At 32.4% G+C, this 57,671-nt stretch carries 49 protein-coding genes (2 of these 49 cut by a window edge); 37 read left to right on the forward strand and 12 right to left on the reverse strand.

Going from position 1 to position 57,671, the window contains the following annotated elements:
* The 17 genes from ACWJKS_RS07355 to ACWJKS_RS07435 form a co-directional block, all read left to right on the forward strand.
* A protein-coding gene (locus ACWJKS_RS07355) for an ABC transporter ATP-binding protein (protein ID WP_216303664.1) crosses the window boundary here: on the forward strand, positions 1 to 580 show its 3' portion. The gene continues 260 nt to the left of window position 1, outside the view; only the last 580 of its 840 coding nucleotides appear in the window; the start codon falls outside the window, past its left edge; it ends in the stop codon at positions 578 to 580.
* A complete protein-coding gene (locus tag ACWJKS_RS07360; RefSeq protein WP_462959352.1) occupies positions 510 to 1,286 on the forward strand; it encodes an ABC transporter permease in 777 nt (258 codons plus the stop codon). Before ACWJKS_RS07355 ends, ACWJKS_RS07360 begins: the two co-directional genes overlap by 71 nt.
* A 29-nt stretch (positions 1,287 to 1,315) precedes the next feature.
* Positions 1,316 to 1,897: an adenylyl-sulfate kinase gene (gene cysC / locus ACWJKS_RS07365; RefSeq protein WP_462960848.1), complete on the forward strand. Its 582-nt coding sequence runs from the start codon at positions 1,316 to 1,318 to the stop codon at positions 1,895 to 1,897.
* Positions 1,898 to 1,911: 14 nt separating this feature from the next.
* Positions 1,912 to 3,591: an adenylyl-sulfate reductase subunit alpha gene (locus ACWJKS_RS07370; RefSeq protein WP_462960849.1), complete on the forward strand. Its 1,680-nt coding sequence runs from the start codon at positions 1,912 to 1,914 to the stop codon at positions 3,589 to 3,591.
* Complete coding sequence (locus tag ACWJKS_RS07375; RefSeq protein WP_216303661.1) at positions 3,581 to 3,895, forward strand: 4Fe-4S dicluster domain-containing protein; 315 nt, start codon at positions 3,581 to 3,583, stop codon at positions 3,893 to 3,895. Before ACWJKS_RS07370 ends, ACWJKS_RS07375 begins: the two co-directional genes overlap by 11 nt.
* Before the next feature lie 12 nt (positions 3,896 to 3,907).
* Positions 3,908 to 4,708 (forward strand): sulfate adenylyltransferase subunit CysD, encoded by an 801-nt coding sequence (gene cysD, locus ACWJKS_RS07380; RefSeq protein ID WP_220286883.1) that lies wholly within the window; start codon positions 3,908 to 3,910, stop codon positions 4,706 to 4,708.
* An 18-nt stretch (positions 4,709 to 4,726) separates the two neighbouring features.
* Positions 4,727 to 6,436 carry a sulfate adenylyltransferase subunit 1 gene (locus tag ACWJKS_RS07385; protein WP_462960850.1) on the forward strand — a complete coding sequence of 570 codons (1,710 nt, stop codon included), beginning with the start codon at positions 4,727 to 4,729 and terminating at the stop codon, positions 6,434 to 6,436.
* 238 nt (positions 6,437 to 6,674) lie between these two features.
* On the forward strand, positions 6,675 to 8,375 hold the full coding sequence (locus tag ACWJKS_RS07390) for an ABC-ATPase domain-containing protein (protein ID WP_462960851.1): 1,701 nt from the start codon (positions 6,675 to 6,677) through the stop codon (positions 8,373 to 8,375).
* A 127-nt stretch (positions 8,376 to 8,502) separates the two neighbouring features.
* Positions 8,503 to 11,931 (forward strand): pyruvate carboxylase, encoded by a 3,429-nt coding sequence (locus ACWJKS_RS07395; protein WP_462960852.1) that lies wholly within the window; start codon positions 8,503 to 8,505, stop codon positions 11,929 to 11,931.
* A 252-nt stretch (positions 11,932 to 12,183) separates the two neighbouring features.
* Positions 12,184 to 13,473: an ABC transporter substrate-binding protein gene (locus ACWJKS_RS07400; protein WP_462960853.1), complete on the forward strand. Its 1,290-nt coding sequence runs from the start codon at positions 12,184 to 12,186 to the stop codon at positions 13,471 to 13,473.
* 46 nt (positions 13,474 to 13,519) lie between these two features.
* Positions 13,520 to 14,446, forward strand: coding sequence for a carbohydrate ABC transporter permease (locus ACWJKS_RS07405; RefSeq protein WP_462960854.1), 927 nt, complete (start codon positions 13,520 to 13,522; stop codon positions 14,444 to 14,446).
* Positions 14,446 to 15,279 carry a carbohydrate ABC transporter permease gene (locus ACWJKS_RS07410; RefSeq protein WP_462960855.1) on the forward strand — a complete coding sequence of 278 codons (834 nt, stop codon included), beginning with the start codon at positions 14,446 to 14,448 and terminating at the stop codon, positions 15,277 to 15,279. The genes ACWJKS_RS07405 and ACWJKS_RS07410 overlap by 1 nt, the downstream gene beginning before the upstream one ends.
* A gap of 235 nt (positions 15,280 to 15,514) precedes the next feature.
* A complete protein-coding gene (locus ACWJKS_RS07415; RefSeq protein ID WP_462960856.1) occupies positions 15,515 to 16,657 on the forward strand; it encodes an SNIPE associated domain-containing protein in 1,143 nt (380 codons plus the stop codon).
* Positions 16,658 to 16,789: 132 nt separating this feature from the next.
* Positions 16,790 to 18,001 carry a dicarboxylate/amino acid:cation symporter gene (locus ACWJKS_RS07420; protein WP_216304418.1) on the forward strand — a complete coding sequence of 404 codons (1,212 nt, stop codon included), beginning with the start codon at positions 16,790 to 16,792 and terminating at the stop codon, positions 17,999 to 18,001.
* 77 nt (positions 18,002 to 18,078) lie between these two features.
* Complete coding sequence (gene larE / locus ACWJKS_RS07425) at positions 18,079 to 18,918, forward strand: ATP-dependent sacrificial sulfur transferase LarE (protein ID WP_216304420.1); 840 nt, start codon at positions 18,079 to 18,081, stop codon at positions 18,916 to 18,918.
* Positions 18,919 to 19,177: 259 nt separating this feature from the next.
* Positions 19,178 to 20,857 (forward strand): glycoside hydrolase family 13 protein, encoded by a 1,680-nt coding sequence (locus ACWJKS_RS07430; protein ID WP_220286879.1) that lies wholly within the window; start codon positions 19,178 to 19,180, stop codon positions 20,855 to 20,857.
* A gap of 284 nt (positions 20,858 to 21,141) precedes the next feature.
* Positions 21,142 to 23,241 (forward strand): sodium-translocating pyrophosphatase, encoded by a 2,100-nt coding sequence (locus ACWJKS_RS07435; protein WP_462960857.1) that lies wholly within the window; start codon positions 21,142 to 21,144, stop codon positions 23,239 to 23,241.
* Positions 23,242 to 23,313: 72 nt separating this feature from the next.
* Here ACWJKS_RS07435 and ACWJKS_RS07440 read toward each other — a convergent pair whose 3' ends face one another.
* On the reverse strand, positions 23,314 to 23,991 hold the full coding sequence (locus tag ACWJKS_RS07440) for a tetratricopeptide repeat protein (protein WP_462960858.1): 678 nt from the start codon (positions 23,989 to 23,991) through the stop codon (positions 23,314 to 23,316).
* Positions 23,992 to 24,333: 342 nt separating this feature from the next.
* On the opposite strand from ACWJKS_RS07440, the gene ACWJKS_RS07445 reads away from it, so the two are divergent.
* Complete coding sequence (locus tag ACWJKS_RS07445; protein ID WP_462960859.1) at positions 24,334 to 25,626, forward strand: Na+/H+ antiporter NhaC family protein; 1,293 nt, start codon at positions 24,334 to 24,336, stop codon at positions 25,624 to 25,626.
* Positions 25,627 to 25,767: 141 nt separating this feature from the next.
* On the opposite strand, the gene ACWJKS_RS07450 is transcribed toward ACWJKS_RS07445, so the two are convergent.
* Positions 25,768 to 26,244: a DsrE/DsrF/DrsH-like family protein gene (locus ACWJKS_RS07450; protein ID WP_165414505.1), complete on the reverse strand. Its 477-nt coding sequence runs from the start codon at positions 26,242 to 26,244 to the stop codon at positions 25,768 to 25,770.
* Positions 26,245 to 26,382: 138 nt separating this feature from the next.
* Here ACWJKS_RS07450 and ACWJKS_RS07455 point away from each other — a divergent pair, with 138 nt between their 5' ends.
* Positions 26,383 to 26,724, forward strand: a complete 342-nt coding sequence (locus ACWJKS_RS07455) for a hypothetical protein (RefSeq protein ID WP_216304425.1) — start codon at positions 26,383 to 26,385, stop codon at positions 26,722 to 26,724.
* Positions 26,725 to 27,005: 281 nt separating this feature from the next.
* Here ACWJKS_RS07455 and ACWJKS_RS07460 read toward each other — a convergent pair whose 3' ends face one another.
* The 3 genes from ACWJKS_RS07460 to ACWJKS_RS07470 form a co-directional block, all read right to left on the reverse strand.
* Complete coding sequence (locus ACWJKS_RS07460; RefSeq protein ID WP_216304426.1) at positions 27,006 to 27,728, reverse strand: phosphatase; 723 nt, start codon at positions 27,726 to 27,728, stop codon at positions 27,006 to 27,008.
* 87 nt (positions 27,729 to 27,815) lie between these two features.
* Positions 27,816 to 28,838 (reverse strand): metal-dependent hydrolase, encoded by a 1,023-nt coding sequence (locus tag ACWJKS_RS07465; protein WP_462960860.1) that lies wholly within the window; start codon positions 28,836 to 28,838, stop codon positions 27,816 to 27,818.
* A gap of 54 nt (positions 28,839 to 28,892) precedes the next feature.
* Positions 28,893 to 29,534 carry a pentapeptide repeat-containing protein gene (locus ACWJKS_RS07470; RefSeq protein WP_462959203.1) on the reverse strand — a complete coding sequence of 214 codons (642 nt, stop codon included), beginning with the start codon at positions 29,532 to 29,534 and terminating at the stop codon, positions 28,893 to 28,895.
* Between the two features lie 220 nt (positions 29,535 to 29,754).
* On the opposite strand from ACWJKS_RS07470, the gene ACWJKS_RS07475 reads away from it, so the two are divergent.
* The 7 genes from ACWJKS_RS07475 (at position 29,755) to ACWJKS_RS07505 (ending at position 36,261) form a co-directional block, all read left to right on the forward strand.
* Complete coding sequence (locus ACWJKS_RS07475; RefSeq protein ID WP_253198299.1) at positions 29,755 to 30,009, forward strand: spore coat associated protein CotJA; 255 nt, start codon at positions 29,755 to 29,757, stop codon at positions 30,007 to 30,009.
* The gene (locus tag ACWJKS_RS07480) at positions 29,999 to 30,274 is read left to right on the forward strand and encodes a spore coat protein CotJB (protein WP_165414510.1); all 276 of its coding nucleotides are present in this window, start codon (positions 29,999 to 30,001) and stop codon (positions 30,272 to 30,274) included. Before ACWJKS_RS07475 ends, ACWJKS_RS07480 begins: the two co-directional genes overlap by 11 nt.
* Before the next feature lie 3 nt (positions 30,275 to 30,277).
* Positions 30,278 to 30,859: a manganese catalase family protein gene (locus tag ACWJKS_RS07485; protein ID WP_165414511.1), complete on the forward strand. Its 582-nt coding sequence runs from the start codon at positions 30,278 to 30,280 to the stop codon at positions 30,857 to 30,859.
* A gap of 468 nt (positions 30,860 to 31,327) precedes the next feature.
* A complete protein-coding gene (gene arcA / locus ACWJKS_RS07490) occupies positions 31,328 to 32,551 on the forward strand; it encodes an arginine deiminase (RefSeq protein WP_216304573.1) in 1,224 nt (407 codons plus the stop codon).
* A 49-nt stretch (positions 32,552 to 32,600) separates the two neighbouring features.
* A complete protein-coding gene (gene argF, locus ACWJKS_RS07495; protein ID WP_462960861.1) occupies positions 32,601 to 33,599 on the forward strand; it encodes an ornithine carbamoyltransferase in 999 nt (332 codons plus the stop codon).
* Between the two features lie 95 nt (positions 33,600 to 33,694).
* On the forward strand, positions 33,695 to 35,116 hold the full coding sequence (arcD, locus tag ACWJKS_RS07500) for an arginine-ornithine antiporter (protein WP_216304575.1): 1,422 nt from the start codon (positions 33,695 to 33,697) through the stop codon (positions 35,114 to 35,116).
* A 23-nt stretch (positions 35,117 to 35,139) separates the two neighbouring features.
* Entirely contained in the window at positions 35,140 to 36,261 is a 1,122-nt protein-coding gene (locus ACWJKS_RS07505; RefSeq protein ID WP_462960862.1) for an aminotransferase, read from the forward strand.
* A gap of 159 nt (positions 36,262 to 36,420) precedes the next feature.
* On the opposite strand, the gene ACWJKS_RS07510 is transcribed toward ACWJKS_RS07505, so the two are convergent.
* From ACWJKS_RS07510 to ACWJKS_RS07530, 5 genes are all read right to left on the reverse strand, one after another.
* Complete coding sequence (locus ACWJKS_RS07510) at positions 36,421 to 37,128, reverse strand: MIP/aquaporin family protein (RefSeq protein ID WP_216304577.1); 708 nt, start codon at positions 37,126 to 37,128, stop codon at positions 36,421 to 36,423.
* 105 nt (positions 37,129 to 37,233) lie between these two features.
* Positions 37,234 to 38,724: a glycerol kinase GlpK gene (glpK, locus tag ACWJKS_RS07515; protein ID WP_462960863.1), complete on the reverse strand. Its 1,491-nt coding sequence runs from the start codon at positions 38,722 to 38,724 to the stop codon at positions 37,234 to 37,236.
* Positions 38,725 to 38,985: 261 nt separating this feature from the next.
* Positions 38,986 to 39,351 (reverse strand): DUF1667 domain-containing protein, encoded by a 366-nt coding sequence (locus tag ACWJKS_RS07520; protein WP_220287842.1) that lies wholly within the window; start codon positions 39,349 to 39,351, stop codon positions 38,986 to 38,988.
* A gap of 6 nt (positions 39,352 to 39,357) precedes the next feature.
* Positions 39,358 to 40,617, reverse strand: a complete 1,260-nt coding sequence (locus tag ACWJKS_RS07525) for an NAD(P)/FAD-dependent oxidoreductase (protein WP_462960864.1) — start codon at positions 40,615 to 40,617, stop codon at positions 39,358 to 39,360.
* A 15-nt stretch (positions 40,618 to 40,632) separates the two neighbouring features.
* Positions 40,633 to 42,072, reverse strand: coding sequence for an NAD(P)/FAD-dependent oxidoreductase (locus ACWJKS_RS07530; RefSeq protein WP_165415054.1), 1,440 nt, complete (start codon positions 42,070 to 42,072; stop codon positions 40,633 to 40,635).
* 267 nt (positions 42,073 to 42,339) lie between these two features.
* On the opposite strand from ACWJKS_RS07530, the gene ACWJKS_RS07535 reads away from it, so the two are divergent.
* The 10 genes from ACWJKS_RS07535 to htpG all read left to right on the forward strand — a co-directional run bounded on the left by ACWJKS_RS07535 (position 42,340) and on the right by htpG (position 53,488).
* A complete protein-coding gene (locus ACWJKS_RS07535; protein ID WP_165414344.1) occupies positions 42,340 to 42,912 on the forward strand; it encodes a glycerol-3-phosphate responsive antiterminator in 573 nt (190 codons plus the stop codon).
* A gap of 495 nt (positions 42,913 to 43,407) precedes the next feature.
* Positions 43,408 to 44,421, forward strand: a complete 1,014-nt coding sequence (aroF, locus tag ACWJKS_RS07540; protein WP_216304052.1) for a 3-deoxy-7-phosphoheptulonate synthase — start codon at positions 43,408 to 43,410, stop codon at positions 44,419 to 44,421.
* 12 nt (positions 44,422 to 44,433) lie between these two features.
* Entirely contained in the window at positions 44,434 to 45,294 is an 861-nt protein-coding gene (locus ACWJKS_RS07545; protein ID WP_216304051.1) for a prephenate dehydrogenase, read from the forward strand.
* A complete protein-coding gene (gene aroB / locus ACWJKS_RS07550) occupies positions 45,287 to 46,363 on the forward strand; it encodes a 3-dehydroquinate synthase (RefSeq protein WP_216304050.1) in 1,077 nt (358 codons plus the stop codon). Before ACWJKS_RS07545 ends, aroB begins: the two co-directional genes overlap by 8 nt.
* Positions 46,364 to 46,391: 28 nt before the next feature.
* On the forward strand, positions 46,392 to 47,684 hold the full coding sequence (aroA, locus tag ACWJKS_RS07555; RefSeq protein WP_462960865.1) for a 3-phosphoshikimate 1-carboxyvinyltransferase: 1,293 nt from the start codon (positions 46,392 to 46,394) through the stop codon (positions 47,682 to 47,684).
* Positions 47,665 to 48,735, forward strand: coding sequence for a chorismate synthase (gene aroC / locus ACWJKS_RS07560; RefSeq protein WP_462960866.1), 1,071 nt, complete (start codon positions 47,665 to 47,667; stop codon positions 48,733 to 48,735). The genes aroA and aroC overlap by 20 nt, the downstream gene beginning before the upstream one ends.
* Positions 48,736 to 48,748: 13 nt before the next feature.
* Positions 48,749 to 49,888, forward strand: coding sequence for a prephenate dehydratase (gene pheA / locus ACWJKS_RS07565; RefSeq protein ID WP_462960867.1), 1,140 nt, complete (start codon positions 48,749 to 48,751; stop codon positions 49,886 to 49,888).
* 40 nt (positions 49,889 to 49,928) lie between these two features.
* Positions 49,929 to 50,753, forward strand: a complete 825-nt coding sequence (aroE, locus tag ACWJKS_RS07570; protein ID WP_462953939.1) for a shikimate dehydrogenase — start codon at positions 49,929 to 49,931, stop codon at positions 50,751 to 50,753.
* Positions 50,754 to 50,756: 3 nt separating this feature from the next.
* Positions 50,757 to 51,266, forward strand: coding sequence for a shikimate kinase (locus tag ACWJKS_RS07575; RefSeq protein WP_216304045.1), 510 nt, complete (start codon positions 50,757 to 50,759; stop codon positions 51,264 to 51,266).
* A gap of 341 nt (positions 51,267 to 51,607) precedes the next feature.
* Complete coding sequence (gene htpG, locus ACWJKS_RS07580; RefSeq protein ID WP_216304044.1) at positions 51,608 to 53,488, forward strand: molecular chaperone HtpG; 1,881 nt, start codon at positions 51,608 to 51,610, stop codon at positions 53,486 to 53,488.
* Positions 53,489 to 53,629: 141 nt separating this feature from the next.
* Here htpG and ACWJKS_RS07585 read toward each other — a convergent pair whose 3' ends face one another.
* Both ACWJKS_RS07585 and ACWJKS_RS07590 read right to left on the reverse strand, forming a co-directional pair.
* Positions 53,630 to 53,986, reverse strand: a complete 357-nt coding sequence (locus tag ACWJKS_RS07585) for an IS3 family transposase (protein ID WP_258280761.1) — start codon at positions 53,984 to 53,986, stop codon at positions 53,630 to 53,632.
* Between the two features lie 242 nt (positions 53,987 to 54,228).
* On the reverse strand, positions 54,229 to 54,378 hold the full coding sequence (locus ACWJKS_RS07590; RefSeq protein WP_369811885.1) for an IS3 family transposase: 150 nt from the start codon (positions 54,376 to 54,378) through the stop codon (positions 54,229 to 54,231).
* Between the two features lie 292 nt (positions 54,379 to 54,670).
* On the opposite strand from ACWJKS_RS07590, the gene ACWJKS_RS07595 reads away from it, so the two are divergent.
* Positions 54,671 to 57,671 carry the 5' portion of an amino acid adenylation domain-containing protein gene (locus ACWJKS_RS07595; protein WP_462960868.1) on the forward strand. The gene runs 1,556 nt beyond the window's last position, so 3,001 of the gene's 4,557 nt are visible here — the first part of the coding sequence; the start codon lies at positions 54,671 to 54,673; its stop codon lies off the right edge, out of view.

Raw genomic sequence — 57,671 nt, forward strand, 5'->3', positions numbered from 1 at the left:
CCCATGGCTTAAGGTAATTGATAACGTAGAGTTTGGAATGAAAATGGCAGGTGTGACTAAGGAAGTTAGATACGAGAAGGCACTACATTATTTGAAAATGGTTCATCTTTCAAAGTTCCAGAATTCCTATGTTTATGAGCTGTCGGGGGGAATGAAGCAGAGAGTAGCACTTGCTCGCGCACTATCTCTTGACTGCGAAATACTTTTAATGGATGAACCTTTTGCGGCTCTTGATAGTCAGACTAAAATGATGTTACAACAAGAATTGCAACGCATATGGGTAAATACAAAAAAAACCATCATTTTTATTACTCACAACGCAGAAGAGGCAGTTTATTTGGCCAATAGAGTTGTAGTGATGGCAGCAAATCCAGGTAGAATAAAGCGGGAGTTTATTATAGAGCTTGCAAGGCCAAGACAGATGGAAAGTTGTGATATTGCTTATTACACATCTAAAATAATGAAAGCATTAAAAGAGGAGGTGGAGAAGGTTGCAAAAGCAGAATACGATGGTGATTGGAATATTGAAGAAAATTCTGTTTTATATTCTTCTAATATTAATATGGGAGGCGATTTATAAAGTAGGAGTTGATATTCTAAGAATTTGGAGGCCTTATACGTTACCATCACCTATAGATGTTTTTGGGACTCTGGCAGTTCTAATAAAGGATAATACTATAGGGATAGCCATTGTTGCAAGTTTAAAGAGAATACTAGTGGGATATTTTATTTCAGTAGTAATAGGAGTTACTCTTGGGCTCACAATTGCTAAATTTAAATATTTAGAAGAGAACCTGGGTCCATTAATTTTAGGCCTTCAGACATTGCCAAGTATTTGCTGGTTGCCGTTTGCGATTTTATGGTTTGGGCTTAGTGAGAGTTCGATTATTTTTGTAATTGCAATTGGTTCCACATTTGCGGTGGCAATATCAGTTAATTATGCAATAAAAAATGTTAATCCCTTATATATAAGAGCTGCAAGAACAATGGGAGCTAAGGGTAGTAAGATCTATACTCAGGTAATCCTGCCGGCAGCGTTGCCGGATATAGTTAGTGGATTAAAGCAGGGATGGTCCTTTGCATGGAGGGCTCTAATGGCTGGGGAAATGCTTTCGTCTACAAAGGGGCTTGGTCAAGTACTAATGGTAGGAAGAGATTTAGCAGACATTAGCCAGGTTGTAGCAGTAATGATAGTAATAATAATTCTTGGGTTATTAGTTGATAAACTTGTTTTTTCAAGATTAGAGAAAAGCATGAGACATATTTGGGGTCTTGATAGGGTCTAGTTTTTAAAAATTGATGGAGGTGAAGTTAAATGAGTACAGAAGATCTTACCTGGCATAATACGTTTGTAACTCGCAGGCATAGAGAAACCACACTTACACAAAAATCTAAGTTATTATGGTTTACTGGGTTATCAGGTTCTGGTAAGTCTACGGTGGCAAACGCTTTAGAGATAAAATTAAATCATCTAGGAAAATCAACTTATCTATTGGATGGTGATAATATTCGCCTTGGCATAAATTCAGATCTTGGATTTTCTGTAGAGGATAGAAGTGAAAATATTAGGCGAATTAGTGAAATTGGAAAGCTATTTGTAGATGCAGGACTAATAACTATTGCTTGTTTCATATCCCCACTTAAAGTAAACCGTGAAATGGTAAGAGCAACTCTTGGTGAAGATTTCATTGAAATATTTGTAGATTGCCCACTTGGCGAATGTGAGAAAAGAGATCCTAAAAATCTATATAAAAAGGCGAGACTCGGTGAAATTAAAGAATTTACAGGAATAACTTCACCTTACGAAAACACAGAAAATCCAGAAATTGTGATAAATACAAAAGAGCAAACTATAGATCAATGTGTAGATAAAATATTAGATTATTTAAAGCTATAGTTTAGGAGGTTAAGATGAAGCTAGAAATGAAAACTTTGGTAGCAGATATATTAGTTGTTGGTGGAGGCACGGCCGGATGTTATGCATCACTTACTTTAACTAAGAGAGAAGACATAAGCATTATAGTAGTGGACAAAGCTAATATAAAAAGAAGCGGATGTCTAGCGGCAGGAGTTAATGCAATCAATGGTTATATTAATAAAGGATATACCCCAGAAGACTTCGTAGATTATGTTAAAAATGAAGCTGAGGGAATAATAAGGGAAGACCTGGTATATTCTATTGCTAAAAATTTAAACAAAGTTACAAAAAATATGGAGGGACTAGGGCTTACAATCTTAAAGGATTCACAGGGCCAATATGTTACTCGTGGCAAAAGAAGTATTAAAATCAATGGGGAAAATATAAAACCTCTTCTTGCAAATGAGGTTAACTCAAAGAAAAACATAAAGGTTTTAAACAAGGTAAATATAATAGATTACATTGTTAAAGATGAAGTAGTTATAGGTGCTTATGGTTTCCATATAGAAAAAAATATTTTTTATGTAATTTATGCAAAGGCAGTTATTTGCACCACTGGTGGAGCTTCAGGCCTTTATAAACCTAATAATCCTGGATTTTCTAAACATAAGATGTGGTATTCACCTTTTAATACCGGAGCAGGGTATGCAATGGGAATAAGAGCAGGGGCTGAGATGACATCTTTTGAAATGAGGTTTATTGCGCTTAGATGCAAGGACACCATAGCACCTACAGGCACTGTGGCTCAAGGTATTGGTGCTAAGCAAATTAATGCCTACGATACGGAGTATGTACAAAACTATGGGAGACCTTTAACTATTACACGATTATTTGCAACTGTAGAGGAAAATAAAAAAGGCTTAGGACCTTGCTATTTGAAAACTAAGGGCATTTCAAAGGAAGTAGAGGAAGAACTCTACAAGGCATATCTTAATATGGCTCCAGCACAGACTTTAAAGTGGATTGAAGATGGTTTGGGGCCTAGTACAGAAAATTTGGAGATAGAAGGTACAGAACCTTATATAGTAGGTGGTCACTCTGCTAGCGGTTATTGGGTGGATGCAAAACGAGCTACTACTATCTCAGGATTATATGCAGCTGGGGATGTGGCAGGGGGAAGCCCTAAAAAATATGTAACTGGTTGTTTTGTCGAAGGTGAAATTGCAGCTGATGCCGCAACAGAGTTTATAAAAAACAAGAAAAATAAATTAATAGAGGAAGAAGAAATTTTATCTAAAGCTAAATTATTAGAAACTTTTCTTGAAGATAATGACAGTTTATTTTCTATAAATGGTGTTGAAGAGGCTATGCAAAAGGTAATGGATGAATATGCAGGTGGTATATCTAAAAACTATGTTTTTAATTCTTCAAAATTGCGAATTGCAAGTGGTAAAATAGATGAGCTTTTAGTGCTTTCAAAGGATTTGAGGGCCAAGGACATGCGAGAACTTTTGCAAATATTTGAAGTCATAGATAGGTTATATGTTTGCAAAGTTTTAATAGTTCATCTTCTAAAAAGAAAAGAAACCCGCTGGAAATGCTATGGAGATAATGCGGATTTTCCATATAAAGATGATGGTTTACTTAAATATATCAACACAATATATAAAGATGGAAAGGTTAAAGTTGTTTTTAGAAATTTAATAAAGCGAGATGAAGTTTATGAGCATTAAAATAGATCCACAAAAATGTGTGGGTTGCGGAAAATGTATGGACGTTTGCCCGGGAAATCTTATATTTAAAAAGAATGACTCAAAAGCTTTTATAGAATACCCACAGGAGTGTTGGGGATGTTGTGCTTGCGTTAAAGAATGTCCTGCTATGGCTATAAATTATTATCTTGGAGCAGATATTGGAGGTAAAGGAACTTATTTAAATACAAAAAAAGAAAAAAATCTTCTTCATTGGCACATGTTTAAACCAAATAGTGAAGAAATCATTATTACAACAAATGTAGCAGAGGCTAACAAATATTAGGGAGGTAAAATTATGGATCATTTAGATACATTAGAAGCAGAAAGTATTTTTATATTAAGAGAATCCTATAAAAAATTAGGTAGACTTGGGATGTTATGGTCAATTGGAAAGGATTCAACAGTACTGTTGTGGCTCGCTAAGAAGGCTTTTTTTGGACATTGTCCTTTTCCTTTTATTCATGTAGATACCAAACATAAAATACCTGCAATGATTGAATATAGAGACAAAATTGCTAAAGAGTTTAATATTGACCTTATAGTACACACGAATGAGGAAGCTATAAAGAATGGTATGGGGCCACATTGTGGAAGACTTAATTGCTGCAAGGCACTAAAAACAGATGGCCTTCAACAGGTGGTTACAAAGTATGAATTTGATGGATTAATTCTAGGAATTAGAAGTGACGAGGAAGGTTCGCGGTCAAAGGAAAGAGTATTTAGTGAAAGAAATAAGGATTCGGAATGGGATTATACTAATCAAGCACCAGAACTTTGGGATCAATTTAAAACTGATTTTCCAAAGGGCAATCATATTAGAGTTCATCCAATACTTCATTGGAGTGAAATTGACATATGGGCTTATATACAGAGAGAAAATATACCAATTATAGATTTGTATTTTGCTAAAGACGGCAAAAGATATAGAAGTCTTGGTTGCGCTGAGTGTACTGGTAAGATAGATTCTACGGCTACGACTATTGATGAAATTATTGAAGAACTAAAAAACACTACAACAGGTGAACGCGCAGGTAGAGCTCAAGATCAAGAGGATGCTTACGCAATGCAAAAGCTTCGTAAAGATGGGTATATGTAAGGGAGGGGTTTATTACTAATGGAAAATACAAGAGAAGTATTAAGAATAGTTACGGTAGGACACGTAGATCACGGCAAGTCTACAGTAATTGGAAGATTGCTTTATGATACAAAATCATTGCCAGAAGGTGCAATAGACAGAGTTAAAAAAATTGCTAAAGAAAAAGGTAAACCATTTGAATATGCATACCTATTAGATGCTTTTGAAGAAGAACAAAAACAAGGAATAACAATCGATACAACTTCTCTTCAATTTCATACAGACATGCGGGATTATGTAATTATAGATGCTCCAGGACATGTAGAATTTCTTAAAAACATGATTACAGGGGCAGCTAGCGCTGAAGCTGCACTTTTAATAATTGATGCGGAAGAAGGAATTCAAGAACAATCTAAAAGACATGGTTATATACTTTCTCTTTTAGGGATTAGGCAGGTGTGCGTTGTAGTTAATAAAATGGATCTTATTGATTATAGCCAGGAAAAGTTTAATGTTATAAAAAATGAAATGAATGCTTTTTTAAATAATCTAAATGTACACCCTATGAGTTATATCCCTATATCAGCATTTTACGGTGAAAATTTAACTTCAAAATCCGATAAATTATCTTGGTATAAGGGGGAAACTGTGCTTGAAGCATTAGATTTATTTACCCAAGAAACAGGCCTCGAAGCAAAACCTCTAAGATTACCTATACAAGATGTATATAAGTTTGATAATAGGAGAATAATTGCAGGAAGAGTAGAGGCAGGTACACTTAATATTGGGGATGAGATTCTTATTTCACCAGAAAATAAAACTACAAAAGTTAAAACTATTGAATATTTTGTAGAAAAAGATAATGTAAAAACTGTAAGTGCAGGTATGTCGGTAGGTATTACTTTTGAAGATGAATTTTTTAATAAAAGAGGAGAAATAATCTCTCATAAAAAAAATACACCTATTGTCTCAAATATTTTTAAGACCAATATATTTTGGATGGGGAAAAGCAATTTTGTAAAAGGTAGGAAATATAAGATAAAGCTTGTAACTCAAGAAGTGGAATGTGAAATTGTATCGTTTAATAAAGTTATAGATGCAACTACTTTAGGTACTTACGAAAATGCACTTGAGGCAAAAACTAATGATGTAGCTGAAGTTACTATAAAAACAAAGGAGAATATATGCTTTGATAAATTTTCAGATAACCAAAACACTGGTAGATTTGTAATAGTGGATGGTTATGATGTAAGTGGTGGTGGAATTATTTCAGGCGCTATTGATCCTGATGAAGTAACGGTGACTAGCTTTATTAAAGGTGAAATTAAGATTCCAATAAATTGTTTTGATGAATATTATTATGATATTAAAACAGCAGAAGTTAAAAAGAACTTGTCAAAAGTCGTGCAATATAACATTTGTGATAATGTACCTTTCCTTGGAGAAAGTTATGATTTTAAAGAAAACTTCGATGTAATAGTATTAAATGCTAGCATTGTTGCTAAAATAAGAGCTGGTAAGTTAATGGATGTTATCTCAATAGATAAGTATTCTTATGAGGCCGTAGTCACTATTAATGAAAATGGGTTTGGTATCAATATAGGCGCTGATAAAGATTTATTGGACTATATCGCTGATTACGAAAAAGGCATTAACGATATTTTTGCAAATAAATGGCTTAATTTCACTAAATATAGAACTATAAAGTTTAGAGATATTATAGAAGAAATAGTAGAATACGAGATTTAAATCAAAAAGGAGGGGTATAATCCTCCTTTTAATTTATGAAAAGAATAACTATTTTTATCGGATTTTACATGATTATTGATGCAACAAATAAAGATGTGTATAATTAATATAGGTGTATTAAATAATAAGACATTGTATTGTAGATTATAAGTTACTAAACAAAAAATCCATAGTTTAGTAGCTTTTTTATATTATAAGAAAGTGAAATTTATTTTATAAAGAATAAGAGGAGAGTTTAATGAAAAGTTTGGAGTTGTTAAAAAAAGAACTAGCTAGAATTGATGGGAAAAGTTATAGGTTGTACAAGGAGTTAGAGGGAGAGTATGATTTTGGGGGTTTTGCACTTTGCATAGATCATGTTCAAGGTGATCCTTTTGCATCACCATCAAGAATTAGGGTAATAGTAAATCAGAGGGTTGCTAAATTTCCAAAGGAGACTTTTGATTATAAAATAAAAAATATTGCAGTAGCTGATTATTTAACAAGAGAATTTTATTCTAATATAAATAAGTGCTGCGTAAAAGTTTTTGGATCTGGGAAGAGTGGATTAATAGCTATAAGCAAATGTCCACAAGAGATACTAAATAGAACTTCAATAATTATAGATGAGGATAAAATAGAAGCAAGGTTTTATGTTGGATTTCCAGCGAGAGGAAGAAGCGTTTTATCAAGAGAGCTTGAGAAAATTTTGTATAATGTTATACCAAATATTGTAGAGAGGACTTTAATGTATAAAAATATTAATAGTGAAAAATTAATAAGCAGAGTAAATTTAGTAGAAGATCAAGAGCATATAAGAAGGTCGCTTGCAAGTAGAGGGCTAGTTGCATTTGTAGCCAATGGATCAATGCTGCCGAGAGAAAGTGGAATATCTACAAAAGCATTAAAAGCTGGCATGGTATTTGCCTCACCAAAGGAATTAGAAGTAGAGTTTAATACAAAGAGCCGTGGCAAAATTTGCGGAATGGGAATAAAAAAAGGTATAACGCTTATAGTAGGTGGAGGATATCATGGTAAATCAACATTATTAAAAGCAATAGAGCTTGGAGTTTATAATCATATTGAAGGTGATGGTAGAGAGTTTGTTATAACAGATGAATCAGCTTTAAAAGTAAGGGAAGAAGATAGTAGATGCGTCACTAAAACGGATATATCACTATTTATTAGTAACTTACCTAACGGGAAAGACACTGTAGAATTCTCTACGCAGAACGCAAGTGGGAGTACATCACAAGCGGCGAGTATTATTGAGGGGATAGAAAGCAGCGCTAAGGTATTTTTAATAGATGAAGATACTTCAGCTACTAATTTCATGATGAGAGATGATTTAATGCAAAAATTAGTTTGCACAGAAAAGGAACCAATCACACCGTTTATTGAAATAGTGGGATCTTTATATAATCAGAAAGGTATTTCAACAATAATGGTAGTAGGAAGCTCTGGAGATTTTTTTGATGTAGCGGATTCTGTAGTGCAATTGGATAATTATGAGGCCGAGGACGTCACAAAAAAGGCTAAAAAACTAAGTAGTGGTCATATTACAAAAAGAATTAACGAAAGAAATTTAAAAATAGATATCTCATTTAACAGAGTAGTTAAAGCCGGAACTATTTCACAAGGAGAAAGGGGAGTTAAAATCAAAACAATGGGGCTCAATATATTGTGTATAAACAGAGATGACATAGATTTAAGAGCTGTAGAGCAAATAGTTGATAGTGAACAAGTAAATGCTATAGGCACAATTATGAAATGGGCAGAGGTAAATATTATGAATAAGGGCCTAAGATTTGAAAGTATGGTTGATGATATAATTTGTAAAATAAAGAAAAATGGGTTAATATCCATGGATAAATTAAAAGGTGGAAGTGGAGATTTAGCCATGCCGCGAAAGCAAGAAATAATGGCAGTATATAATAGGTACAGAAACCTAAAAATATAAAAAGATATAACTAGAATTTGGAATAAAAATAAATCAATGACATTTTTATTTATTGCATTTTTTTTAAAAATCCTGTATTCTTATGAATAATGAAGTAGATTAAAGGCTAAAACAGGGGGTAACAAATGTGAAAAAATTTAAACGAGTACTAGTAGCAAACAGAGGCGAAATTGCTATAAGAATTTTTAGAGCTTGTAATGAACTTGGGATTCGTACGGTGGCGATTTATTCCAATGAAGATAAGTATTCACTTTTTAAAACTAAGGCAGACGAAGCTTATTTAATTGGAAAAAGCAGAAGTCCTGTTGAGGCATATCTAAATATTGAGGAGATAATCAGTATTGCGCTTAAAAAAGGTGTAGATGCAATTCATCCAGGGTATGGATTCTTATCAGAGAACCCTGAATTCGCGAAAAAATGTGCAAAAGCAGGTATTGAATTTATCGGGCCTACAGCTGAAATGATGGATAAACTTGGAGATAAGATTAAATGCAAAATTGTGGCAAAATCATTAGGAGTTCCTACGATACCTGGTTATGAAAAAGAAATTGAAACAGTAGACATTGCAAAGAAACTCGCAGGGGAATGTGGATATCCTATTATGTTAAAGGCAGTTGCTGGCGGCGGCGGACGAGGCATGAGAATTGTAAGAAATGAAGGCGAATTAGCCTCTGCTTATAGAAGTGCTAAAAGTGAAGCAAAGAAAGCGTTCGGTATCGACCATTTATTTATAGAAAAATATTTTGAAAAGTCTAAACATATAGAAGTACAGGTTCTTGGAGACAAGTTTGGTAATATTGTTCATTTATTTGAAAGAGATTGCTCTATTCAAAGAAGACATCAAAAGGTTGTAGAGTACAGTCCTGCTTTTTCAATATCAGAAGAAAAAAGAAATGAAATCTGCAATGATGCATTAAAAATAGCTAAATCAGTAAATTATAGAAGTGCTGGAACTTTGGAGTTCTTAGTAGATACTTATGGGAATCATTATTTTATAGAAATGAACCCTAGAATTCAAGTTGAACACACCGTTACAGAAATGGTAACAGGTATTGATATAGTTCAAAGCCAAATACTTATAGCAGAAGATTATGCTTTAAATTCCTCTAAAATAGGAATTTCGTCTCAAGAAGATGTTGTGCTTCGAGGATATTCTATTCAGTGCAGGATAACAACAGAGGATCCTTCTAATAATTTTGCACCGGATACTGGAAAAATAGAAGAATATAGAACAGGTTCTGGCTTTGGAATAAGGCTTGATGGCGGTAATGGTTTTGCAGGGGCGGTAATTAGCCCTTACTATGATAGCCTTTTGGTAAAAAATATATCATGGTCTAGAACTTTTCAAGATGCTATAAGAAAATCTATAAGAGCTGTTGAGGAAACTAGAATTACAGGAGTAAAGACTAATATAGGTTTTCTAATTAATGTATTAAATCATCCTACTTTTTTGAAGGGCGAATGTAATACAAGTTTTATTGAAGAAAGTCCAGAATTAATTTCCATTGCACCTAAGGAAGATGAGGAAGGCAGAGTGTTAAAATTTATTGGAGACAAAATGGTAAATGAAGTAAGTGGAATTAAAAAGCTTTATGATGTGCCGGTAGTTCCTAAAATTATAATGCCAAATAAACTTAGTGGGACAAAACAGATTTTAGATATGCAGGGTACGGAAGGTCTTTTAAACTGGATTAAAAATCAAAATAAATTACTGTTAACAGACACCACAATGAGAGATGCTCATCAATCTTTAATGGCAACTAGAATGCGAACGAAGGATATGTTAAAAATAGCAAGTGCTACCTCTGTTTATGGAGGAGATTTGTTTTCCCTTGAGATGTGGGGAGGAGCTACTTTTGATGTAGCATACCGCTTTTTAAACGAATCGCCCTGGGAAAGATTAACACAGCTACGATCGAAAATTCCTAATGTGCTTTTCCAGATGCTACTACGTGGAGCAAATGCAGTAGGCTATAAAAATTATCCTGATAATGTAATCCGTGAATTTATTAAAGAATCTGCAGATACAGGCATTGATGTTTTCAGAATTTTTGATTCTCTAAACTGGCTAAAAGGAATGGAAGTTTCAATAGATGAAGTTATTAAAAGTGGTAAAGTTGCAGAAGCTTGTATTTGTTACACAGGAGACATCTTAAATGATAAAAAAGATAAATATAATTTGGATTATTATATTAAGCTAGCAAAGGAAATTGAGAAAACAGGAGCTCATATTTTAGGAATAAAAGATATGTCAGCACTGCTTAAACCTCATGCTGCGTTTAAGTTAATAAATGCACTAAAGCAAGAAGTAGGAATGCCTATTCATCTTCATACCCATGATACTACAGGAAATGGAGTTGCTACAGTTTTGATGGCGGCTCAAGCAGGCGTTGACATTGTAGACACTGCTTTTAACAGTATGTCAGGGCTTACAAGTCAACCAGCTTTAAATTCAGTTGTTGCAGCACTTAAGAATACTGACAGGGATACTGGGATAGAACCCAAAGGAATTCAGGAAATTTCAGATTATTGGGATGCAGTAAGACCAGTTTATGACCAATTTAAATCAGATTTGAATTCTGGTTCCGCTGAAATTTATCGATATGAAATTCCAGGAGGCCAATACTCTAATCTCAAACCACAAGTAGAAAGTTTCGGACTTTCACATAAATTTAATGAAATTAAAGAACTGTATAAAGAAGTAAATGAAATGGTAGGGGATATTGTAAAGGTAACTCCATCCTCTAAGATGGTTGGAGACTTTGCAATATTTATGCTTCAAAATGACCTTACACCAGAAAATATATACGAAAAAGCTACTAATATGTCTTTCCCAGATTCCGTTGTAGCATACTTTAAAGGCATGATGGGTCAACCAATGGGAGGATTTCCAGAAAAACTTCAGATATTAGTTTTAAAGGGTGAGAAGCCAATTACATGTAGACCGGGTGAATTACTCCCTGATGAGGATTTTAGCAAGATAGAGAAACACCTAATAGAGAAATTTAATATTGCTCCAAATAAAAAAGACGTACTAAGCTATTCATTATACCCTGAGGTATTTGATGGCTATATAAAATATGTTAAGGAGTTTGGAGATTTAAGTAGAATCGGAAGCGATGTGTATTTCCACGGGCTCAATGAGGGTGAAACCTGCGAATTCGAAATTGCTGAAGGAAAAACCTATATGATAAAGTTGCTTCACATTGGTAGATTGGATTTAGAGGGTAACAAAGTTCTTGTTTTCGAGGTGGATGGAAATAGACGCGAAATAAAAATAAAAGATAGAAACAATAAAGCGTTGCAAGATTTCCAAGGACCAGAAATGGCAGATTCATCAAATCCTTTAGAAATCGGAGCACCTATACCAGGAAGTATTTTAGCCATTCTTGTAGCAGAAGGAGATACAATAACTGAAAATCAACCATTGATGACAGTGGAGGCTATGAAAATGGAGACAAGGGTAAGCGCCAGTGTAACAGGAGTGATTGAGTCAATTAATGTTATTGAAGGACAACAGGTAAAGGCTGGAGAACTTTTAATAAATTTAAAATAGCTTAGAAAATTAGCAAATAAAACTCAAATAAGAGTAAAAAAAACACTAAAGTTTTTAAGCTTTAGTGTTTTTTACTCTTATTTTTTTGTTAATTAAGGTTTAATGCACGTTTGAAACTAATTTATGAATTTTTAAGAAAATATTTATATAAAAAGATTATATTGGTTATTGCGTTCGAATATAAATTATAAGACATGAAGTTTATATGATGAGGGAGAAATCAAAATTTATGAAAAGAGAGGATGAAGAATAATGAAAAAGTTATCAATAACCTTAGCGTTTGTTATGATTGCTTCCATGTCTTTTATCGGATGCAGTAAATCTACTGAGCCAAAAGTAACAACTATTCAGTTTATGGAGACTCTAACCAGTCCTGAGAGGACTAAATTTGTAAAAGAGCTTATATCTGATTTTGAATTAAAGAATAAAGATGTAAAAGTGGAACTAATCTCTGAGCCATGGGAACAAGCCCATGATAAAATCATTACAATGTCAGCTGCAAATCAACTGCCAGATGTAATGGAAATGGCTGCAAATTGGGCTTCTGAAATCGGTGCAACCGGAAAGCTTGAAGATTTAGGGCCATATTATAATAAATGGGACAAAAAGGATACATTGACAGAGAAAAGCCTTAAGCTTGGTAAAGCATACAAAGACACATTGTATGTCGTTCCTCATAGTTTATATTTCCAGGCAATGTATTATAGGAACGATTGGTTTAAAGCAGCAGGTGTTGATGTTCCAAAAACAACAGAGGATTTCTTTAATACTGCAGAAAAAATCACGGATAAATCAAAAAACAGGTATGGATATTCATTCAGAGGAGGAGCGGGAAGCTGGACCCTTATGTCGAACTTCATTATGACTAATGGAGGATTTACAAATTACTTTGATGAAAATGGTAAATGTGTGTTTAGAAAACCTGAATCCGTTGAAACATTTAAGAAATTCACTGATATGTATCTAAAGGCTGCTCCAAAGGATGCTCTTAACTGGGGATATGCGGAAACAGTTGATGCATTCACATCAAGTAATACAGCCCTAATCATACAGGACTCTGAAGTAATAAAATCATGTGAAACAAAAATGGACAAAGGAACATTTGAAACAGGATTATGTCCTGTAGGTCCTGATGGCAAGAGATATTTACAAGGAGGATACATTGGGTTCTCAATGCCATCTGCTTCATATAAGAAAGAAGCTTCTTGGAAATTCATTTCTTATATGATGAGCCCTGAAGTTAACCTTAAATGGGGTGTTAAAAACTCTGTAATTCCTGCAACAAAAGTACCTAATGATAGCGCTGAGTTTAAAAAAGGTTATATTTCTGCATATACAAATACTTTAGAAGATTCCAATACAGTATTGTTCAGCGCTCCTGAATATTTGCCAGAATGGCGAGAATTTACAGGAAAGATTGCTGGGCAGGAACTTCAGTCATATCTCTTGAAAAAGCAAACTGCAGAAAAAACTATGAATAATATATCTACGTATTTAGAAAATGCAAATGCGAAATACAATAAAAAAAGTAGTATTAAATAAAGAGAAATGGAAAAATTATCAATTTCTCTTGATAGGAGGTAGTAGTTTGGACAGTAAAAAATCATTAGCACAAAAAAAACGGGTTATAAACAGTGTTAAGAAAAAGAATATTGAGCCTTATTTATATATAATGCCGGGATTAGTATTAATGTTTGTTTTTATTGGATATCCAATTGCAAAGGGGATAGCAACCTCCTTCTATCATTATAGGCTAAATGATCCCAATATTTACTTTAATGGTTTTGAAAATTACAAAGCAATACTTGCAGAAAAAGATTTTTGGAAGATTTTAAAAAATTCATTCTGGTGGGTTGCAGGTTCGATAAGTTTCCAGTTTACATTTGGGCTAATTTTGGCTCTGCTACTAAATAGAAAATTTAAATTTAGGGGCTTATATCAGGCCTTAGTTCTTGCGCCTTGGGCAGTACCTGGCTTTTTAATAGGACTTATATGGAAATGGCTACTTAATGGGCAATATGGAGTTATAAATGATATTTTTATTAAATTGCATTTAACAAAAGAGCCTATTTCATTCTTGGCACAATTAAATACTGCACTTCCAAGCACAATAGTGGCAAATATTTGGTATGGTATACCGTTTTTCACCATAATGATTTTGGCTGCACTTCAGTCAATACCGTTGACTTTATACGAATCTGCAGAAATAGATGGTGCAGGAAAAGTAGCAAAATTTTTCAAAATAACTTTGCCATACATAAAACCCACTATCATTACAACTTTGCTGCTTAGAGTCATATGGATATTTAGTTTTGCAGATATTATATATATAATGACAAATGGTGGGCCTTTGAATTCATCAAATAATTTGGCTTCTTATATTATTTTTAAAGCATATAAAGCCCTTGATTTTGGTCAGGCGTCAGCTATAAGTGTCATATTTTTAGTAATACTACTCATATATACTGTACTTTATCTAGCAATTACGAAATTTGATAAAGCGGGTGATTTTTAATGAACAAGGAAAATAAATTAAGCAGAGCATTGACATACTTTTTAATGGTAGCATTCTTTATTTTTATGACTTCCCCTATCATCTGGATATTTATTACATCAGTAAAGTCAGTTAAGGAGATAGTGACTATACCTATAACATACTTTCCAAAACACTTTACTTTAAAAAATTATGAAAGTATATTAAAAACTACAAACTTTCCAGTATACTTTAAAAATAGTGTGATTGTAGGTACTACTGCATCAATAGGGACTTTGATTATATCACTATTTGCAGGATATTCTCTGGCAAGGTTTAAATTTGCAGGTAAAAAACTTACCCTCTTTCTATTCCTTGCAACTCAGATGGTTCCTGTGGCAGCGATTATAGTGCCTATATTTATGCTTTTTTCAAAATTAGGCCTTATAAATAATTTGCTGGGACTAATAATAATTTATATAGTTTTGAACATCCCTTTTTGCACTATGATGATAAGGGGATTTTTCGAAAAAATACCTTATACTTTGGAAGAAGCTGCAATGATTGATGGATGTTCAAGAATACAAGCATTGATAAAAATAATACTTCCTGTAATGAAACCAGGTATTATTGCAACTTTTGTTTTTGCTTTTATGGGAGCATGGAATGAATTATTCTTCAACACTCTGTTTATAAGCCGTGAAGGCCTTAAAACTCTGCCAACAGGGATTAATGCTTTTATCGGGAAATATGATATAGACTGGGGAATGATGACAGCAGGTTCTGTTATTGCTTTAATACCTATATTCATTATGTTTGGTGTTATCCAAAAATATCTGGTAGGGGGTCATACTGACGGTGCTGTCAAAGGATAATAATTTTATCTATTGTTGTGTATAGACAAGTAAGAGATTATATAACAAGATGATGCACCTAGATATAGGTGTATTTTTTATATTTAGGGTAGTGAGCTACAGTATACATAAGGATAAAATTAGGAAAATATTAATAGTTTGGTAATTATTGAGCTAAAATTTGACTTATTACTATATTTACGAGTGAATTTTTTGTGGTATAATGTAAATTAATAAAGAAATAGGAGGGTTTTCAATGGCAATACTTACGTCTATTAAAGATGCTTTAAATGCGAAGCAATATAAATCTGAGGTTGAAAAACTAATCGAGGAAAATAAAAATTTGAAATATATAAAATTAACTCCAACTCAAATGGGAATGAGTCAAATTTTATCTAAAACTAAAGAACTTGAAGCAGAGCTCGAAGGATATGATAATATAATTAAAACAAAAGCAAAAGACATACAAGAACTTAAAACAGAATATAATGATCAAGCTGTGTATCAGTCTAGAGAGTTTGAACAAAAATCGAATGAATATGATGATTTAATTAAGCTGAAATGTAAAGAGCTTGAAGATAAATCAGCAGAATACGATTGCATAATTGAAAACAAGAGTAAAGAATATGATGATCTAATTCAGCTAAAAGGTAAAGAACTTGAAGGCAAATCAACAGAATACGATGGATTAATTGAAAACAAAAGTAAAGAGTATGATAATTTAATCCAGTTAAAAGATAAAGAACTTGAAGATAAATCAACAGAGTATGATGACTTTATTGAAATGAAAAGCAAAGAATATGAGGATATGTTCAAACTAAAAGCTAATGAAATTGAACAGAAATCAAATGAATATGAAGTTTTAATTGAAACTAAAACAAAATTCATTGAGGAACTTAATGCAGAATATAACGATATAAAAACATGTGTGGATAGCTTAAAGTCTCAAATAATAAATTTAGATGATGATATTTTAATGCAAAGTTTTGGAGTTTATAAATCTGAATATAATTTAATGAATTCAGAAAAATGTTCTACAATGCTTCAGGATATAAGAGAAAAGCAAATTGAGATGATAAAATCAAAGGAAGCTATAGAATTTAAGCAGTGGATTGTTAATGGAAGTATAAAAGAAGGCAATCAACTAGTTGGAGATATGACAGAGGATATGATTAAATTAGTCCTTAGGATTTTTAATGATGAGTGTGATTCTATAATTGAAAAGGTTAAATTTAGTAATATAGAAATGATAGAAAATAGAATCAAAAAATTCTTTGAGGATTTAAATAAGCTTGGGAATATAACACAAGTTAAAATAGCTCCTAAATATTTGGATACTAAACTAGAAGAACTTTATCTTTCTTATGAATATAAACTTAAAAAACAGGAAGAAAAGTAAAATAATGGTTGTGTGATAACCTTAGAAGAACTATAATGAAGCTATAACAAAAATGCATTATTTATGAAAGTAATTATTAAAATTAAAATTTAAACGTCAAATTAAGGCGTTTATTTATAAGGAGGAATATAAATGAAAAAAACAGTAAAAAAGAAAAAAATAGGATTACTTCCTAGACTTATTATCGCTATCATATTAGGTATCATTTTAGGAAAAATACTTCCAGGAACAGGGATTAGGATTTTTGCAACATTCAATGGACTATTCGGTCAATTTTTAGGTTTTGCTATACCGCTTATAATTATAGGATTTATAGTACCTGGTATAGGTGATCTTGGTAGTGGGGCTGGTAAAATTCTAGCTTTAACTGCAGGAATAGCGTATGCATCTACTATAATTGCCGGATCAATAGCATACTTTGCAAATATTACTATTCTTCCAATGTTTTTAAAACCTGGAGCACTAGGCGCAAATTTTGGTAGTAGTGAGAGTGGGCTTGCTAAAGCCTTTATTGAATTTAAAATACTACCTTTAATGGATGTAATGACTGCTTTAGTTCTTGCATTTACAATAGGTATAGGAATTGCTGCAATAAAATCTACTGCCATAAAGAGTGTTATGAAGGAATTCCAAGAAATTATAAGTAAACTGATTTCTGGAATAATAATTCCACTACTACCTATATACATTATGGGTACTTTCGCAAATATGACTTATGCTGGTCAAGTTGAATCTATATTAAAGGTATTCTCAAAAGTATTCATTTTAGTTATTTTACTTCACATTATAGTAATTGTTCTTCAATATGTAGTTGCTGGAAGCATATCAGGTGCTAATCCATTCAGATTAATTAAGAAAATGATTCCTGCATATTTAACAGCTATAGGAACTCAATCATCTGCAGCAACTATTCCTGTTACTCTTGCTCAAACTAAAAAAAATGGGGTAAGTGATGGAGTAGCTGATTTTGTAATACCACTTTGTGCAACTATACATCTTTCAGGTAGCACAATAACTTTGGTAAGTTGTTCTCTTGCAATAATGATGTTAAATGGTATGAATTATGGTTTTGGAACTTTCTTTGGATTTATTTTAGCATTAGGAGTTACAATGGTAGCGGCTCCCGGAGTTCCTGGCGGAGCGGTTATGGCATCACTTGGACTTCTTCAAAGTATGCTCGGATTCAATGAAACATTGACATCGCTTATGATAGCTCTATATGTAGCCCAAGATAGTTTTGGTACTGCTTGCAACATAACTGGAGATGGAGCAATTGCTGTTATAATAAATAAAATCTCAGGACATAAACTTGAAACTCCAAAAGAAAAAGATGCTATTGCTTAGATATTATGGTAAATTAAATATAGTGATATATTTTTAGTGTAAATAGTAATAGCATTATAAGAACAGGAGGACGAAATATGGAATTAGATTTGAAATTTCAAAAGTTAAAGGAGATTCTTCAAGATTTAGAAAGTGTAGCGGTAGCGTATTCTGGGGGTGTTGATAGCACGTTTCTTTTAAAGGTAGCAGCTGATGTTTTGGGGAATAGGGTTATAGCAATAACGGCAAAGTCATCAACATACCCGGAAAGAGAATTTAAGGAAGCTGTTAAATATATTGAAGGTATCGGGGCAAAGCATATAGTCATAATTTCGGAAGAATTAGAAATTGAAGGATTTGCTAAAAATCCTGTTAATAGGTGCTATTTTTGTAAAAAAGAACTTTTCTCAAAGATTAGAAAAGTTGCTGATGATAATAACATTAATGCAGTTTTAGATGGTTCGAATGTTGATGACTCTTCCGATTACAGACCGGGAATGAAGGCAGCTAAGGAATTAAAAGTTATTAGCCCATTAAAGGATGCTGGCTTTACGAAAAATGATATAAGAGCACTGTCAAAGAGATTGGGTGTACCTACTTGGGACAAGCCAGCATTTGCATGTCTATCCTCAAGATTTCCATATGGCAATGAGATAACGGTGAAAAAACTAAGTATGGTTGAAAAAGCCGAACAGTTTTTATTGGATTTAGGGTTCAGACAGATAAGGGTAAGGCACCACGGAGATATAGCAAGGGTAGAGGTTAATGTTGAAGAAAGAAATAAATTTTTCAATATTGAAATGATGGATAAAGTTGGAAACAAATTGAAAAGTATTGGTTTTAAATATGTAACCCTTGATTTGTTAGGCTATAGAACTGGAAGTATGAACGAAGTACTTAGCGTAGCAGAAAGAAATTCAGTAAAAGCTCTTGATTAAAATCAAGAGCTTTTTTATTAATAGTTGCTACTATATCAAAGATTGTTTTATCTAAATAAATTTAATTTTCATGAAATATTTTTTATAGCAAGTAAAAAATATATACTAATTTACGTTTATATGGTAAAATGTGGTAGAGGAAATTTAATATAGACTAACTGCAATTGGTAGGAACTTAAAGACAAAAACTAGCCATATTATAGAGGTATTGTTACCAAATGTTAAGGAAGTTATAAAACAATAGAAAGAAGGAGAGTTTATGAATAAATATTGGTGGAAAGAAAGTGTAGTTTACCAGATTTACCCAAGAAGTTTTAAAGATAGTAATGGCGACGGAATCGGAGACTTAAGAGGAATAATAGAAAAACTTGATTATCTTGAGGAACTAGGAATTGATGTAATATGGTTGTCGCCTGTTTATGAATCACCTAATGATGATAATGGATATGATATAAGTAATTACCAGGGGATAATGAAAGAATTTGGAACCATAGAGGATTTTGATTTATTGCTATCACGAGCTCATGATAGAAAGATTAAGATAATGATGGATCTTGTCGTAAATCATAGTTCTGATGAGCATAAATGGTTTATTGAGAGTAAGAAATCTAAAACAAATAAATATAGAGATTATTACATTTGGAGGGATGCAAAAGATAGCTTGCCTCCCAATAATTGGGGATCGTGCTTTAGTGGTTCTGCTTGGGAATTAGACCCTCAATCACAAATGTATTATTTACACTTATTCTCGAAAAAACAACCAGATTTAAATTGGGAGAACGAAAATTTAAGAAAAGAAATCTTTGGTATGATGGAATGGTGGCTAGAAAAAGGAATTGATGGTTTCCGTATGGATGTTATTAATATGATTGGAAAAGATCAAAGCTATCCTGACGGTATTCTTAATGGAGATAATAACTATGCAGATCCAGGTAATTTCAGCAAAAATCATCCAAAGGTTCATGATTATTTACAAGAAATGAATAAAGAAGTATTAAGCAAGTATGATGTTATAACTGTTGGCGAAACGCCAGATGTAACACCTGCGCAAGCTATCGAATACGTAGATGAAGATAGAAATGAATTAAATATGGTGTTTCAATTTGAACATATGAGTGTAGGAGATGGGCCAGAAGGGAAATGGGGCAAAACAAAATTTGAGCTGAGTGAATTTAAAACTATTATGTCAAAATGGCAAAATGAACTTGAAGCTAAAGGATGGAATAGTCTTTATTTAAATAACCATGATCAACCAAGAATGGTTTCACGTTTTGGAAATGACAATAAATATAGAATTGAATCTGCAAAAATGTTAGCAACCTTTCTTCATATGATGCAAGGTACTCCCTACATTTATCAAGGTGAGGAAATAGGTATGACAAATGTCAAATTTGATAACATCAATGATTACAAAGATATTGAAACACTAAATGCATATAGAGATTTTACTGAAAGTGGTAAGAAAAGTCATGATGAGATTATGAATTCTATTTATAAAAGGGGCAGAGATAACGCAAGAACGCCATTTCAGTGGAATAATAAAAAAAATGCAGGTTTTACTGATGGAACTCCTTGGATCAAGGTAAATCCAAATTATAAATATGTTAATGCGCAATCGCAATTAGAAGATGAAAACTCTATTTTTAATTATTATAAAAAACTTATAAGACTTAGAAAGAATAATGAAATAATAGTATATGGAAAATATACTTTAATTTTGGGGGACCACAAAGATATCTATGCATATAAAAGAGAATTAAAAAATGAGACTCTTTTAGTAATATGTAATTTCTGTGAGAATATTGCTAAGTTTGCTCTTTCCAACAATATAAAATATGAGCATAAAGATCTTCTAATTTCAAATTATATTGTAGAGACTGAGTCCATAGATGAAATTAACCTTAAACCTTATGAAGCAAGAGTATATTTATTAAAATAAGTGAGCTATATAAGTGGAATTAATACTCAAGGTTCGCAACCCTCAAAAACTTGTTAAATAAGGATTTGAGGGTTTTTATTTATAATGATAAATTAGGTGTGCGAATGATTTTCAAAAATCAATATATGAGAAGTAAACTGCTAGAGCATTTAATGTTGGTGGAAAGTAGTAGAAAAAATTGATGATAGATTAAAGCTTCCAACTAGGTTTAAATCGTGGTATAATAAGACAATATTGTAAGAATAATGTAACCCTATTGCTAAAATACTTGGGAGGGAATTATTATGAATTTATTGATTTTAGCCCCAGCTTGTTCCATATTAGCCCTTGCTTTTGCTGGTTATCTTGCAGCTAAAGTACTAAAAAAAGATGAAGGAACAGAGCAGATGAAAAAAATTGCGACTGCTATTAGAAATGGTGCAGATGCATATTTAAAAAGACAGTATACAGGAGTGATTATTTTCTTTGCAGCTATGTTTGTAATACTAGGAATACTTGCATCATTTGGGTTTATTACGCCATTTGCACCTTTTGCATTTATAAGTGGGGGGTTCTTCTCAGGTCTCTCAGGCTTTATAGGGATGAAAATTGCTACCCGTGCAAATGTTAGAACTACACATGCAGCTGGGAAAAGTCTTAATAGTGCTTTAAACGTTGCTTTTTCAAGCGGTGCAGTAATGGGACTTACCGTTGTAGGTCTTGGACTTCTTCATGTTAGTATATTTTATTATTTATTGGATTTTTTCTATAGAGATTTAGAAGCGGGTATAAGAATTCAAAATATAACAAGTGCACTGATTACATGTGGAATGGGAGCTAGTGCAATGGCATTATTTGCACGTGTTGGTGGCGGTATATTTACTAAAGCAGCAGATGTAGGTGCAGACCTTGTTGGTAAGCTTGAAGCAGGAATTCCTGAGGATGATCCAAGAAACCCTGCAGTTATAGCGGATAATGTTGGAGACAATGTTGGAGATGTAGCTGGTATGGGTGCAGATTTATATGAATCCTATGTTGGGTCAATAGTAGCTACTGCTGCTCTTGCCGTAGCAGCTGGACTTGGAGTTTCAGGTGTTACAATTCCTATGATCATAGCAGCTATAGGTATAGTTGCATCTATTATTGGAACCTTCTTTGTTAAATCAGGGGAGAAAGCTGAGCAAAAAAGTCTTTTATCAGCTCTTAGACGAGGTGTTTACGTTAGTTCTGCAATAATTGGGATAGCTACCTTCTTCCTAGTCTGGAATGTACTTGGATGGGATCACATTGGAGTTTACTTTGCAATATTAAGTGGTCTTATAGCAGGTAATTTAATTGGGTTTTGTACAGAGTACTTTACTTCAGACACATACAAGCCTACCCAAAAACTAGCACAAACAACAAAAACCGGTGCAGCAACAGTTATAATAGGTGGTCTTTCACTTGGAATGATGTCTACTTTTCTTCCAGTTGTAATAGTAGCTGTGGCTATAGCAACTAGTTTTTATTTTGCTGGAGGAGCAGTAGATTATAATATGGGGTTATATGGTGTAGGAATAGCCGCAGTAGGTATGCTTAGCACACTAGGTATAACACTTGCTACGGATGCGTATGGTCCTGTGGCAGATAACGCTGGTGGTATTGCAGAAATGACTCATCAAGATCCTATAGTACGAGAAAGAACAGATGCTCTTGATTCTTTAGGCAATACTACTGCAGCTACAGGCAAAGGTTTTGCTATAGGTTCTGCAGCTTTAACAGCTCTTGCGCTTATCGCAGCATATAGAGATCAAGTAGAAATTATTATAAAAAAAGAAAATTTGGATTTTGTTTTTAATTTGTCAGTATTAAATCCCCAGGTTCTTATAGGGTTATTTATAGGTGGAATGGTGCCTTTCATATTTGCAGCACTCACCATGGATGCAGTCGGCACGGCAGCACAACTTATAGTGGTAGAAGTTAGAAGACAATTTAAAGAGATAGTGGGTCTTATGGAAGGTAAAGCAGAAGCTGATTATGCAAGGTGTGTTGATATCTGTACAAAATCAGCTCAAAAGGAAATGATTATGCCGGCACTACTCGCTATTACTATTCCAATAGTAGTTGGTTTACTTTTAGGTGTAAATGGCGTAGTAGGATTACTAGCAGGAGCAACTGTAACAGGTTTTGTACTTGCTATTATGATGGCAAATTCAGGTGGAGCTTGGGATAATGCTAAAAAACATATTGAAGCTGGAAACCTAGGTGGAAAAGGATCAGAGTGTCATAAAGCTGCCGTTGTTGGTGACACTGTAGGAGATCCATTTAAGGATACCTCAGGTCCATCCATAAACATATTGATTAAATTACTTTCAATGGTATCAATAGTATTTGCAGCATTTATTTTGAAGTTCTCAATGTTTTAGATATTACAAAATCAACTGTAAAATACTAATAATAACCACCAATTAAGATGCAAACAGCATCTTAATCGGTGGTTATTCTATTAATTCCTTAAATTCCATATGGCTACGCACATTATCAAAATCTTCCTCATTCTTTGCATTATTTTTTACACTTGGATTAATATCAATAGCTAGTTTTAAATATTTTACGGTATTATTAACATCACCTTTTCTTCCATAGATACTAGCTATACCATAATAGCTCCATTCAAACTTTTCCACTTCTAAATCTTTTTTATACCATATGATAGCTTCATCATAATGATTGTATAATTCATTGGCTAGTGCTTTATTAAATCTTGCATATCCATAATTAGGGTTGAGTTTTAATGATTGATCGATTTGCTGCATACCTTTCTCAAAATTTCCACTGTAAGCTAAGGCAATTCCTTCTACAGCATATGCTTTATAAAAAGTAGGATCTTCTTTTATGACTTGCCTTTCCGTTTCAATAGCTTGCTTATATCTTTTATGAAAAAACTCATCATACCCTTTCTTCCATACCTTTTCTAAGTTTTCTTGTTTTTGATTTATCTGTTGCTGTTTTTTTATTTCTTTTTCTTTTAATTGTTGTTTTTTTATTTCTTCATTTTTATTGTTCGATACAATCACACTGTTATTTTTTATTGTGGCATTAACTATTATACCTATCCATATAGCAGAAAGAATAGCAAACATTATTACCCTAAATTTAAATGATTGTGATTTCATATTTTCCACCGATTCCTTTACTATAATATTTTAAACTTAAACTTTAATATTACGCCATATGATTTTGTTCGTTTTTGACAAGTATATGGTAGAGATACCTATATAATAACAATATATGAATATTTAATATAGTAAAAGTTATTAAGGGCTGTGTTTATTTAAACAAAACATAAAAAAATACCGGAATATATCAAAATACATCGAAATAAACGAAATTAAATGATAGAATAGTAAAAAGATATACAAAATAAATGGTTATATCTAAACAAAAGCTTTAGAACAGACTAAGGCGATGATTTAACATGAAAGAATAATTATTATTATACTTAGGAGGAAAATTAAATGGAAAAAAGAATTAATTTTATAGGATTATTACCTTTGGTATTTTTCTTAATATTGTTTATGGGGGTTGGTATTTTAACGGGAAACTTCTCTAGTATGCCATTATTGCTAGCATTTGTTTTCGCTACTGCTTTTGCTTTATTATTGGATAAAAAAGGAGAGAAAACATCGTTGTCCGACAAGATTGATATATTTGCGAAAGCGGCTGGAGAACCTACTATTATGTTAATGGTAGTTATATTCATATTGGCAGGCGCTTTTTATTCAATTGCAGATGCAATGGGTGCTGTTACTTCCATAGTAAATATGGGATTAAGTGTTTTACCAGCCAATATGATGTTACCAGGTTTATTTATAGTTTGTTCTATTTTATCATTTTCTATGGGCACTTCAATGGGAACTATAACAGCTTTAGCGCCAATAGGAGTTGGTATAGCATCGCAAACGGGTATGGGATTACCTTTGGTATTAGGAACTGTAGTCGGTGGTGCAATGTTTGGGGATAATCTATCTTTTATTTCAGATACAACAATTGCAGCTACAAGAACGCAAGGAGTAAAAATGAGAGATAAATTTAAATCAAACGGTTTAATTATTTTACCCGCTTTTGTTATTACTGTAATAATATTGACTTTTCTATCTGGTGGAAATGTTCAGTTGCAAGCACTTGAATACTCGTTAGTTAGAATAATTCCATATATATCAATTATTGCTAGTGCGGCAATCGGCCTAAATGTTATGGTTGTTTTAGGAATAGGTATAGCTACTGGATCAATAATAGGACTTGCAATGGGTAGTTTTAATATAGTTGAGATGTTTGCAATATTGCAAAGAGGGATGGGCTGGATGGAAGATTTAGCACTGATATCTATTATAGTAGGCGGATTGGTTGGCCTTATGCATTATTATGGGGGGATTGAGTATCTACTAGAAAATTTAGCATCTAAAGTTAAAACAAAAAAAGGAGCAGAAATAGGAATAGCTGCATTAGTAAGCGTGCTAGATATAACTACAACAAATAATACAATATCTATTATTACGGCAGGACCACTCGCAAAGGATTTGTCAGAGAAATATGGGGTTAGTCCAATAAGAGCAGCAAGTATTTTAGATATATTTTCGGCTGGGTTTCAAGGCGTAAGTCCTTATGCAGGGCAAATGCTATTAGCAGCAACAATTGGGAAGATATCACCTATTCAAATTATTCCTTTTTCAATATATTCTTATTTAATGATAGTTTGCGGATTACTTTCAATATTCTTAGATTGGCCCAAAGCCCAAAGTTTTAAATAAACAGGGGCAGTCATGAGAATGGCTTTAGTGGAGTTTTATTCTAGCAATAAGGAAGTAAATCCTAAGTAAGCTGGCACCTATAGAGTAAACACTTTTTTATGTGCTTACCCTATAGGTGCCAGTTTATTTATGCACTTACCCTTATATGAATAATTGTATATCTGATTCGAGAGCATCCTTTAGATAGTCCTTAGCCTCAATTACCTCAAGTTCTGGAATGAGTTCTTCCTTTTTAAGGCCCATAACTTCCATTGAAAGCTTACATCCATAAAACTTAACACCTTTTTTTACAGCACCTTCTAGAAATTTAGAAAGGGTAGGTGTTCCGTCTTCCTTCATCATAGCCTCAAGCATTTTTTTTCCGAAACCACTAAAATTCATGGTGGAAAGGGGTAATTCATCTGGACCTTTTGGAGTCATTGCACCCATAAGTTTCTCCAGCGAAGACTTACCTTCACTTGTATTTATATTTGGATCTCTCAATAAAAGCAGACCCCAAAAGGCGAAAAACATAGACACTTCCATTCCTAATTCTTTAGCTGAATTTGCCAGTATTAATCCAGCTAAAGCTTTGTCATATTCTCCACTAAACATTATAAGACTTAGTTTTTTATTCATTATAGCACCTCATTTTCTTTAGTATGTGTATATATTTACATATTTATTCTTATTCATTAATTGAATTTTTTTATAATGATGGGGAAATAATATAATAAATGTTGCAAAAATATTTATTATATTTAGGAGGATTATTGTATGAATTCTTTAGACAGACTATCAAATAAAAATAAATTTAAAAAAAGAAAACAAAGGGTTTGCCCTATTAACAGTTTAGCAGTGATAGGTGTCGCAATTGGAGGAGCTATTGCAGGTTTGTTCGTTCGAAGTTGTTGTGGCGAAATAAAAAATATTATTATTAGTAATGCAAAAGATATTGAAGAGGATATTGAAGAAGATACAAATACTAAAAGGGATGAAATTAAGCAAACATTGGATAAAGCACTTGATGAATCTGTAGGTGACGTAGGAATTGCAATGGAGAGGGCCTTTGAAGACTTGGAAGATGAGAAACAAAGCAAGGATGAGGTTATAAAATAATATGTATATATTAAATCAACTCCTGCGGAGCTGCACAGCATCGAAGAAGATGAATTGACGACTTCAGAAGGAGATTAATACCGCACTTATAGAAGTAGGAGACTTTCCTTCTGAAATGTCGTTAAACTTTGAGTTATAAAAAATGATTATATGCTAATAGTTAAGAAAGAGGATTAAAAACAACAGAGATTGGAAGCTTCTAGAAGCTTCCAATCTCTGTAAATGGTAAGAACTTTTTGAACAGTCTTATTTATGTCTGTTTAATGATTTTAGCTACTGTATTATATATTTTTACCTTTTTCTTTAAGAAATGATAATAACATTTTTTTATTAGTATTAATAATAAGTTCTTCAGGCATATTTATATCTCTAAGTAATTTTTCTACAACACTAAAATTTCCTATAGAATAGCAGAAATGAGCATCACTGTTTACAATAATCCTTACTCCAAATTCTTTGCAAAGTTTTAGAATTTTAAGACAGTTTTTGTCACTGCCTTTTCTTGAAGTTACAAAAGAGCTATTATTTATTTCGATTAGTATATTTTTTTCTTTTGCTTTTTTTACGATTTCTTCCGCATGTATAGGGAATTTAGGATTTCCCATATGTCCTAAAATATTCACATAAGGATTATCCATAGCTTTTAAAATAGTAGCTGTATTTAAGTCTGCACTCTTTTCACCTTCCATTAGAGGTTCATGCATGCTTGCTATCATTATGTCAAGAACATTTTGTAGCTTTACTGGTATATCAAGATTACCTTCATAATCAATTATATTAGCTTCACATCCGTAAAGCATTTTAACACCGTATAATTCTCTTGGCAGCACTTTAAAATTTTCAAAATACCAAGGGTCGGGAGCTCCTGGCATATTAGGACCGTGATCTGTAACTCCTAATATCTCAAGACCTTTCTCACTAGCATATTTCGCATTCTCCATTAAAGTACTATATGCATGGCCACTAACTATAGTATGGGTATGTAAATCAGCAATAAACTTCATAAAATCTCTCCTCTCACTTTTCCATCTGTATATATTTAATTGTATCCCAAAATCCATGCTAGTGCTTAAAAAGGGGATATATTTTACTTATATTACTCTGAATTCTCCACCATAAACATTGAAACCTATCACGACTACTACAAATAATACTACAATATATATTACTTCAAATAAATTTCCAGTATCAGAGCCTGTGGTAATATGTGGTGGGAATTTAAGTTTAAACTTACCTATTTTTTCTAATATATTAACAAATTTATTATGAATACCTAATTTTTTCAATAACTGCGCAAGAAACCTGGGTATTGAAAGTATTGGTACTCCTTCTTTAGTAAATATATCAGCCCAATAAATATGACTTATATATCCAACGAAAAAACACCCCGTTAAATATTCATAGCCTAATTTATTAAATACATATGAAGCTGAAATAGTAAAAATAGTAACGCCTTCTATTGAGTGCAAAAATGTTCTGTGTGGGAATATTGCTATACAAATTAATAAAATACAAATAAGATAAATAAATGCATCGTTTAAATTAGTAACGTTATACATTGCTAAAATTGCACTCGAACCAATATAAGTTATAAGCATGGTCGACCTTTTGAAATTATTTGTTCCTTTACTAATTGTGGCGGAGAATTTCTTATAAACTAAACCAATGATAGGAATCCTTTTATAATACCTATCATTGGTGATTCCTAAAACTATAAAAAGGAAAGACATAAAATATGTGAATATCTCAGCATATTTACCTATATATTTTATCATTGTTAACTCTTGTACAATAGTTTTTGAATACCACAAAATCAGTGCCCCAAGTCCAATACTTAATAATAATTTTAGTAATAACTTTAATGATTTTTCCATATTATTTATTACTTTAGTACTTGTGCCTGAAAGTGGGTTCATTTGGTTTATCTTACTATTTTGACTATCTGCATCAACAAGTAATCCCGCCAGAGAGGCAGTTCCAAGGCCAATAATGCTTATTCCCATTGGAACATGTATATATTTATTGTTGAATATTGGCATTGAATTAATTAAAGGTATTGTCGCTACTATAGCATATGATAATATCGCTATTTTTTGGTGTGATCGCCCATTCATCTTATGTACTCCTTACTTCCGTTGATGTCATTGTAAATTTTTTTATAAATTACATTACATATTGTTTTTTAAAAACTTAATTATATAACTTAATGTGTGAAAATCACAATTTAAATCGGATTTAATGATATTTAATCCTTTAATTAAGGTATCCTCATCAAAGTTCTCTAATAATATTGTTAAATTTATCATGTTAATGCCACCATCTTTTGTATCTAGAACCCTTGCAGCCTTTACATATTTATTTTTCATTGCATCTAGAATAGCTATTTTAAGGTCCTCACTAATTTCAAATTGTGGCATTTCATCAAAAATTTTGATGTCTGAGTTTTTAATGCTAAGATTCTTAGCTTTTGTAACATCAGTTGACAAAAATATAGTATTTTTAAATTCCGCATCTTTAAAATCAACACCGTCTAGATTCACAGAATCAAATATAGTATTTTCAAATATAGTATTTTTGAAATCACTGCCTTTTAGATTTGTTCCAATAAATTCGGCCCACTTAAAGGTACACTCAAAAAACACACATGATTTAAAATGCGCACCTCTAAAATTTACAAAATTAAAATTAGAGTTTGAAAAATCACTATTATAACAATTGCTTCTCTCAAGATTTTTATACATAAAATTCTTACCTATTTTCTCTATGTTGTTGTAAATAAAATTACCTTTAACACTTTGATTCTTACCCATTTTTACCTCCATGGCAAATGCATTTATTTGCCTTCCTTAATATTAGTATACCTTAAAAAAACTTCTAACCAATTTTAAGGTGGTTAGAAGTTTTTACATTCATTATAAATAGTATACACAATTTCAATAAAAGTCAATAATTAATTAAAAGAAAACTATCACATTTTTAAATACGTGAATATAATATTATGTACTCAACAATATTATATGGAGGATTAAATTGGAACAGAATGAAATGAGAAAAAAAACAAACTGCCCAACAATGAGTAATTGTATTCCACAAGAAACTATAATAGAAAATGTTAGATTAGCCGCAGCTTACGTTCCGTACCAAAAACTTTGCACGATTTTTGCGCCTTTAGAAGCACTTAAAAGAGGAACTGCTTTCCCAGAACTTTATAGTCCGTTTGAGGGGGAAAACAAAAAAAATAGTCCATTTGCATCAAGTAAAAAGGGGAGAACTTATGAAGACTAAAATGGAACTTTTAAAACTAATTGTTGCTTCAGAATTTATGAAAGATGACCTAGGTTTGTTTCTTAATACCCATCCAATGGATCAAGAGGCTCTTGCAAAATATAATTTTTATGTGATGGAATCAAGAGGATTAAGAGAAAGCTATGAGATGAATTACGGAATGTTGTCTGACAACTCGCTGAGCCCTTATCCATGGCAGTGGATAAATAATCCATGGCCTTGGGAAACTGATGCTAATTTCAAACTTGAAAGGGGGGATATGTAATTTATGTGGACATACGATAAGTTTTTACAGTATCCAGTGAAAATTAAAAATCCAAATCCTGCAATGGCGAAAATTATTATTACTCAATATGGCGGACCGGATGGTGAATTAGGTGCCTCATTAAGATATCTGAGTCAGCGCTTTTCTATGATTACGCCTCAAGCTATAACAACATGTACTGATATTGGTACGGAAGAATTGGCCCATTTAGAAATGGTAGGTGCTATGGTTAGACAGCTAATGAAAGGTGCCAGTCTTGAAGAAATTGAAAAAGGAGGCATGAGTGGCTATTATGTGGATCATGGTAGAGGAGTATACCCTGTAAGTGCTTCAGGAGTACCCTTTAATGCTTCTTATCTTCAATCAAAAGGGGATCCAATTGTAGATCTAACAGAAAACTTAGCAGCAGAGCAAAAAGCAAGGGCCACTTATGAATATCTAATTAACATGGCAGATGACCCTGATGTATTAGATCCATTGAAGTTTCTACGAGAAAGAGAAATTGTTCACTATCAAAGGTTTGGTGAATCTCTTAGGATTGTTCAAGATTACTTACAGGAACCTCGTTTGTTTACAATGAGATAATGAATTATAAGTACACATATAAATGATAATAAAGCTTAGGATTGTGAAAACAATCCTAAGCTTTTAATTTATAAAAAAAATTTGCGGTTGACTTCCATATACAAAGATGGTAAAATCTTAACAGAATTATGAACAAATTATTAACAAAAATCATTAAACACATTTATAAGTATAAATAACCAAAAATAAGTTTAATGAATATTTATGCTTTAGTTTTATTATTATGCATAGCAAATTAGATAATTGCGAATATATATACAAACAATCTGACGTTTTAACTTATCAAGAGGAGATGTATGTAGTATTATTGCGCAAAATAGAGATTTTCATAACCATATAGTGATAATTCAGGAGCAAAGCTAATAATCAAGATATATATGCAATTACAGTGAAATAATGGGGTTCCCTTATAAAATCGTACACTTTATAATGATAGTATAAATAAAAATGAATAGGAGGCCAAGTTAAATGGAATCATTTATAAATGTAACTTCTGAAATAGGAAAACTTAATAAAGTAATGCTACATAGACCCGGTAGAGAAATAGAAAATTTAGTACCAAATCTTCTTGAAAGATTGCTTTTCGATGATATTCCTTATTTAGAAGTAGCGCGAAAAGAACATGACATATTTGCAAAAATATTAAAAGAAAACGATGTTGAAGTTCTTTATTTAGAAGAACTAGTTACAGAGGCTTTGAATGAGGATCAAACAAAAAAAATATTTTTACAACAGTTTTTACATGAAAGCCACATTAGTAATAAAGAAATATATAAATCTCTTTATGATTATTTAATGTCAAAGCCTACAAGAGAAATGATTGATATACTTATGGCTGGAGTTAGAAAAAACGAAATAGCTGTTAAGGAGATTCATTCTCTAAGAGGATTAATAGGAACCCAGTATCCATTCTACTTAGATCCTATGCCTAATCTTTACTTTACTCGCGATCCAGGTGCTTCAATTGGAAATGGGATTACTATAAATACTATGCAAACTGAAGCTAGAAGACGTGAGACTTTGTTCCTAGAATTTATTCATGAATATCATAGCTCTTTCAAACAAAATGAAGTGCCACTTTGGTATGATAGAAGCCTCCCAAATAATATCGAAGGTGGGGACGAACTTATATTATCTGCCACAACCCTTGCAATAGGATGCAGTCAAAGAACTTCCCCTGAAGCTATAGAAGTTGTAGCAAGAAATTTGTTTGAAATACATACTACTTTTGAAAAAGTATTAGTACTAGAAATTCCATCTAGCAGAGCATTTATGCATCTTGATACTGTATTTACTATGGTTGATTATGATAAATTTACAATACACCCAGAGATAGAAGGACCACTTAATGTTTTCGAAATTACAAAAGGTGTCAATGGAGAATTAAATATTAAGCAAGAAAAAGATATATTACAAAATGTATTAAAATCTGCATTAAAAGTGCCTTCAGTTGATTTAATAAGATGTGGTGGTGGTGACGCTATTGTAGCGGCAAGAGAGCAATGGAATGATGGATCAAACACTCTAGCTATTGCACCAGGAAAAGTTATAACTTATGAACGAAATTATGTTACAAATGAAATTTTATCAAAACGTGGTGTAACAGTGCTCACAATGCCAAGTGCCGAACTTTCAAGAGGAAGAGGCGGCCCAAGATGTATGAGTATGCCACTAAATAGAGACAACTTATAAACACAATATAAAAACAATATAAAAACAACAATATTAGGAGGAATTTATTATGTTTAACTTAAGAAACAGAAACTTTTTAACTTTGATGGACTTTACTCCAAAGGAAATAAACTACTTTTTAGATTTAGCTAGAGATTTAAAAAGAGCTAAGTATGCAGGTACAGAACAACAGAAATTAAAAGGTAAAAACATTGCGCTAATATTTGAAAAGAGTTCTACAAGAACAAGATGTGCTTTTGAAGTAGGAGCACTAGACCAAGGAGCTCATGTAACTTACCTTGGACCTACAGGAACTCAAATTGGTAAAAAGGAATCTGTAGCAGATACAGCTAGAGTTCTTGGAAGAATGTATGATGGAATAGAATATAGAGGATATGGCCAAGAAATAGTTGAAGAACTAGCAAAATATGCAGGAGTTCCAGTATGGAACGGATTAACAACTGAAGACCACCCAACACAAATTCTTGCAGATTTTTTAACTATAAAAGAACACTTTGACAAGCCATTAAGCGATATTGTGTTTGTATATGCCGGAGATGGAAGAAACAACATGGCAAATGCATTGATGATAGGTGCTGCTAAAATGGGTATGGACTTTAGAATTGTATCACCAAAGAGCTTATTCCCAGAAGCAGCATTAGTTTCAAAATGTAATGAAATTGCTAAAGAAACAGGAGGAAAGATTACCATTACAGATAGCGTTGATGCAGGAGTTAAAAGTGCAGATGTAATCTACACAGACGTATGGGTTTCTATGGGCGAAGCAGACGAAGTATGGGCATCAAGAATAGAAGTATTAAGGCCATACCAAGTTAATATGGAAATGCTTAATAAGACAGGTAATAAAAACGTTAAATTCATGCACTGCCTACCAGCTTTTCATGATTTAAAAACACTTGTAGGTAAAGATATATTTGAAAAATATGGTCTTGAAGGTTTAGAAGTTACAGATGAAGTATTTGAAAGTACACATTCTATAGTATTTGATGAAGCAGAAAACAGAATGCATACAATCAAAGCAATTATGGTTGCTACACTTGGAAACTAGCCTAAAATAATTATAAAATTAATTGGTGAGGGCAATATTATTGCTCTCACCAATTTAAAATATGGCTAATACATTAATCAAAAGGAGATTACAAAATGTCTGATAGATCAAAAAAACTAGGGTTGTTTTCACTAACAGCATTAGTTATTACGTCCTCAATAGGTGCTGGTATATTTAGTATATCTAGTGATTTAGTATCTGGTGCTGCAGCAGGACCTGCAATTATTGCATGGATAATTGTTGGGTTTGGTGTTTTAATGTTATCGTTATCTTTTAACAATTTATTATTAAAAAAGCCTGAATTAAATGGCATATTCAGCTATGCAGAAGATGGTTTTGGAAAATTTGGAGGTTTTATTAGTGGATGGGGATACTGGTTATCATCTTGGCTTGGCAATGTAGCCTTTGCCACAATGCTTATGAGTATACTTTCCTACTTCTTTCCCGTCTTTGGAAATGGTCATAATATACCATCAATTATCGGTGCAAGTGTTTTTATATGGTTACTTACTTACATAGTTAATAGAGGAGTTGAAGAAGCCGCTGTTATAAATACACTAGTTACCTTATTTAAATTAATACCAATCTTTTTATTCATAGTAATAGGTATTATAGCTTTTAAGGTGGATTTATTTACATATCATTTTTGGGGAAACATATCTACTAATTTTAAGATATCAGATATATTCGTGCAAGTTAAAAGTTGTATGATGGTAATGATGTGGGTTTTTGTCGGTATAGAAGGGGCCTCTATGTTATCTTCTCGTGCTAATAAGAAATCTGAAGCAGGCAGGGCAACTGTACTAGGACTATTAGGTTTATTAATTATTTATGTTTTAGCTTCTATGATTCCTTATGGTCTTATGAGTAAAGAGCAACTAGTAAATTTACCAACTCCTACAATGGCGTATATCTTAAAAGATATTGTTGGGCCATGGGGAGCTACATTCATAAACATAGGTTTAATAATATCTATTTTAGGTTCATGGTTATCGTGGACAATGTTACCCGCTGAAACCACTCTTTTAATGGCACGTGCAAACCTACTGCCGAAAAAATTTGGTGAAGTAAATAAAGCTGGTGCGCCTACTTTTTCATTAATTATCACGGCGGCTTTAACTCAATTATTCATTTTCACTTTATTATTTACAGATAAAGCATATCAGTTTGCTTATTCAATGGGTACTGCTGCAATATTAATATGTTATTTATTCGTTGGAATGTATCAATTTAAAATATCTTATATCGACAGACATAAAAAAGGTGAAATAAAACAAATAATCATAGGTTTAATTACAGTAATTTTTGAAATTTGGGGAATTCTAGCTTCAGGAATAAACTATACTTTGCTTTGTCTTTTGGCTTATATTCCTGGGATTGCGTTTTTTGTAATGGCTAGAAAAGAAAATGGTGAAAAGAAATTACTAACAAAAAACCAATTTGTATTAACTTCTTTGATCGTTATTGGATCAATATATGTTATTTATCTATTAGCAATAAGTAAAATTACAATTTAAATTGTTGAAAAGAGGTTTTTAATATGAAAATTGCAAATTTTGGCGTTGAAGAATGGTTAAATGTTTGGGAAAATGATGCTATATATGATATAGCAGGAAGCTCAATAGCTTCATTTTCATTAGAGGAAATAATATCTATAGATGGGACAACTCCAGAGGAATTTTTCCATGGACTATTAAAAACAAAAATGAACTATGGATGGATAGAAGGGTCCCCAGAGTTTAAAAAAGAGGTTAGTAAATTATATGAAAATGTTCCAGCTGAAAATATTCTACAAACTAATGGAGCAACTGGCGCAAATTTATTAGCTTTATATTCATTAATTGAGCTAAATGATCATGTGATTGCCATGCATCCTAGCTATCAACAATTATATGAGATTCCAAAGTCTTTTGGTGCTGAAGTGGAGTTTTGGGAAATTTATGAAGATAATGACTGGCTACCTAAGTTAGATGAATTAAAAAAATTAATGCGTCCAAATACAAAATTGATTTGTTTGAATAATGCAAATAATCCTACTGGGACTATTTTTGATGATAACTTTCTAAAAGAAATAGTTAAGATTGCGGATGCTGTGGGTGCTTACATTTTAGTTGATGAAGTATATAAACCTTTAGATTCTGACATTTCTGTTTCATCAATAGTAGACCTATATGATAAAGGGATTTCTACAAATAGTCTATCAAAAACATATTCAGTTCCAGGAATACGTGTTGGTTGGATTGCTAGCAATAAAGAATTAGCAGATTCATTTAGGAAGTATCGTGATTACACTATGATTTGCGCAGGTGTTTTTGATGATTATCTAGCTGTTCATGTATTAAAAAATAAAGAATTAGTCCTAGATAGAAATAAAAAAATTATCCATACGAATTTAGAAATTGTTAAGGAATGGATTAAAAATGAACCTCGCGTTTCATTAGTGTTTCCGAAATATGTTTCTACATCATTTATAAAATTAGATATACCTGTTGATATTGAACAATTCTGCATAGATATTCTAAAAGAAAAAGGAGTTCTTTTAGTTCCAGGCAATCGTTTTGATGTTCCGGGGCATGCTAGGTTAGGATACTGTTCGCATTCAAATATATTAATAAATGGATTAAAAGAGCTATCTGCTTATTTAACAAAGTTTGATAAATAATCTAATCTAAAATAATTTATACTTACAAAGTTAATATATTTTACAAATAAAAAAGTTTACATGGAAGTCATAAGATGAAAATACTTACGGCTTGCATGTAAACTTTTAATTTAGTTTATTGAGGATCTATGTGTTCCAATTTAATGACTACATGATTTACTAAAATACAGCTACCCAAACTAATGCTGCAAGTACTGCTCCAACTATTGGGGCAAATACTGGAATCCATGAATACGCCCAATCAGAATCTCCTTTACCGGCTATTGGTAATATTGCATGAACAATTCTTGGTCCTAAATCTCTTGCTGGATTTATTGCATATCCCGTTGGTCCACCTAAAGAAAGTCCTAAACCCAAAATTAATCCTCCAACAACAAATGTTGGTAATCCTGCAGCAGCTGTAACACCACCTATACCTAATATAACAAAAACCAATACAAATGTTCCGATTACTTCAGTTAAAAAGTTTGAAGAATACTTTCTAATTGCTGGTCCTGTACAAAATACTGCGAGTTTTCCAGCCTGGTCATCTGTTGCCTTCCAGTGTTCTAAGTATGTAAGCCATACTAGTGTAGCTCCAGCCATAGCTCCTAACATTTGGGCTATAACATAACCAGGAACTTGCGCCCAGGAAAATTTTCCAGCAACAGCTAAAGCAATAGTAAGCGCTGGGTTAAAGTGAGCACCGCTTATTGCACCAAAAATGAACGCTGGCAACATAACGGCCATTGCCCAACCAGATGCAATTACAATCCATCCGCTATTTTGAGACTTACTTTTGTTTAGTACACTGCCTGCAACTACACCGTCTCCTAAAAGAATAAGTATCATAGTACCAAAAAATTCAGCTAATAGTTTTGTTGACATTTTATTTTCCCCCTAATTTTCGAATATCTTTATAGATGAAATGTATTGCATTGCATCTATATTTGAATACATTTCATATCATATCATATTATAGCTTTATTTTCCTTATTTCGACCAATTTCTTGATCTTCCAATAGCTTTATGCCATCCTTTTAAAAGTTCTAATCTCTTTTCTTCTCCCATTTTTGGTTCAAAGGATCTTGATAGTGCCCAATTTTTCGCAATTTCCTCCTGATCTTTCCAATATACAACTGCCAGGCCTGCTAAATAGGCAGCACCTAACGCTGTTGTTTCAATTACTTTTGGTCTGTCAACTTGAACATCTAATATATCTGACTGAAACTGCATTAAGAAGTTATTAGCACATGCACCACCATCCACCTTTAATGATTTAAGTGTAATACCTGAATCTTCTTGCATAGCTTTTAATACATCATTTGTCTGATAAGCTAAGGATTCAAGTGATGCTCGTATAAAGTGTTCTTTCTTAGTTCCGCGAGTTAAACCAACTATTGTTCCTCTTGCATATGGATCCCAATATGGAGCACCAAGTCCAACGAATGCTGGCACCATATATACACCATCTGTATCTTCAACAGCACAGGCATACTCCTCTGATTCAGGTGCGGTCTTTATCATTCTTAATTCATCTCTTAGCCATTGAATAGTTGCACCTGCAACAAATACACTGCCCTCAAGAGCGTAGTTAACTTTGCCATTAATGCCGTAAGCTATAGTTGTAAGTAAACCATTGTGGGAATCAACTGCTTTTTCACCAGTGTTCATTAATAGGAAGCAACCAGTACCATAAGTATTTTTAGCCGTTCCAGCTTGATAACAAGTTTGTCCAAACAGGGCAGCTTGCTGATCACCGGCTGCGCCAGCTATTGCAATTGGAGAACCAAATATTGAATTATCGGTGTATCCATAAACACAGCTTGATGGTTTTACTTCTGCAAGCATTGATTTAGGTATATCTAAAGTACTAAGTATTTCATCGTCCCATTTCAATTCATGAATGTTGTATAGAAGTGTTCTTGAAGCATTTGTATAATCTGTTACATGAACCTTTCCATTTGTTAATTTCCAAATTAACCATGTATCAATAGTACCAAATATTAAGTTACCTTTTTCAGCCTCGTCTCTAGCACCAGCAACATTATCAAGTATCCATTTAACTTTTGTTCCAGAAAAATAAGCATCAAGTATAAGTCCAGTTTTATCGCGTACTACTTTATTAAAGCCTACAGTCTTTAATTCATCACACATGCCAGCGGTTCTTCTACATTGCCAAACAATTGCATTGTATACAGGTACTCCAGTGTTTTTATTCCAAACCACTGTAGTTTCTCTTTGATTAGTAATACCAATAGCGGAGATATCTTTTGCTGTGGCACCAATTTTAGCCATAGCTTCTTGTGCCATACCTAATTGAGTAGCCCAAATTTCCATAGGATCATGCTCAACCCAACCTGGACTCGGAAATATTTGTGTAAACTCTTTTTGAGCTACACTTGCAATAAGTCCTTCTTTGTTAAATAAAATGCATCTTGAACTTGTTGTTCCTTGGTCTAGTGCCATTACATACTTAGCCATAATTTGTACACTCCTTTTTCGGTTTAATAGTAATCGTTTACTTAATGATTTATGGAAACACGATATTAATTAATATAATATCGTGAATTATTATTGGATTAGTTGTTAATGTTAAATCATCACCTGCGCAGCGGCAGTATCACCGACTTCAGAAAGAAATTTATACTCTCACTGAAGTTTTTTCTTTATTATAGTGTATAACCCCCTCTTATAGAAGAAGGGGTTATACACTATTACTAATATACTATTAAAGTAATACTATTAGACCACTTTAACGTTCTTAGTTGCTATAATATTCACTCCGGTGTCAAGTATGTTTTCTAGAACCACATCACCTATAGAAATAGGAGCTTTTACTATAACATTTTTTAATGCTCTTACGCAGTCATAAATCATATCCTTTGGAATATCTCTCTCAGTTTTAACAGGAAGTATCTCATTTTCCCCACCTGAAACTAAAACAGAGGATGTAACGACTCTTGTTGGATTAGTGCATTCTTTCTTGCCGTAGGTTTCTCCCAGCTTACAGGTATTTCCTTTAACGCTAATAACTTCTTTGCCCTCAAGCGCTACCACAAGAGCACAACCTATTGGACAGCCTATGCATGTTAATTCCCTTGTACTCATAGTTAACTACTCCTTTTCTACCTTTATGGTAATCTTTTTACAGTTACTATATTTATCAAAAACTGCTTTAGTTAATTTAACGCTTTCCATTTCGCCTGGTGTAAGAATCTTTTTCTTTAAATGCATTTCGCGCACATCATCAAAATAAACAGATATATAAGCAGATTTATGTACCTCACCAACCCTAAATCTAACATCTATTATGTTATCGATATTTTCAGGATTGATAGTACTTGGTACTGTATACCTAACTCCGTCTGTCGCGAAGATCTCAATACTCTTTCCGGCATGGTAAATTCCTTTTATATAATCAGAAGCATTTCTACCAGCAGTGTAGCTTTCAGTGGTTACATTATCTACTAAATCATGAACGTGAAGCACATTGCCACAGGTAAATATTCCAGAAATGCTCGTCTGCATGCTTTCATCTACCTCAGGACCCCCAGTAACTCTGGAAAGTTTAACATTAGCTTTTCTAGAAAGTTCATTTTCGGGTAGAAGGCCAACAGATAAGAGTAATGTATCACAAGCAATGTATTCCTCAGTACCCTTAATTGGTTTCCTATAGTCATCAACTTGAGCTATAGTAACTCCGCAAAGTCTATCATGCCCATGTATATTTGTTATAGTGTGGCTTAATTTTAAAGGAATATTAAAATCGTCTAAGCATTGTACAATATTTCTCTTAAGCCCACTTGAATGAGGCATTAGTTCTACACAAGCCTTTACATTTGCACCTTCGAGGGTCATTCGTCTTGCCATTATAAGTCCGATATCTCCAGAACCAAGTATTACTACTTCTTTTCCTGGCATTAGACCCTCAACATTAACATATTTTTGAGCTGTTCCAGCTGTATAAATACCTGCGCATCTTGCACCTGGTATGTTTAAAGCTCCTCTTGGTCTTTCTCTGCATCCCATTGCAAGTATAACTGCTTTTGCCTGGAGCTCCAATATACCATCTTCTGTATTTACAGCAGTAACTTGTTTACTATCATTTACATCTAGAACCATGGTATTTAGTTTATACTCGATATTAAGTGCAATAACCTTGTCAATAAACCGTTGTGAATACTCAGGACCAGTAAGTTCTTCTTTAAAGGTGTGAAGACCAAAACCATTATGAATACATTGATTGAGAATACCACCTAATTGATTATCTCTTTCTATAATTAAAATGCTGTTTATCCCTTGATCCTTTGCAGAAACTGCAGCTGCAAGGCCTGCTGGACCTCCACCAATTATGATTAAATCATATTCTTGCATATATATTCCTCCAATTTATAAAGATTGTTTATTTTTGCCAGTGAGCAGTATAGAATTTTCGCCTGATTTTGTAATGGCGCATCGTGGTATATTAAGTTCTCTTGAAAGAATATCTACAACTTTTGTTGCACAAAAGCCCGATTGGCATCTCCCCATTCCAGCTCTTGTCCTTCTTTTAACTCCATCAAGTGTTTTTGCTCCAAGAGGTCTTCTTATAGAGTCTATAATTTCACCTTCTGTTACAGTTTCACACCTACAAACAATTGTTCCATATTCAGGTATTTCCTTGATTATTTTTTTTCGTTCATCGTTTGACATTTCTCTAAATTTTCTTGTACCTTTTCGTATAGGGTTGAATTTTACATTTTCCTGCGGTGCTAATTTTTCTGTTACTATATCAGCTACCATTGCAGCAATACTTGGAGCACTAGTTAAACCTGGAGAATCAATTGCTGCTACATTAATAAAGTTCTTAGCGTCTTCTGCTTCCCCAATTATAAAATCATTTCCCTCGCATTTTGATCTATTCCCTGCAAAAGAAGTTATAACCATATTCATAGGAAGTGGCATTTGGATACTTAATTGAGCATTTAAAACGATATCATCGATGCCTTCGCGAGTTGTACTAAGATCAGTTTTGTTATCTTGATCTACAGCATTAGGTCCAATTAGAAGGTTACCATCAACAGTAGGGGTAACTAAAACTCCTTTTCCAAGTTTAGTTGGAAGTTGAAAAATAGTTTTTGTAACTAAATCTCCGCAAGCTTTATCAAATAAGACATATTCTCCTAGCTTGGGAAGTATTTTAAATTTATTATTGCTTACCATATTATTAATTTCATCCGAAAATAAACCGGCTGCATTTATTACTACTTTTGTTTCAATGTCGCCTTTATTAGTTTTTATAACGTAACAACTTTGTTTTTTTTCTATATTAAGGACCTCAGTTCCAAATTCAAATTCCACGCCATTGGTGTATGCGTTTTCAGCCATAGCAATAGTCATTTCATATGGGCAAACAATTCCTCCTGTTGGAGCATATAAGGCACCGACACAGCTCAATGTTACATTAGGTTCCATTTCTCTAACTTGATCTCCATCAAGAATAGCTAAATTAGGTACTCCATTTTTTTCGCCTTGTTCTAGTAATTCTTTAAGATCATTCATGTGTTTCTCGTCAAAGCACAGAACCAATGATCCATTCCTCTTAAATGGGAAATCTAATTCCTTTGCAAGTTTTGTATACATTTCATTACCTTTTGCGTTTAATTTTCCCTTAATAGTACTTGGATTAGCATCATACCCTGCATGCACTATTGCACTATTTGCTTTTGTTGTACCAGAAGCAACATCACTAGATTTTTCAATAACACATGTTTTTAAATTATATTTAGATAGCTCTCTTGATACTGAGCAGCCAATGATGCCAGCACCAATAATAGTTACGTCAAACATCCTTTTACCTCCTAAATGCAAATAAAAAGAGAACCTTGATTAATAGGTATAAAATACCCATACATCAAGGCTCTCTTTTCTCCGCCTTTACTTATTTAAGTACATACTAACATAATAATTAAAGAAGTACAAGTCCCAATTAAAAACATACATAATTTCGAAACAACAACAGAATGATGTGAATTTGCTTGAATGAGAAATGAGAATGTGATAGTATTTAATTAATTATATCTTATAAACCTAAATAAATTTTTGGAGGGTACATCATTGGAAAACCTAGAACAATTATTAATAGAGAACCCAGTTATTGCAGCCATACGAAATGAGCAGGATTTAAAAAAAGTGATTCTTAGTAATGTTCATATTGTGTTTGTCTTATATGGGAGCATAATAAATTTAAAGAAAACATGTGAGGACCTTAAAGAGGCGGGCAAAGTAGTATTTGTTCACGTGGACTTAATAGAAGGATTAAAGGCAGATTATGCAGGGCTGCTTTTTCTAAAACAATGTGGAGAACCTTATGGAATTATAACTACAAGGGCAACAAATATAAAAAATGGGAGAAAGCTAGGATTCTGCGCTATACAGAGAATATTTGCAGTAGATTCTTTGGCTTTAGAAACGGGAATAAGAAATATACAATCTGTAATTCCAGATGCTGTAGAGGTTATGCCTGGGGTTGCAAGTAAGATTATTAAAAATATAGGAAGTGCAGTGAGAGTACCAATTATAGCAGGGGGATTGATTCAAAATAAGAAGGATATAATGGAATCAATTAGCGCAGGAGCAATGGCTATTTCAACGTCAAAACAAGAATTATGGGGTTTATCTGAAGAATAGTAAAGATGAGATTTTCTTATAGGAACATAAGTTGGTAATTAGTTATCAACTTATGTTCCTATAATTTTTGAGAAATAGACCATTGACAAACATGTTAACATGTTATATCATTTAAACATTAAAGAATTTGAAGATATTAATTTAAACTTTTGTGAGGTGTTATTATTATGAAAAATATCATTATTAAGGAAATCAATAAAAAAGTATATTTTTATTTTAGCTGGGGCTATCGTTATTTTAGCGTTAGTTACTTTTTGTGCAAAAAAAAATATATGGTTTTTTTTAATAATGAGTTTAGTAATAAAACTATGATACCAGCGTATGCTGATTTATAGAAAGTAAACTAAGTCTGTACGCAAGGAGGACTCATTATAGGGGTTCTCCTTTTTTAAAAGGAAGACCCATTATAAGGGGTCTTCCTTTTTTTATAATTTTTTATAAGTTAAATGACTTATTAAGACTAAGATCAAAATAATATTTTAGGAGGAATTTTAAATGGTAATCGTAATGAAATCAACTGCAAAACAAGAACAGATTATGAATATTAAGAAAAAACTTGAGGGGTTAGGTTGTGCCATCTTTATTACACAGGGAGAAAACTGTTGCATTTTAGGGATTGTTGGAGACACAAGTTCAATAAATGCAGGCCAGATTGAAGCAGAGGAATGTGTTGATAATGTTATGAGAGTTCAAGCTCCTTACAAAAGAGCTAATAGACTTTTTCATCCTGATGATTCATTAATAAAGGTAGATAACAGAATAATAGGTGGAAAAGAACTAGCGATAATTGCAGGGCCTTGTGCTGTGGAAAGTGAAGAGCAATTGATAACTATTGCAAAAGATGTAAAGCTAGCAGGAGCTAATTTTCTAAGAGGCGGAGCTTACAAACCTAGAACTTCTCCATACGCATTTCAAGGAATGGAGGAAGAAGGATTAAAAATATTATTAGAAGCAAGAAAAATAACGGGGCTTCCAATAGTAACTGAAGTTATGAGTGTTGAACTAGTTGATAAAATATCGCAATATGCTGATGTACTTCAAATTGGAGCTAGAAATATGCAAAATTTCGACCTTTTAAAAGAAGTAGGAAGATGTAATAAGACAATACTTTTAAAGAGAGGTATGAGTGCAACAATTGAAGAACTTCTTATGTCTGCGGAGTACATAATGTCTGAAGGAAATCAAAATGTAGTTTTATGTGAAAGAGGTATTAGGACCTTCGAAACTTTCACAAGAAACACCTTAGATTTAAGTGCAATTCCAGTACTTAAGAGGCTTAGTCACTTGCCAGTTATAGTAGATCCAAGTCATGCCGCTGGTAAATGGTGGTTAGTAGAGTCACTTGCGAAAGCAGCTATAGCAGTTGGTGCAGATGGTCTTGAAATTGAGGTGCATAACGATCCTACCAATGCATTGTGTGATGGACAACAATCATTAAAACCAGAGAAATTTGAGGATCTTGTAAATTCCATAAGAGTAATTGCAAAAACACAAAATAGAATAGTTTAAGAGGTGGTAAATTTGGATTGTACAGACTTTAACATTACAATTGTAGGATTAGGACTTATAGGTGGCTCCTTTGCTATGGCACTAAGAGAATTAAAACCTAAAAATATTTGGGCTATTGACATTGATAAAGATGTTTTAGATATAGCTGAGGAAATGAACATTATTGATAAAGGATATACAAGTCCAGAAATACCACTTAGTAATTCGGATATTGTGATACTTGCAGTTTATCCTCAAAAGACTATAGATTTTGTGAAAAACAATATGAACTTATTTAAAAGTGGAGCAGTTATTACAGATACTGCTGGAATTAAGAGTAATTTAATAAGTGAAATTATGATTGAACTTAGAGATGATTTAGATTTTATCGGTGGTCACCCAATGGCTGGAAAAGAAGAATCAGGGCTCAAGGCTGCAACTAAAGATATGTTTAAAAATGCTAACTATATCTTGACACCAATTAATGGAAATAAAGAGGAGAATATAAATTTAGTAACGGGGATAGTTAGGGGAATGGGGTGTAAAAGTGTGGTACGACTTACACCGAATCAGCATGATGATATAATTGCTTATACAAGCCAGTTACCACATGTTATAGCTGTTTCCTTAATAGATTGTAATAGTTTAATTGTCGGAATACCCCAGTTTGTTGGAGGAAGTTTTAAGGATACCACTAGAGTTGCTACTATAAATGGTGAATTATGGCCTGAATTACTTTTTTATAATGAAGAAAATATAGTTAGCAAAATCGAAGACTTTGAAAATAATATAAAAGAAATAAAAGATGCAATAATAAATCATGATGAAGCTTTTCTAAAGAAAAGGTTTGAGAATGCAACTAATAAGAGAAAGGAGATAAGTAAAGGTGTATAGTATAGAAGTTAAAGCTTCTAGCAGAAGCTATCCAATATACATTAAGAATGGATTACTAGAGGAAATTGGAGCAGAAGTTAAGAAGATATATAAAGGAAGAAAAATAGCCGTAGTAACAGATTCTAATGTTAATGGATTTTATGGGCAAAAGCTTATTTGTTCATTAAAAGAGTCAGGATTTGAAACTTTTAAAATTGTTGTAAAAGCTGGTGAAGAAAGCAAGTCCTTCGAAACTCTTTTAGAGGTGTATGATAAACTTTTAGATTTTAAGATAAACAGAGGAGATATTATAATTGCCTTAGGTGGTGGAGTTGTTGGAGATATGAGTGGTTTTGCAGCCGCAACTTTTTTAAGAGGGATTCCACTCATACAAATTCCAACTACATTACTAGCACAGGTGGATAGTAGTGTAGGTGGTAAGGTTGCAGTAGATTTGCCTCGTGGAAAGAACCTTGTGGGAAGTTTTTATAGCCCTACAGCAGTTTTTATTGATCCATTACTGCTTGGAACACTTAATGACAAGTTTTTTAGTGATGGAATGGGTGAAGTTATAAAATATGGAGCAATAAAAGATAGTGAGCTATTTTATACATTAATGAATTATGAAAACAAAGAAGCCCTTTTAAAAGAGATAGATAAAATCATTTATACTTGCCTTAGTATTAAGGCCGCTATTGTTGAAGATGATGAGTTGGATACTGGGGGCAGAATGTTATTAAACTATGGTCATACCATCGGTCACGCAATTGAGCAATTCTTTAATTTTGAGGTGTATTCCCATGGAGAAGCAGTGGCAATGGGGATGTATTCTATAACAAAACTAGGAGAAGAACTAGGAATGACTAAAACTGGAACAGCAAGTGCTATAAAAGATATTTTAATTAAGTATAATTTGCCTTGGATGTTACCTGAAATAAAAAGTGAGAATATAATTGAGACTATTAGTCATGATAAGAAAAACATTGGGGAATCCATGAATTTCATATTAATAGAATCCATTGGAAATAGTTTTATTGAAAAAATTAATGAAGCTAATATTAAGGGTTATCTGCAAAAAATTCTTAAATAATTATTATATTGAATTGAGGTGTTCGTCGATGAAGTCAGTTATAATTCAACCTTTTTCTTTGAATGGAAAAGTCAAAATTCCGCCTTCAAAATCATTATCCCATAGAGCGGTTATAGCTGCAGGATTAAGTGGCGATGAATGTGCCATTAATAATATTAGTATGTCTGAGGATATAATAGCTACTTGTGAAATAATGGAGAAACTTGGAGTTAAGATTAAACAATTCCCAAACAATCTTGTGGTATGTGGAAAAGGTAAGCTTCAGCTTACATGCGGTGGAACTTTGGGAAGCGAGCTACAATGCAATGAAAGTGGATCAACACTACGTTTTTTAATTCCTATAGCAATTTTAACTGGAGAAAAAATAATCTTTAAAGGGAAGTCCAAACTAGTACAAAGAACACTTAAACCTTATTATGAAATTTTTGATAAGCAGAATATAAAGTACACTACTAACAATGGTTGTCTTCCTTTAACAATACACGGGAGCCTTAAACCTGGGATTTTTGAACTAAGAGGAGATGTAAGCTCTCAGTTCATTACCGGTCTTATTTATGCGCTGCCTCTATTAAATGGAGAGTCAACGATTAAAATTACTAGTTCCATAGAATCTATTGGGTACATAGATTTAACCCTAGATGTGCTTTCTAAATTTGGGATAAAGGTAGAAAATAATAATTATAGAGAATTTAAAATAAAAGGAAATCAACATTTCATGAAAAGAGATTATAGAGTTGAGGGCGATTTTTCTCAAGCTGCATTTTACCTTGCTGCTGGTGTTTTAGGTGGAGAAATTGAATGCATTGATTTAAATATGGAATCACTTCAAGGAGACAAAGTAATATTGGACATAATTAAAAATATGGGCGGAAAGATTACTATTGAAGATGGTATTATAAGGGCTTCAAAATCAAATTTAAAAGGCACCGTTATTGATGCATCACAATGTCCTGACCTTGTACCAATTGCTGCGGTGCTTGGTGCTTTAAGCGATGGAACAACAGAGATCATTAATGCTGCTAGAGTTAGAATAAAAGAATCTGATAGATTAAAAGCTATATCAACAGAGCTAAATAAAATTGGAGCAGAGGTTATTGAAAGAGAGGATTCACTTCTAATTCATGGTAAACCATGGCTTAAGGGCGGAATTGTAAGCAGTTGGAATGATCATAGAATAGCTATGGCTATGGCAATTGCTTCAATTAGATGCACGCAGAAGCTCACAATTGAGGATAGTGGGGCAGTGAAAAAATCCTATCCAGAGTTTTATGAGGATTTTAAGGGGTTAGGAGGAAAAGTTAATGAGCGGACAATGGGGTAAAAAAGTAAAGTATTCCATCTTTGGAGAATCGCATGGAAGAGGAATAGGAATAATTATTGATGGATTACCGCCAGGTATAAAGCTTGATATGGATTTTATTAATAGTGAAATGCAAAGACGCGCTCCAGGACGAGATAAATTTTCAACTAAAAGAAAAGAAGGTGATAAATTTGAAATACTAAGTGGATATTTTAATGGATATACCACAGGGACACCTCTTTGTAGCGTTATTTTTAATGAAAATCAAAATTCGAAGGATTACGATAAGTTAAAGGATTTAGTAAGACCGGGTCATGCTGATTTTACAGGAAAGGTTAAATATTCAGGCTTTAACGATTATAGAGGTGGCGGACATTTCTCAGGAAGAATTACAGCACCACTTGTTTTTGCAGGTGCTGTTGCGAAACAGATACTTTTTGATAAGGGAATCGAAATAGGAAGTCACATTTTAAGTATTGGGAATGTGTTTGATAGTTATTTTGATGGAGTCAATTTAAAGAAACAGATATTAGCAGATATTCTAAAGAAAGATTTTCCTGTAATTGATGATTCAAAGGGAAAAGAAATGAAGAACATTATATTAAAGGCGAAGGAAGAAACAGATTCGGTTGGAGGTATAATTGAAGCTACTATATTAAATGTGCCTTGTGGACTGGGGGAACCATTCTTTGATTCTATAGAGAGCAATTTAGCTCAATTACTATTTTCTGTGCCTGCAGTTAAGGGGGTAGAATTTGGCATGGGCTTTCAAATAACAAAACTTCGGGGAAGCGTATCAAATGATGTACCGTGCATTAAAAATGGGAGTGTATTGACGAAAACTAACAATAATGGTGGAATTAATGGTGGTATTTCTAATGGAATGCCGATAGTTTTTAGGGTAGCTATGAAACCAACACCTTCTATTGCAAGAACTCAAGATACCATTGATATGGTGACTTGTGAAAATTCGGAAGTATCTGTTACAGGAAGGCATGACCCTTGCATAGTTTTAAGAGCGCTAGCAGTGATAGAAGCTTGCGCTGCAATGAGTATTTTAGATTTTATTTGAAGGATGTGCTTTAATGAGTAAATTGGATGATTTTAATATAGATAATTTAAGAAGTGAAATTGATAAAATTGACTCAAGCCTTGTATCATTATTTGAAAAGCGTATGGAAGTAGTTTTAAAGGTAGCTGAATATAAAAAAAATAATCATATGGAAGTTTTAAATAAGGCTAGAGAAGAAATAGTTATAAAGAAGAATTTAGACTTAGTTAAAAATAAAAATTTGTTTTTAGAGGTAGAAGAATTTTTCAAATCCGTTATGGAAATAAGTAGAGGGTTTCAAAACAAAAATTTAAATCGGGAGGGGGCTTTTGCTACTGAGAAAAAGCTAACAGTTGGTTTTTATGGCGTAACAGGTTCCTTTAGCGAACAAGCTTTAAAGGGATATTTCGGTGAAAATGTGGACGCAAAAGCAATAAGTGAGTTTGAAGATATATTTTTGCAATTGAAATATGGGAAGATAAATTATGGTGTTATCCCTATAGAAAATTCTTCCACAGGAGCAATATCCGCGGTTTATGACCTTCTAAATAAATATAATTTTTATATAACAGGAGAAAAATATCTTAAAATAAGCCAAAACTTAATGGGGATTAGAGGATCAACACTAGATGATATCAAAGAGGTTTACTCTCATCCACAGGGATTAGAGCAAAGTATGGAATTTTTAAAAGGCTACAAGCAGTGGAAGTTAGTTCCCTATAACAGCACTGCAAAAAGTGCGCAGTTAGTTAAAGATAGACAGGACAAAACCTTGGCAGCCATAGCTAGCGCTAAGGCAGCGGAAATATACAACCTTGAGATTTTGCAGAAAAATGTAAATTCAAATGCAACAAATATGACTAGGTTTGTTGTTATTGGTAAAGAGTTGGAGTCAACTAGCGGAAACAATAAAACAAGCTTAGTTTTATCTACTACCCACAAGGCAGGTTCGCTCTATCATGTTTTAAAGCATTTTGAAGAAAATGGTATAAACCTTTTGAAAATTGAATATAGACCAATAAAGGATAAGCCATGGGAATATTTCTTTTACATAGATTTCCACGGAAACATAGATGAAGATAAAATTATATCTTCAATTAAGTTAATTAAAAAGAATAGCCGTTATTTTAAAATATTGGGCAATTATAAAAGTGAAATGATTGACAATGAATAAATGATATTAGTAAGTTTTACTTAAGAAATGAGGGTGAGTTATGTCAGAGTTATATGGTTTACTTGGAGAAAAACTATCACATAGTGTTTCGCCGCAAATACATTCAATGGTATTTAATAAATTGAATATGAAGGGTTATTATCATCTCTTCGAATTTAAAAGCAAAGATCTGAAAGCAGCAATGGCCGGATTTAATGTTATTAAACCAAGAGGTATTAATGTAACTATTCCTTATAAAATTAAGGTTATGGAATTACTTGATGAGGTTAGCATAGAAGCAAAAGCGATAGGATCTGTAAACACCCTAAAGTTTGAGGAAAACAAAACTATTGGATACAACACAGATTACTTTGGAATTGGAATGCTTTTCAATAAGTATGATATTGAAGTGAAAAATAAAAAAGCAACAATACTTGGAAACGGTGGAGTAGCAGTTACTGTGGTTCAATATTTATTAAATAAGGGAATAACTGAAATTACTGTAGTTACAAGAGATATCTCAAGGATTAAGGAAAACAGCAAATTTAATGGTTGTAAATTGATTTCTTATAATGAAATTCAAGGGCTTAAAGAGTCAGATATAGTGGTAAACTGTACACCACTTGGAATGTATCCTAATTTGGACAATTCTCCAATTGAAAAGAAACATATTGGTAAATTTGGCGCCGCTGTAGATATGATCTACAATCCTAAGGAAACCCTATTTTTAAAGTATGCGAAGGAGACGGGTTTAAAAGCAGTTAATGGTCTTTATATGCTAGTTGGCCAGGCAATTGCTGCTCAGGAAATCTGGAATGATATTAAGATCCCAAAGATAATAATTGATGAAATTTATGATGAACTAGAAAAGGGAGTAGAAAATTAAAAGATGAAAAATATAGTTTTAATTGGGATGCCCGGTTGTGGTAAAAGTGTCATTGGAGAAATAATCGCAGAAAAGATAGAAATGGCATTTATAGACATAGATGCATATATTGAAGCTAGTACAAATCTTACGATTACTGAAATGTTTAAAAATGGTGAGGCCGGATTTAGAGACATAGAATCTAAAGTAGTTGAGAAATTATCTAAAAAAAATCGAGTAATTATTTCAACTGGCGGTGGAGTGATTAAAAAACATGAAAATATTTTAAATTTAAAGAAAAATGGTATTATAATTTACATAAACCGTCCTATTGAAAATATAGTAGCGGATATAGATGTTGAGACCCGCCCCTTACTAGCAAAAGATCCATCTAAGCTTTATAGATTGTTTGAGGAGAGAGGTCACTTGTACAAACAATATTGTGACTATGAGGTTATGAATACTAGTGATATTTACGATGTAGTGAATAATATCATAGAAATATATATAAATGAGATGTCGTTAATTAAATAACTTAACACAGAAAAAAAGCTGTTGATTATTAAACAGTATCGTTGAAAAATAATTGTAAACAAGTATTTTATCATTTAGCATTGAGTAATATGGAAATTATTATTGTGAAATGAATTCAAATAAAGTAATATATATATAAGATTAAATTCAAAACAACAAATTATCTATATTTAAAATGGAGAGAGTAAATTAATAAATGTTTGAGATGGAAGAAAAATATATTATGTACGTTGACAAATTATAAAAAAAGGTGTAGTTTATAACTAGCGTTAGCACTCGATAACATAGAGTGCTAACAAAATAAAAAATAAGAAGATTTGGTACGAAAGGGGAAATTTTAATTGGAAAAAAAGCAGTTTAAAACGGAGTCTAAGAGAATTCTGGATATGATGGTAAATTCAATATATACTCATAGGGATATTTTTTTAAGAGAACTTATCTCTAATGCTAGTGATGCTATTGATAAAATTTATTATAAGACATTAGCGGATGATTCATTGAATTTTGATAAGGGTAATTACTATATTACAATAGCCAGTGATAAGTTAACTAGAACAATAAAAATTTCTGATACAGGAATTGGAATGACAGAAGCTGAACTTAGTGATAACCTAGGAGTTATAGCTAAAAGTGGCTCTTTAGCATTCAAAAAAGAAAATGAAATAAAAGATGGGTACGACATAATTGGACAATTTGGAGTGGGATTTTATTCTGCATTTATGGTAGCGGATAATATTACTGTTATAAGTAAAGTTTTTGGTAGTGATGAAGCACATAAATGGGAATCTAATGGTGCAGAGGGTTATACCATAGAACCTTGCGCAAAAGATACTGTTGGAACAGAAATTATACTTAAAATAAAAGAGAATACAGAAGATGATAACTTTGATGAATTTCTTGATGAAAATGGACTAAAATCTATTGTAAAGAAATACTCCGATTTCATTAGGTATCCAATTAAAATGGATATAAGTCAGTCAAGACTTAAAGAAGGTAGTGAAACAGACTACGAAGACTTCGTTGAGGAAAAGACTGTAAACAGCATGGTTCCTATATGGAGAAAAAATAAAAGCGAACTTACTGATGAAGATTATGATAATTTTTACGCTGAAAAGCACTATGGATTTGACAAACCAGCAAGGCATATCCATATTAGTGTTGATGGTGTTATAAGTTATAATTCAATTTTATATATTCCAGAAAAAACGCCTTATGATTTCTATACAAAAGAATATGAAAAAGGCTTAGAATTATATTCAAGTGGTGTTTTAATCATGGATAAGTGTGCAGATTTATTGCCTGACTATTTTAGTTTTGTAAAAGGAATAGTTGATTCAGAAGATCTGTCGCTTAACATATCTAGAGAAGTACTGCAACATGATAGACAACTTAAACTTATAGCTAAAAACATTAAAACTAAAATTAAAAATGAGTTAGATAGTTTACTTAAAAATGAAAGAGAAAAATATGAAGAATTTTATGAAGCATTTGGAAGACAATTGAAGTATGGTATTTATAGCGATTTTGGAAGTAACAAAGATGTTTTGCAAGATTTATTGTTGTTTTATTCATCAAAGGAGAAAAAGAATGTTACTTTAGATGAATATGTTTCTAGAATGCCAGAGGATCAAAAATATATTTATTATGCTTCAGGAGAATCAAACGCGCGAATTGAAAAATTACCACAAATTGAAATGGTATCAGATAAGGGATTCGAAATTTTATATTTCACGGATGAGGTAGACGAATTCGCTGTGAAAATGATAATGAAGTACAAAGAAAAGGAATTTAAATCTGTATCAAGTGGTGACTTAGGTATAGAAGTAGATGAAAAAGAAAATCCTTCTAGCACTGATGAAAAAGACAATAAAGAATTATTTGAACATATGAAAAGTGTTTTAACAGGTAGAGTTAAGGATGTTAGGGCATCAAAAAGACTTAAGAACTACCCAGTATGTTTATCAAATGATGGTGACCTTACAATAGAAATGGAAAAAACATTAAATTCTATGCCTAACAATGAAAACATAAAAGCAGATAAGGTTTTAGAAATAAATATAAATAATGATATGTTTAAAGTACTTAAGGAATCTTTCGAAAAAGATAAAGTTAAGTTAGATTTATATACTAATATATTATATAATCAGGCGCTACTTATTGAAGGATTACCGATTAACGATCCGGTAGAATTCACAAACAATATATGTAAAGTAATGATATAAGAAAAATACGCTTTCAATAAAAATTTAAGAGAGCTTTGCAAAAGCGTTACAAATATATAAAAAAAGCATATGCTATATTTGGAAGATGGTTTCTGTATTGTGAAATATAACCCATAAACTAGACAGTTTAAAAAAAATGACCTATGTTAGCACTAAAAAGTGAGTCCTGTATTGAGCAGGGCTCATTTTATTTAATCCCCACTGGTATCTGTCATTATTATAGTAACTCATATAACTATCAACTATTCCTACTAACTCACCGAATGACATAGCTTGTTTATATTCCATCTCGTCTTTCATATGCCCGAAAAATGATTCCATAGGAGCATTATCTAAACAATTACCTTTTCTAGACTTTGATTGTGTCAGTCCTAATTCTTTAACACGAGATTGAAAATCTGCATTTGTATAATGAAATCCTTGATCAGGGTGTATAATTGTATCTGAATTATCTTCCAAATTAAGGTTGCATTCTAACCTATTAAGCGTTTTTAACACTATACTCAATCTGATATTGTTTAAATTCTCGTTTTAATAGGTTTGATAGTGTTTTATGTTCATGGTTTGCTTTTAACATCTTAGCATAAGTCTTTGCCCTTCCTACCTTAGTAATTAAACTATATTTTTTCATAAGCCTTCTTATACGTTTGTGATTCGTTCATTTATTAATCCAGCTTCCCCCAAATGATCATAGATTTTTCTCCAGCGAGCCAGCGTATTGACTGGGTTTCGCTTTTCTATTATAGATATGTCAAATCCACAATGCCTAAAGAAATCCATAGGGGCTTTTTTAGAGTCCATTGATATCTATCTTTATTATAATAGTTCGCATAGTCCTTAATTTCATTTTTTACGCTTTTAGAATAGCAGGCTACCGCCTGAAAAATCATGTGATATTTTAAGTTGAATAATATATCGTGAATACATTTTTTTGTCTCAAAGCTAACAAATTTAAATTATATAACGACTTATGGTCTAAAATATGTATTTCATGGTAATAGAGTTTACACTATTTGTACATCTGTGTAAAATGATTATTATAAAGTAATGCCCTATGTATGAAAGAGTATTAACATGTCTTACAAAACTATTATTTAGTATGGAGTGCAATGAGCAAGCAGCATATTGTAGTTCATAGAAGGAGTGGTTAATCACTGAATAAGAAGAATAGGTGGTATAAAAATGGTAAAAAAACAATTAAATGAAGAAGAAATACAAATTTATCCGTTAAGTTTATATCAAAAAGATGTATGGGTTGAACAATGCTTATATAAAGATAAACCAATATATAATATTGGTGGTTATGCAAATATTAATGGTCCTATCGAATACCAAATGTTTCAAAAATCGGTACAAAAGCTAATTGAAGACAATGATAGTTTAAGAATTAGAATATTTGAAAATGATGGACAACCTTCGCAGAAAATATTAAAAGAATTGAAATATGAGGTACCGTTTTATGATTTTTCCATAAAAGAATATGCGGAGAAATTTTCTTTGAATTGGATGCAAAAGGAATTTTTAAAACCATTTATTTTTGATAATGGTGAGAATTTATTTCGATTTGTTCTTATTAAAGTAAATAATAATAAGTATTTCTACTTTATGGAATCGCATCATATAGTATCAGATGGATGGGGATTTTCACTAATATTTAAAGAGACAGTTAATAATTATAACAATATAACTGAGACAAAAAGCAAGTTAGAAAAGTATTCCTATTTAGAATTTATAAAAGAAAATAAAAGATACCAAGAATCAGATACATATTTAAAAAACAAAATGTTTTGGAAGGATAAATTCAAACATATTCCAGAAGCTCTATTTACTAAGGGTGTGAATAGTAATGGAGGTATAGTTAGTAATAGAGAAAGCCTAGTAATAGAAAGAAAAGTGTATGATGAAATAATTGAATTTTCTAACAAAAGAAAATGTTCCGTATTTCACTTTTTTCTTGGTATATTAGCTGTATATTTCGGAGAGGTTTGCAATAAAGAAGAGGTAGTAATAGGAGTTCCCATATTAAACAGAACAAAAGCTAGCAATAAGCAAATAGTAGGACATTTTGCCAATGTTATACCATTAAAGATAGCTATAATAAAAGAAAAGACATTTTCATATATGATAAATGAAATAAGGATGGAATTAGGAGAGTGTTACAGACATCAAAAACTTTCTTTTGGTGAAATTTGCGGTAGCATTTATAAAGAAAGAAAAGACGGCTTATTTGATATAACTTTATCCTATGAACATCATAATTACGCAGCAAATTTTAATGGGGCAAAAACGGATATAAAAACGTTAAGTAATCATCATGAAAGAAATTCCATGAGCGTATTTATACGAGAGTTTGACGAGTGTAAAGATGTTGAGATTAACTTTGACTATAATATTGAAGTATTTAAAAAATTTATGCCTATAAAAGATGTAATTACACATATCCAATATTTAATTAAACATATTATAGATAGTGATGAAAAAAGTATTAATGATATTGAAATAATTACAGAACAAGAAAAACATCAGATATTATGTGATTTTAACGATACAAAGGCAGAATATCAAAAATATAAGACAATATATGAATTGTTTGAGGAACAGGTTGAAAAAACGCCAGATAATATAGCAGTAGTATTTGAAGATGAGAAGCTAACTTATAGAGAACTAAATGAGAAAGCCAATAGTTTAGCAAGAATATTGAGGGAAAAAGGCGTTAAACCAGACAGTGTAGTAGGAATAATGATAGAGAGTTCCCCGGAGATGATAGTAGGAATACTTGCAATTTTAAAAGCTGGAGGAGCCTATTTACCAATAGAACCAAGTTATCCACAAGAGAGAATAAAATACATATTGGAAAACAGTAAGTCTTCTATACTTATTACAAAGTCAGCATATATGGATCTATTTAACATTGAGGTAGAAATAATAGACATAGATAATACTGAAATCTATAATACTGATAAAGAGAATTTGGGGAAAGTAAATATACCCCAAGATTTAGCTTATATAATCTATACCTCAGGAAGTACTGGAAAACCTAAAGGTGTTGTAATTACGCATGAGGCAGTGTTAAATACAATACAGGATATAAATAGTAAATTTGCAGTAAAAGAAAATGATAAAATCATAGGACTTTCTTCTGTGTGTTTTGATCTATCAGTATATGATATCTTTGGGGCTTTGAGTACAGGAGCAAAGCTTGTGCAAATTAAAGATCAACGAGATGTAAATAAAATTATTGAAGTATTAAAGGATAAAAGTATAACTATATGGAACTCAGTTCCTGCTATTATGGATATGTTAATAGAAAGTATAACAGAGCCATTTAAAAATGAAAATTTGAGACTAGTAATGTTAAGTGGAGATTGGATTCCTTTAAAATTGCCTGGAAAAATAAAAAAATATTTTCCAAATGCAGCAATAATAAGTTTAGGTGGTGCAACAGAAGTTTCTATTTGGTCTATCTATTATCCGGTTACGGAAGTTAAAATCGAATGGAATAGCATTCCATATGGAATGCCTTTATCTAATCAAAGTTTCTATGTGTTAAACAAAGAAATGAAGTTATGTCCATTTGGAATCCCTGGAAAGTTATATATTGGAGGAGTTGGATTAGCAAAAGGGTATATGAATGATATAGAAAAGACGAAAAATGCGTTTATTAATCATCCTGAGTTTGGTAAATTGTATAGTACTGGAGATTGGGGGAGATTTCGTAAAGAAGGATATATTGAATTTTTAGGTAGAAGAGATCATCAGGTGAAAATAAGAGGATTTAGAATAGAACTTGGTGAAATAGAAAATCAGTTATTAAGGCAAGAAAATATAAAAGAAGCAGTAGTAGTAGATAGAGAAGACAAAAAAGGGAATAAATACTTATGTGCATATATAGTATTTAAAAAAGAAATGACAGTAGCAGAATTAAGAGAAAGTTTGTCAAAAGAACTACCAGACTACATGATACCGGCGTATTTTATACAGATAGAGAAGATACCACTAACACCAAATGGAAAGATAGATAGAAAAGCACTGCCAGAGCCAGATGGAGAAATAAGTACAGGAGTAGAATATGCGGTACCAAGAAATGAAATAGAAGAGAAAATGGTAAAGGTATGGTCTGAAGTATTAGGAGTAAAAAAAGTAGGAATTGATGACAGTTTCTTTGAATTAGGGGGAGATTCAA

Source organism: Clostridium sp. CM038, from assembly GCF_055081105.1.

Excerpts from the sequence above, each read along its gene's own strand:
- arcD (WP_216304575.1), top strand. The coding sequence starts at position 33,695 with ATGTCTGATAGATCAAAAAAACTAGGGTTGTTTTCACTAACAGCATTA.
- ACWJKS_RS07455 (WP_216304425.1), top strand. The coding sequence starts at position 26,383 with ATGAATTCTTTAGACAGACTATCAAATAAAAATAAATTTAAAAAAAGA.
- ACWJKS_RS07430 (WP_220286879.1), top strand. The coding sequence starts at position 19,178 with ATGAATAAATATTGGTGGAAAGAAAGTGTAGTTTACCAGATTTACCCA.
- larE (WP_216304420.1), top strand. The coding sequence starts at position 18,079 with ATGGAATTAGATTTGAAATTTCAAAAGTTAAAGGAGATTCTTCAAGAT.
- ACWJKS_RS07505 (WP_462960862.1), top strand. The coding sequence starts at position 35,140 with ATGAAAATTGCAAATTTTGGCGTTGAAGAATGGTTAAATGTTTGGGAA.
- ACWJKS_RS07410 (WP_462960855.1), top strand. The coding sequence starts at position 14,446 with ATGAACAAGGAAAATAAATTAAGCAGAGCATTGACATACTTTTTAATG.
- ACWJKS_RS07390 (WP_462960851.1), top strand. The coding sequence starts at position 6,675 with ATGAAAAGTTTGGAGTTGTTAAAAAAAGAACTAGCTAGAATTGATGGG.
- ACWJKS_RS07485 (WP_165414511.1), top strand. The coding sequence starts at position 30,278 with ATGTGGACATACGATAAGTTTTTACAGTATCCAGTGAAAATTAAAAAT.
- aroE (WP_462953939.1), top strand. The coding sequence starts at position 49,929 with ATGTCAGAGTTATATGGTTTACTTGGAGAAAAACTATCACATAGTGTT.
- ACWJKS_RS07420 (WP_216304418.1), top strand. The coding sequence starts at position 16,790 with ATGAAAAAAACAGTAAAAAAGAAAAAAATAGGATTACTTCCTAGACTT.
- ACWJKS_RS07575 (WP_216304045.1), top strand. The coding sequence starts at position 50,757 with ATGAAAAATATAGTTTTAATTGGGATGCCCGGTTGTGGTAAAAGTGTC.
- ACWJKS_RS07480 (WP_165414510.1), top strand. The coding sequence starts at position 29,999 with ATGAAGACTAAAATGGAACTTTTAAAACTAATTGTTGCTTCAGAATTT.
- ACWJKS_RS07465 (WP_462960860.1), bottom strand. The coding sequence starts at position 28,838 with ATGAATGGGCGATCACACCAAAAAATAGCGATATTATCATATGCTATA.
- ACWJKS_RS07525 (WP_462960864.1), bottom strand. The coding sequence starts at position 40,617 with ATGCAAGAATATGATTTAATCATAATTGGTGGAGGTCCAGCAGGCCTT.
- aroC (WP_462960866.1), top strand. The coding sequence starts at position 47,665 with ATGAGCGGACAATGGGGTAAAAAAGTAAAGTATTCCATCTTTGGAGAA.
- aroA (WP_462960865.1), top strand. The coding sequence starts at position 46,392 with ATGAAGTCAGTTATAATTCAACCTTTTTCTTTGAATGGAAAAGTCAAA.
- pheA (WP_462960867.1), top strand. The coding sequence starts at position 48,749 with ATGAGTAAATTGGATGATTTTAATATAGATAATTTAAGAAGTGAAATT.
- ACWJKS_RS07435 (WP_462960857.1), top strand. The coding sequence starts at position 21,142 with ATGAATTTATTGATTTTAGCCCCAGCTTGTTCCATATTAGCCCTTGCT.
- ACWJKS_RS07400 (WP_462960853.1), top strand. The coding sequence starts at position 12,184 with ATGAAAAAGTTATCAATAACCTTAGCGTTTGTTATGATTGCTTCCATG.
- ACWJKS_RS07530 (WP_165415054.1), bottom strand. The coding sequence starts at position 42,072 with ATGTTTGACGTAACTATTATTGGTGCTGGCATCATTGGCTGCTCAGTA.
- ACWJKS_RS07460 (WP_216304426.1), bottom strand. The coding sequence starts at position 27,728 with ATGAAGTTTATTGCTGATTTACATACCCATACTATAGTTAGTGGCCAT.
- cysD (WP_220286883.1), top strand. The coding sequence starts at position 3,908 with ATGGATCATTTAGATACATTAGAAGCAGAAAGTATTTTTATATTAAGA.
- ACWJKS_RS07445 (WP_462960859.1), top strand. The coding sequence starts at position 24,334 with ATGGAAAAAAGAATTAATTTTATAGGATTATTACCTTTGGTATTTTTC.
- ACWJKS_RS07370 (WP_462960849.1), top strand. The coding sequence starts at position 1,912 with ATGAAGCTAGAAATGAAAACTTTGGTAGCAGATATATTAGTTGTTGGT.
- ACWJKS_RS07510 (WP_216304577.1), bottom strand. The coding sequence starts at position 37,128 with ATGTCAACAAAACTATTAGCTGAATTTTTTGGTACTATGATACTTATT.
- ACWJKS_RS07440 (WP_462960858.1), bottom strand. The coding sequence starts at position 23,991 with ATGAAATCACAATCATTTAAATTTAGGGTAATAATGTTTGCTATTCTT.
- arcA (WP_216304573.1), top strand. The coding sequence starts at position 31,328 with ATGGAATCATTTATAAATGTAACTTCTGAAATAGGAAAACTTAATAAA.
- ACWJKS_RS07360 (WP_462959352.1), top strand. The coding sequence starts at position 510 with ATGGTGATTGGAATATTGAAGAAAATTCTGTTTTATATTCTTCTAATA.
- ACWJKS_RS07470 (WP_462959203.1), bottom strand. The coding sequence starts at position 29,534 with ATGGGTAAGAATCAAAGTGTTAAAGGTAATTTTATTTACAACAACATA.
- ACWJKS_RS07415 (WP_462960856.1), top strand. The coding sequence starts at position 15,515 with ATGGCAATACTTACGTCTATTAAAGATGCTTTAAATGCGAAGCAATAT.
- ACWJKS_RS07520 (WP_220287842.1), bottom strand. The coding sequence starts at position 39,351 with ATGAGTACAAGGGAATTAACATGCATAGGCTGTCCAATAGGTTGTGCT.
- argF (WP_462960861.1), top strand. The coding sequence starts at position 32,601 with ATGTTTAACTTAAGAAACAGAAACTTTTTAACTTTGATGGACTTTACT.
- ACWJKS_RS07385 (WP_462960850.1), top strand. The coding sequence starts at position 4,727 with ATGGAAAATACAAGAGAAGTATTAAGAATAGTTACGGTAGGACACGTA.
- ACWJKS_RS07450 (WP_165414505.1), bottom strand. The coding sequence starts at position 26,244 with ATGAATAAAAAACTAAGTCTTATAATGTTTAGTGGAGAATATGACAAA.
- glpK (WP_462960863.1), bottom strand. The coding sequence starts at position 38,724 with ATGGCTAAGTATGTAATGGCACTAGACCAAGGAACAACAAGTTCAAGA.
- cysC (WP_462960848.1), top strand. The coding sequence starts at position 1,316 with ATGAGTACAGAAGATCTTACCTGGCATAATACGTTTGTAACTCGCAGG.
- ACWJKS_RS07590 (WP_369811885.1), bottom strand. The coding sequence starts at position 54,378 with ATGATTTTTCAGGCGGTAGCCTGCTATTCTAAAAGCGTAAAAAATGAA.
- ACWJKS_RS07375 (WP_216303661.1), top strand. The coding sequence starts at position 3,581 with ATGAGCATTAAAATAGATCCACAAAAATGTGTGGGTTGCGGAAAATGT.
- aroF (WP_216304052.1), top strand. The coding sequence starts at position 43,408 with ATGGTAATCGTAATGAAATCAACTGCAAAACAAGAACAGATTATGAAT.